Annotated in this window: 54 protein-coding genes (1 of these 54 running past the window's edge); 18 read left to right on the forward strand and 36 right to left on the reverse strand. The window is 70.3% G+C overall.

The window, feature by feature from the left end; genetic code table 11:
* A protein-coding gene (locus ACGFWI_RS10355) for an SGNH/GDSL hydrolase family protein (RefSeq protein ID WP_393905518.1) crosses the window boundary here: on the forward strand, positions 1 to 137 show its 3' portion. Its footprint begins 967 nt before the window's first position; 137 of the gene's 1,104 nt are visible here — the last part of the coding sequence; the start codon falls outside the window, past its left edge; it ends in the stop codon at positions 135 to 137.
* Between the two features lie 319 nt (positions 138 to 456).
* Entirely contained in the window at positions 457 to 1,155 is a 699-nt protein-coding gene (locus ACGFWI_RS10360; RefSeq protein ID WP_393905717.1) for a TerB family tellurite resistance protein, read from the forward strand.
* A gap of 123 nt (positions 1,156 to 1,278) precedes the next feature.
* On the opposite strand, the gene ACGFWI_RS10365 is transcribed toward ACGFWI_RS10360, so the two are convergent.
* The 8 genes from ACGFWI_RS10365 to ACGFWI_RS10400 form a co-directional block, all read right to left on the reverse strand.
* A complete protein-coding gene (locus tag ACGFWI_RS10365; protein WP_393905519.1) occupies positions 1,279 to 2,514 on the reverse strand; it encodes a cytochrome P450 in 1,236 nt (411 codons plus the stop codon).
* Positions 2,430 to 3,812, reverse strand: coding sequence for a cytochrome P450 (locus tag ACGFWI_RS10370; RefSeq protein WP_393905520.1), 1,383 nt, complete (start codon positions 3,810 to 3,812; stop codon positions 2,430 to 2,432). The genes ACGFWI_RS10365 and ACGFWI_RS10370 overlap by 85 nt, the downstream gene beginning before the upstream one ends.
* Positions 3,809 to 4,387 (reverse strand): ATP/GTP-binding protein, encoded by a 579-nt coding sequence (locus tag ACGFWI_RS10375; RefSeq protein WP_393905718.1) that lies wholly within the window; start codon positions 4,385 to 4,387, stop codon positions 3,809 to 3,811. Before ACGFWI_RS10375 ends, ACGFWI_RS10370 begins: the two co-directional genes overlap by 4 nt.
* A gap of 28 nt (positions 4,388 to 4,415) precedes the next feature.
* A complete protein-coding gene (locus ACGFWI_RS10380; protein ID WP_393905521.1) occupies positions 4,416 to 4,778 on the reverse strand; it encodes a DUF742 domain-containing protein in 363 nt (120 codons plus the stop codon).
* Positions 4,775 to 5,203 (reverse strand): roadblock/LC7 domain-containing protein, encoded by a 429-nt coding sequence (locus ACGFWI_RS10385; protein WP_393905522.1) that lies wholly within the window; start codon positions 5,201 to 5,203, stop codon positions 4,775 to 4,777. The genes ACGFWI_RS10380 and ACGFWI_RS10385 overlap by 4 nt, the downstream gene beginning before the upstream one ends.
* The gene (locus ACGFWI_RS10390) at positions 5,200 to 6,627 is read right to left on the reverse strand and encodes an ATP-binding protein (RefSeq protein ID WP_393905523.1); all 1,428 of its coding nucleotides are present in this window, start codon (positions 6,625 to 6,627) and stop codon (positions 5,200 to 5,202) included. The genes ACGFWI_RS10385 and ACGFWI_RS10390 overlap by 4 nt, the downstream gene beginning before the upstream one ends.
* A 242-nt stretch (positions 6,628 to 6,869) precedes the next feature.
* Entirely contained in the window at positions 6,870 to 7,160 is a 291-nt protein-coding gene (locus tag ACGFWI_RS10395; RefSeq protein ID WP_393905524.1) for a DUF397 domain-containing protein, read from the reverse strand.
* Entirely contained in the window at positions 7,142 to 7,975 is an 834-nt protein-coding gene (locus ACGFWI_RS10400) for a helix-turn-helix domain-containing protein (RefSeq protein ID WP_393905525.1), read from the reverse strand. Before ACGFWI_RS10400 ends, ACGFWI_RS10395 begins: the two co-directional genes overlap by 19 nt.
* A 119-nt stretch (positions 7,976 to 8,094) precedes the next feature.
* Between ACGFWI_RS10400 and ACGFWI_RS10405 the strand changes: the two genes are divergently transcribed.
* Genes ACGFWI_RS10405 through ACGFWI_RS10415 form a run of 3 tightly spaced genes read left to right on the forward strand, consistent with a single transcriptional unit; the run spans position 8,095 to position 10,054 of the window.
* Complete coding sequence (locus tag ACGFWI_RS10405) at positions 8,095 to 8,394, forward strand: hypothetical protein (protein WP_393905526.1); 300 nt, start codon at positions 8,095 to 8,097, stop codon at positions 8,392 to 8,394.
* A 37-nt stretch (positions 8,395 to 8,431) separates the two neighbouring features.
* Complete coding sequence (gene recO / locus ACGFWI_RS10410) at positions 8,432 to 9,178, forward strand: DNA repair protein RecO (RefSeq protein ID WP_393905527.1); 747 nt, start codon at positions 8,432 to 8,434, stop codon at positions 9,176 to 9,178.
* Between the two features lie 57 nt (positions 9,179 to 9,235).
* Positions 9,236 to 10,054: an isoprenyl transferase gene (locus ACGFWI_RS10415; RefSeq protein ID WP_393905528.1), complete on the forward strand. Its 819-nt coding sequence runs from the start codon at positions 9,236 to 9,238 to the stop codon at positions 10,052 to 10,054.
* A gap of 78 nt (positions 10,055 to 10,132) precedes the next feature.
* Here the strand turns inward: ACGFWI_RS10415 and ACGFWI_RS10420 are convergent, their stop codons facing one another.
* From ACGFWI_RS10420 to ACGFWI_RS10450, 7 genes are all read right to left on the reverse strand, one after another.
* Complete coding sequence (locus ACGFWI_RS10420; RefSeq protein WP_393905529.1) at positions 10,133 to 10,699, reverse strand: hypothetical protein; 567 nt, start codon at positions 10,697 to 10,699, stop codon at positions 10,133 to 10,135.
* A 95-nt stretch (positions 10,700 to 10,794) separates the two neighbouring features.
* The gene (locus ACGFWI_RS10425; RefSeq protein WP_393905530.1) at positions 10,795 to 11,817 is read right to left on the reverse strand and encodes a hypothetical protein; all 1,023 of its coding nucleotides are present in this window, start codon (positions 11,815 to 11,817) and stop codon (positions 10,795 to 10,797) included.
* A 168-nt stretch (positions 11,818 to 11,985) separates the two neighbouring features.
* On the reverse strand, positions 11,986 to 12,342 hold the full coding sequence (locus tag ACGFWI_RS10430; protein ID WP_393905531.1) for a WXG100 family type VII secretion target: 357 nt from the start codon (positions 12,340 to 12,342) through the stop codon (positions 11,986 to 11,988).
* 172 nt (positions 12,343 to 12,514) lie between these two features.
* A complete protein-coding gene (locus ACGFWI_RS10435) occupies positions 12,515 to 12,946 on the reverse strand; it encodes a Fur family transcriptional regulator (protein ID WP_393905532.1) in 432 nt (143 codons plus the stop codon).
* A 140-nt stretch (positions 12,947 to 13,086) separates the two neighbouring features.
* Positions 13,087 to 13,986 carry a metal ABC transporter permease gene (locus tag ACGFWI_RS10440; RefSeq protein WP_393905533.1) on the reverse strand — a complete coding sequence of 300 codons (900 nt, stop codon included), beginning with the start codon at positions 13,984 to 13,986 and terminating at the stop codon, positions 13,087 to 13,089.
* Positions 13,986 to 14,765 (reverse strand): metal ABC transporter ATP-binding protein, encoded by a 780-nt coding sequence (locus ACGFWI_RS10445; protein WP_393905719.1) that lies wholly within the window; start codon positions 14,763 to 14,765, stop codon positions 13,986 to 13,988. Before ACGFWI_RS10445 ends, ACGFWI_RS10440 begins: the two co-directional genes overlap by 1 nt.
* Positions 14,766 to 14,797: 32 nt before the next feature.
* Positions 14,798 to 15,760 (reverse strand): metal ABC transporter substrate-binding protein, encoded by a 963-nt coding sequence (locus tag ACGFWI_RS10450; protein ID WP_393905534.1) that lies wholly within the window; start codon positions 15,758 to 15,760, stop codon positions 14,798 to 14,800.
* 210 nt (positions 15,761 to 15,970) lie between these two features.
* Between ACGFWI_RS10450 and ACGFWI_RS10455 the strand changes: the two genes are divergently transcribed.
* Complete coding sequence (locus ACGFWI_RS10455) at positions 15,971 to 17,353, forward strand: glycine--tRNA ligase (protein ID WP_393905535.1); 1,383 nt, start codon at positions 15,971 to 15,973, stop codon at positions 17,351 to 17,353.
* A 343-nt stretch (positions 17,354 to 17,696) separates the two neighbouring features.
* On the opposite strand, the gene ACGFWI_RS10460 is transcribed toward ACGFWI_RS10455, so the two are convergent.
* Positions 17,697 to 18,137, reverse strand: coding sequence for a hypothetical protein (locus tag ACGFWI_RS10460; protein ID WP_393905536.1), 441 nt, complete (start codon positions 18,135 to 18,137; stop codon positions 17,697 to 17,699).
* 176 nt (positions 18,138 to 18,313) lie between these two features.
* Here ACGFWI_RS10460 and ACGFWI_RS10465 point away from each other — a divergent pair, with 176 nt between their 5' ends.
* Together ACGFWI_RS10465 and ACGFWI_RS10470 are read left to right on the forward strand one after the other, a co-directional pair.
* Complete coding sequence (locus tag ACGFWI_RS10465; RefSeq protein WP_393905537.1) at positions 18,314 to 19,540, forward strand: sensor histidine kinase; 1,227 nt, start codon at positions 18,314 to 18,316, stop codon at positions 19,538 to 19,540.
* A gap of 8 nt (positions 19,541 to 19,548) precedes the next feature.
* Positions 19,549 to 20,187 carry a response regulator gene (locus ACGFWI_RS10470; RefSeq protein WP_393905720.1) on the forward strand — a complete coding sequence of 213 codons (639 nt, stop codon included), beginning with the start codon at positions 19,549 to 19,551 and terminating at the stop codon, positions 20,185 to 20,187.
* A gap of 11 nt (positions 20,188 to 20,198) precedes the next feature.
* On the opposite strand, the gene ACGFWI_RS10475 is transcribed toward ACGFWI_RS10470, so the two are convergent.
* Entirely contained in the window at positions 20,199 to 20,573 is a 375-nt protein-coding gene (locus ACGFWI_RS10475) for a cupin domain-containing protein (RefSeq protein WP_393905538.1), read from the reverse strand.
* A 93-nt stretch (positions 20,574 to 20,666) separates the two neighbouring features.
* Here ACGFWI_RS10475 and ACGFWI_RS10480 point away from each other — a divergent pair, with 93 nt between their 5' ends.
* From ACGFWI_RS10480 to ACGFWI_RS10490, 3 genes are all read left to right on the forward strand, one after another.
* On the forward strand, positions 20,667 to 21,107 hold the full coding sequence (locus tag ACGFWI_RS10480; RefSeq protein ID WP_393905539.1) for a MarR family winged helix-turn-helix transcriptional regulator: 441 nt from the start codon (positions 20,667 to 20,669) through the stop codon (positions 21,105 to 21,107).
* 429 nt (positions 21,108 to 21,536) lie between these two features.
* Positions 21,537 to 21,836, forward strand: a complete 300-nt coding sequence (locus ACGFWI_RS10485; RefSeq protein WP_393905721.1) for an anthrone oxygenase family protein — start codon at positions 21,537 to 21,539, stop codon at positions 21,834 to 21,836.
* A gap of 331 nt (positions 21,837 to 22,167) precedes the next feature.
* A complete protein-coding gene (locus tag ACGFWI_RS10490) occupies positions 22,168 to 23,613 on the forward strand; it encodes a glyceraldehyde-3-phosphate dehydrogenase (protein WP_393905540.1) in 1,446 nt (481 codons plus the stop codon).
* 585 nt (positions 23,614 to 24,198) lie between these two features.
* Here ACGFWI_RS10490 and ACGFWI_RS10495 read toward each other — a convergent pair.
* The 3 genes from ACGFWI_RS10495 to ACGFWI_RS10505 form a co-directional block, all read right to left on the reverse strand.
* Positions 24,199 to 24,780: a TetR family transcriptional regulator gene (locus ACGFWI_RS10495; RefSeq protein ID WP_393905541.1), complete on the reverse strand. Its 582-nt coding sequence runs from the start codon at positions 24,778 to 24,780 to the stop codon at positions 24,199 to 24,201.
* A gap of 174 nt (positions 24,781 to 24,954) precedes the next feature.
* The gene (locus ACGFWI_RS10500) at positions 24,955 to 25,959 is read right to left on the reverse strand and encodes an aldo/keto reductase (RefSeq protein ID WP_393905542.1); all 1,005 of its coding nucleotides are present in this window, start codon (positions 25,957 to 25,959) and stop codon (positions 24,955 to 24,957) included.
* 147 nt (positions 25,960 to 26,106) lie between these two features.
* On the reverse strand, positions 26,107 to 27,603 hold the full coding sequence (locus ACGFWI_RS10505) for an MFS transporter (protein WP_393905722.1): 1,497 nt from the start codon (positions 27,601 to 27,603) through the stop codon (positions 26,107 to 26,109).
* A gap of 131 nt (positions 27,604 to 27,734) precedes the next feature.
* Between ACGFWI_RS10505 and ACGFWI_RS10510 the strand changes: the two genes are divergently transcribed.
* On the forward strand, positions 27,735 to 28,658 hold the full coding sequence (locus ACGFWI_RS10510; protein ID WP_393905543.1) for a helix-turn-helix transcriptional regulator: 924 nt from the start codon (positions 27,735 to 27,737) through the stop codon (positions 28,656 to 28,658).
* Between the two features lie 279 nt (positions 28,659 to 28,937).
* Here ACGFWI_RS10510 and ACGFWI_RS10515 read toward each other — a convergent pair whose 3' ends face one another.
* Complete coding sequence (locus ACGFWI_RS10515) at positions 28,938 to 30,392, reverse strand: MFS transporter (protein ID WP_393905544.1); 1,455 nt, start codon at positions 30,390 to 30,392, stop codon at positions 28,938 to 28,940.
* Positions 30,393 to 30,546: 154 nt separating this feature from the next.
* Between ACGFWI_RS10515 and dusB the strand changes: the two genes are divergently transcribed.
* From dusB to ACGFWI_RS10540, 5 genes are all read left to right on the forward strand, one after another.
* Positions 30,547 to 31,674, forward strand: a complete 1,128-nt coding sequence (dusB, locus tag ACGFWI_RS10520; RefSeq protein ID WP_393905545.1) for a tRNA dihydrouridine synthase DusB — start codon at positions 30,547 to 30,549, stop codon at positions 31,672 to 31,674.
* Between the two features lie 298 nt (positions 31,675 to 31,972).
* On the forward strand, positions 31,973 to 32,545 hold the full coding sequence (locus ACGFWI_RS10525) for a MarR family winged helix-turn-helix transcriptional regulator (RefSeq protein WP_393905546.1): 573 nt from the start codon (positions 31,973 to 31,975) through the stop codon (positions 32,543 to 32,545).
* Between the two features lie 333 nt (positions 32,546 to 32,878).
* On the forward strand, positions 32,879 to 33,622 hold the full coding sequence (locus ACGFWI_RS10530; RefSeq protein ID WP_393905547.1) for a type 1 glutamine amidotransferase: 744 nt from the start codon (positions 32,879 to 32,881) through the stop codon (positions 33,620 to 33,622).
* Positions 33,623 to 33,989: 367 nt separating this feature from the next.
* Positions 33,990 to 36,683, forward strand: coding sequence for a pyruvate, phosphate dikinase (gene ppdK, locus ACGFWI_RS10535; RefSeq protein WP_393905548.1), 2,694 nt, complete (start codon positions 33,990 to 33,992; stop codon positions 36,681 to 36,683).
* Positions 36,684 to 37,271: 588 nt separating this feature from the next.
* On the forward strand, positions 37,272 to 38,117 hold the full coding sequence (locus ACGFWI_RS10540) for an ArsR/SmtB family transcription factor (protein WP_393905549.1): 846 nt from the start codon (positions 37,272 to 37,274) through the stop codon (positions 38,115 to 38,117).
* A gap of 174 nt (positions 38,118 to 38,291) precedes the next feature.
* On the opposite strand, the gene ACGFWI_RS10545 is transcribed toward ACGFWI_RS10540, so the two are convergent.
* The 4 genes from ACGFWI_RS10545 to ACGFWI_RS10560 all read right to left on the reverse strand — a co-directional run bounded on the left by ACGFWI_RS10545 (position 38,292) and on the right by ACGFWI_RS10560 (position 42,674).
* On the reverse strand, positions 38,292 to 39,239 hold the full coding sequence (locus ACGFWI_RS10545; protein WP_393905550.1) for a TauD/TfdA dioxygenase family protein: 948 nt from the start codon (positions 39,237 to 39,239) through the stop codon (positions 38,292 to 38,294).
* Between the two features lie 331 nt (positions 39,240 to 39,570).
* The gene (locus ACGFWI_RS10550) at positions 39,571 to 40,407 is read right to left on the reverse strand and encodes a carbohydrate ABC transporter permease (RefSeq protein ID WP_393905551.1); all 837 of its coding nucleotides are present in this window, start codon (positions 40,405 to 40,407) and stop codon (positions 39,571 to 39,573) included.
* A gap of 6 nt (positions 40,408 to 40,413) precedes the next feature.
* Positions 40,414 to 41,358 carry a carbohydrate ABC transporter permease gene (locus tag ACGFWI_RS10555; RefSeq protein WP_393905723.1) on the reverse strand — a complete coding sequence of 315 codons (945 nt, stop codon included), beginning with the start codon at positions 41,356 to 41,358 and terminating at the stop codon, positions 40,414 to 40,416.
* Positions 41,359 to 41,414: 56 nt separating this feature from the next.
* Positions 41,415 to 42,674 (reverse strand): ABC transporter substrate-binding protein, encoded by a 1,260-nt coding sequence (locus tag ACGFWI_RS10560; protein WP_393905552.1) that lies wholly within the window; start codon positions 42,672 to 42,674, stop codon positions 41,415 to 41,417.
* 298 nt (positions 42,675 to 42,972) lie between these two features.
* Here ACGFWI_RS10560 and aac(6') point away from each other — a divergent pair, with 298 nt between their 5' ends.
* Positions 42,973 to 43,449 (forward strand): aminoglycoside 6'-N-acetyltransferase, encoded by a 477-nt coding sequence (gene aac(6') / locus ACGFWI_RS10565; RefSeq protein WP_393905553.1) that lies wholly within the window; start codon positions 42,973 to 42,975, stop codon positions 43,447 to 43,449.
* Between the two features lie 14 nt (positions 43,450 to 43,463).
* Here the strand turns inward: aac(6') and ACGFWI_RS10570 are convergent, their stop codons facing one another.
* The 11 genes from ACGFWI_RS10570 to ACGFWI_RS10620 form a co-directional block, all read right to left on the reverse strand.
* Positions 43,464 to 43,775, reverse strand: coding sequence for a hypothetical protein (locus tag ACGFWI_RS10570; RefSeq protein WP_393905554.1), 312 nt, complete (start codon positions 43,773 to 43,775; stop codon positions 43,464 to 43,466).
* 253 nt (positions 43,776 to 44,028) lie between these two features.
* Entirely contained in the window at positions 44,029 to 44,397 is a 369-nt protein-coding gene (locus ACGFWI_RS10575; protein ID WP_393905555.1) for a hypothetical protein, read from the reverse strand.
* 193 nt (positions 44,398 to 44,590) lie between these two features.
* Entirely contained in the window at positions 44,591 to 45,628 is a 1,038-nt protein-coding gene (locus ACGFWI_RS10580) for a maleylpyruvate isomerase family mycothiol-dependent enzyme (protein ID WP_393905556.1), read from the reverse strand.
* 70 nt (positions 45,629 to 45,698) lie between these two features.
* Positions 45,699 to 46,643: an oxidoreductase gene (locus ACGFWI_RS10585; protein ID WP_393905557.1), complete on the reverse strand. Its 945-nt coding sequence runs from the start codon at positions 46,641 to 46,643 to the stop codon at positions 45,699 to 45,701.
* Between the two features lie 196 nt (positions 46,644 to 46,839).
* Positions 46,840 to 47,145 carry a helix-turn-helix transcriptional regulator gene (locus tag ACGFWI_RS10590; RefSeq protein ID WP_030984596.1) on the reverse strand — a complete coding sequence of 102 codons (306 nt, stop codon included), beginning with the start codon at positions 47,143 to 47,145 and terminating at the stop codon, positions 46,840 to 46,842.
* A 119-nt stretch (positions 47,146 to 47,264) separates the two neighbouring features.
* The gene (locus ACGFWI_RS10595) at positions 47,265 to 47,762 is read right to left on the reverse strand and encodes an SRPBCC family protein (RefSeq protein ID WP_393905558.1); all 498 of its coding nucleotides are present in this window, start codon (positions 47,760 to 47,762) and stop codon (positions 47,265 to 47,267) included.
* A 111-nt stretch (positions 47,763 to 47,873) separates the two neighbouring features.
* Positions 47,874 to 48,266, reverse strand: a complete 393-nt coding sequence (gene nirD / locus ACGFWI_RS10600; RefSeq protein ID WP_393905559.1) for a nitrite reductase small subunit NirD — start codon at positions 48,264 to 48,266, stop codon at positions 47,874 to 47,876.
* A complete protein-coding gene (nirB, locus tag ACGFWI_RS10605; protein ID WP_393905560.1) occupies positions 48,266 to 50,920 on the reverse strand; it encodes a nitrite reductase large subunit NirB in 2,655 nt (884 codons plus the stop codon). Before nirB ends, nirD begins: the two co-directional genes overlap by 1 nt.
* A gap of 119 nt (positions 50,921 to 51,039) precedes the next feature.
* Positions 51,040 to 53,046 (reverse strand): glycoside hydrolase, encoded by a 2,007-nt coding sequence (locus ACGFWI_RS10610; protein WP_393905561.1) that lies wholly within the window; start codon positions 53,044 to 53,046, stop codon positions 51,040 to 51,042.
* A gap of 342 nt (positions 53,047 to 53,388) precedes the next feature.
* Positions 53,389 to 54,918: a sensor histidine kinase gene (locus ACGFWI_RS10615; RefSeq protein ID WP_393905562.1), complete on the reverse strand. Its 1,530-nt coding sequence runs from the start codon at positions 54,916 to 54,918 to the stop codon at positions 53,389 to 53,391.
* On the reverse strand, positions 54,915 to 55,676 hold the full coding sequence (locus tag ACGFWI_RS10620; RefSeq protein ID WP_393905563.1) for a response regulator transcription factor: 762 nt from the start codon (positions 55,674 to 55,676) through the stop codon (positions 54,915 to 54,917). Before ACGFWI_RS10620 ends, ACGFWI_RS10615 begins: the two co-directional genes overlap by 4 nt.
* Between the last annotated feature and the right edge of the window lie 194 nt (positions 55,677 to 55,870).

Consider the following 55,870-nt stretch of genomic DNA (forward strand, 5'->3'; position numbering starts at 1 on the left):
AGACCGACGCGCCGTCGGAACTGTGCAAGTCCATCCCCGGCTCCGGCGAGGCCTGCACCTTCGTCCACCCCAACGCCCGCGGCCTGGACAGCCAGTCACGACAGGTGACCCGGGCGCTGATGACCTCGATGGGGTGACGATGATCCCGGTGCGATCCGGCCGCACCCTCACCGTTTTGGCCAAGCCAGGCCCCCGGCACGACCGGGACCCGCAGCCGCCTCACCCACCGCCCGCCTCCTCCTAGCCACGCTGTTCACGGCGTCCACAGGCCTCTGTCCCTCCCTCCGGAGGGGCAGAGGTCTTCGTCATCCGGCCAGTTGTCCGGTACGAGGTGCTGACGTCACATCACGTATGTGGCTAACATCACGTCCAACACGGCGACGGGGCCATGGGGGTACCTCCCGCGCCTTGAGGGCTGAGGGCGAGTTGTTACGGAGGGCCGACGTGAGGCACAAGATGTGTGTGATGGGCGTGTGCACGTCCTGGCGCACCGTCGCCGATGGCGAGTTCTTCTGCCCGGACTGCGGCGGGGACCGCAACTACCTCCGCAGGACCGGCCGCCGCCGTCTCACCGTCCTCGGCGTCCCGCTCCTGCCCCGCGGCGCCACCGGCCCGGTCCTGGAGTGCTCCGCCTGTCACGGCCACTTCGGCCCGGACGCCCTCGACCACCCCACCACCGTCCGCTTCTCCGCGATGCTCAGGGACGCCGTCCACACCGTCACCCTGGCGCTGCTGGCCGCCGGGGGCACCTCCTCCCGCGCGGTCCGCGACACCGCCGTCGACACGGTCCGTGCGGCCGGCTTCGCGGACTGCTGCGAGGACGAACTGCTGACCCTGCTCGCCGCCCTCGCCGCCGACACCGGCCGGCTGACCGGCACCTACGACGCGGTGACCGGCGGTCACTGCGGCCACCAGGGCCTGGACCCGTGCGGTACCGCGCTGGCCATAGAGCTCCATGAGTCGCTGGAACCGCTCGCCCCGCACCTCGCCCCCGCAGGCCGGGAAGCGATCCTCCTCCAGGGCGCCCGTATCGCCCTCGCCGACGGCTCCTACACGCCCGCGGAGCGCGAGGTGCTGAGCACGGTCGGCAGCGCCCTCATGATCCGCCCCGCCGACACGAACCGGCTGCTGGCGGCGGCGCGCACCCCGTCCTGAGGCGGCGGGCCGGCCGGCTGGACCCACCGCCACGTACGTGACCGGCGCGGACTGTCCGGGCATTGGAAAGACCCCGCCACCACAGCAGGGTGACGGGGTCGGGTACCGCGAGCGCCGGGCGGTTCAGCCCGACGTCAGACGCACCGGCAGGCTGTGCAGACCGCCCGAGATGAAGCCGCCCGTCGGCTCCAACTCCTCTGCCGGTACGGCCAGTTGGAGACCGGGGAAGCGGGCGAAGAGGGCCGGGAGGGCGATCCGGGCCTCCATACGGGCCAGCGGGGCGCCCAGGCAGTGGTGGACGCCGTGGCCGAAGGCGAGGTGCTCCTGGCGGTCGCGCCGGATGTCGAAGCCGTCGGCAGTCTCGCCGTGGAAGGCGGGGTCACGGCCGGCCGCGGCGTACGCCGGGAGGATCGCCTCGCCCTTGCGGATGGTGGGGCCGTCCGGAATCTCGATGTCCGCCACGGCGAAGCGGAGCGGGAGAGCGGCGATGCTGGGGGCCCAGCGCAGCGTCTCCTCGATCACGTCGTTCCAGGGCACCTCGCCCGACAGCACCAGCTTGAGCTGCTCGGGGTGGGTGAGCAGGGCGTGCACGGCGTTGCCGAGGAGGTCGACGGTGGTCTCGTGGCCGGCGCCGATGACGAGGAGGAGGGTGTCGAGCAGCTCCTGCTCGGTCATCCGCTGGCCCTCGTCGTCCCGCGCGGCCACCAGGAGGCTCGTCAGGTCGTCGGCCGGGTGCTCGCGCTTGTCGGCGACCAGGCCGGACAGCAGCGCATAAACGGCCGCGGCGGTGGCGCCGGCCTGCTCCGGGGTGGCTGTGGTGTCCATGATGGCCGCGACGAGGCGGGCGAGTTCGGCGCGCTGCTCGCCCTCCGGGAAGCCGAACAGCTCGCAGATGACCTGCATGGGCAGCGGATGGTTGAAGCGGGCGCGCAGGTCCACGGGTTCGCCCGCGGGGTGTGCGGCCAGGTCGTCCAGGAGGGCCGTGGTGATGGCCTCCACGCGCGGGAGCATGGCGTCGGTGCGGCGGGCCGTGAACGCCGGGGCGATCAGCTTGCGCAGCCGCCGGTGGTCGGCGCCGTACGCGGTGAACATGTTCGTGACGCCGATCCAGGACTGCAGCCAGCTGCCGCGGATCTCGTCGCGCTGCCACAGGGGCCAGTGCTCCCGGGGGTTCTTGGACACCCGGTCGTCGGTCAGCAGCTGCTTGAGGAGGGTGTGGCTGGTGACCGACCAGGCCTCGATGCCGCCGGGGAGCTCGGTCCGGGTCGCCGGGCCTAGCGCGCGGAGGCGGGCCGCCTCTCCGTGGATGTCGCTTCCGACCGGGTCGATGACGTAGGGCTGCTGTCCCTGTTGTGCCATGGAGTTGCTCCTGCCTGGTCGGGGGTGATGGGGGTGAAGCGGGACGGGAGTGCCACCAGGGCACGGTGGAAGGCACCGTTGCGCCACTGCAACGTGGAGGCGTCCACGGCGAGTTCGATGTCGGAGAGCCACGCGGTGAGCCGCTCGATGGCGGTGGTGGCGATCAGCAGCGCATGCCGCTTGACGGGGCAGGCGTGCGGGCCGGCCGCCCACGAGAGGTGTGAGCCGCCGCCCGAGCCGGGACCCGTCTGTCCGGTGGTGTCGAACTGGCTGTTGGCGGCCGCGTACGACACCATCACCAGCTGTCCCTTGCGCACCCAGGTGCCGTGGAAGAAGACATCACGGACGGGGAAGTGGGCGGAGTAGTTGGTCAGCGGCGGGTCGTTCCACAGCACCTCGTTGATCGCGTCGTGCGCGGTCAGCGCGCCGCCGGACAGGGTGTTGTAGTAACGGTCGTCGGAGAGCATCCGCGCCAGTGCGTTGCCGATGAGGTTGGCGAGCGGTTCATTGCCCGCGCCCATCGTGAGGATGATGTTGTGGATCAGCTCCTCGTCGTTCAGCGCGTTGGGGTGGTCCATGAACCAGGAGGTCAGGTCCAGTCCGCGCTCGGTCTTCTTCGAGCCGACCAGCTCCATGATGTAGCTGGTGTACGCCTCGTTGGCCGCCGCCGCCTCCTCGGGGGAGTTGCCGTCCAGCATGCCCCCGATGGCCGCGATGAGCCGGTCGCTGTAGGAATCCGGCAGCCCGAAGAGGTTGTTGAACATCAGCAGCGGGATCAGCCGCGCGTAGTCGGCGATCAGGTCGACCTCGCCGTGGGCGCCGAAGCGCTGGATCAGGGTGTCCGCGGCGTGGTGGACACGGGCGCGCAGCTCGTGCGGCTCGACCAGTTTGAAGCTGTCGACGACGACGTCCCGGTAGCGGACGTGCGCCGGCCCGTCGGCGTAGAAGATGTTGGGGCGCCACATCAGCATCGGCATGACCGGCGAGTCCGGCGGGACGGTGGTCATCCACTCCCGCGAGTCCTTGGACCAGGTGGTGTCGTCGTGCAGCAGGTCCAGCGCCGCCCGGTAGTCGGTGACCAGCATCGCGGTCACCTCCGGCGCGATCTCGACCGGCGCGAGCGCACCGTACTGCCGCAGCTGGGCGTAGATGCGGCGGGGGTCGGCGGCGAAGTCCGGTCCGTAGAGCTTCACCGGCGTCTGTGCGTCGGGCCGGTCCGGCACCTGCTGGTACGGGGCGGCGGCGTGCGCCGGGCAGCCCGGTGGCGGTGCGGCTCCCGGCTGGTGCGGGGAAGTCACGGGTTCGGGTTCTCCTCGGGGGTGTGGGCCAGGACGTGCCCGACGAGCGCGATCAGCGCATCGACGGACTGCTCCCGGTCGCGGGCATCGCAGAGCACCAGCGGCGTCTCGGGGTGCAGATCGAGCGCCTCGCGGAGCTTGTCGACGTCGTACTGGGGCGCGTCGGGGAAGGTGTTGACCGCCACGGCATAGCGCAGCCCGGCCTCCTCGACGATGTCCATCACCTCGAAGGAGTCCGCCAGCCGGCGGGTGTCGGCGAGGACCAGGGCGCCCAGCGCGCCGCGGGCGATGTCCTGCCACAGGGGACGGAAGCGCTTCTGTCCGGGCGTGCCGAACAGATACAGCACCAGGTCCCCGGGCAGGGTCAGCCGCCCGAAGTCGATGGCGACGGTGGTGGTGGTCTTCTCCCGGACGCCGGCGAGGTCGTCGACGACCGAGCCGGTCTGGGTCATGACCTCTTCGGTGTGCAGCGGCGGGGTTTCGGACAGCGCACGGATGAGCGTGGTCTTTCCGACTCCGAACGGCCCCGCTACCAGGAGCTTGACCAGTGTCTGGTTCTCGCCGGAGAGATACATGCTGCCGGTGCTCGCGCCGGTGGCGGCGCTAGGACTTGAGAGAGCGGAGTCCATCGAGAACCCTCTCCAGGATCTGTCGGTCGAATTGCTCGGCTTCGGGAATGGGAACGCGGGCGTGCAGCCGCCCGGCATCGACAAGGTCGGCCACCAGCACCTTCACCACGCTCACCGGCAGGTGAAGGTGGGCGGCGACCTCGGCCAGAGACAGCGCCCCGGGCTGCAGCAGCTCCAGGATGCGGTGCTCCTCCGGGCGTACCTCGCTGGTGATCGGCATCCCCGCGCTGTGCAGCAGGGAAAGCCGCTCCAGGGTGTTGCGGCTGGGCTGGGCGCGTCCGCCGGTCGCCAGATAAGCCGGTACGAGGCGCCTGCCGCTGCTCTGGCGCGGGGTCATACGGGGTTACCCAGATCCCGTGCCGGGCTGTTCATGACCTTGTTGCCCAGGGTCGTCACCTGGATCTGCATGTGGTGCGCGACGACGCCCATGTTCACCTCCGGACCGGCGAAGACCGCCAGGCAGGTGTTCTGGCCGGCGGGTATCGCAAAGACGAAGCCCTCGTCGGACTCGATGACGGTCTGCCGCAGCCTGGTGTCGTCCTTCTCGGCGAACGCCGCGGTCACGGCACGGCCCGCGCCCTGGAGCGCGGACATCATCGCGGCGACCCCCTCGGCGGAGTCACGCTTCAGGCCCGGCGAGGCACCCTCGATGAATCCGTCGCCGGAGATGACGGCTGCGTGAATAACATGCGGCAACTCCAGGAGGGGCGCCAACACCCAGGACTTGTCCTCGGCGACACGGCGGCGGGTGGGGCTGTTCATGACTGAGCGTTCCCTTCGGGACTGCGAGGGGGTTCGGGCTGGGCGGCTGCCCGGCCGGATTCGGTACCGCGCTGGAGCGCGGCCCAACGGGATCCGGTCTCCTCCGGGGAGCGCGGGGGAAGCGATTCGGTGTGCTCGGCACTCTCATCGAGTTCGGACACGGGCTTACGGCGGCGCCGGCGCGGCAGCTCGCCTTCGCCCTGCTGGGGCGCCTCGTAGGAGGCCGCGGACGGCGCGGCGGGCGCGGACGGCGCGGCGGCCGCCGGGGACGGCGTCGTGGCGCCGGTCGGCAGCGCGGAGCTGGACCGGTCCGGCACCCCGGAGCGGTGCGGCAGAGGGGCCATCACGGACATCGGCTGGGCGCTCTCGTCGAGGACGGTGAGAAGGGGGTCACCCGGGATGTACACGACCGCACGCACGCCGCCGTACGGGGAGGGCTCGACATGCACCCCGAAGCCGTACTGGCGCACCAGCTGGCCGGCCGCCGCGAACCCGGACCGCGGCGGGTCACCGAGCTGGGTGAGCAGCAGGCTGTCGTCGCCCGACAGCAGCTCCATCGCGGCCTTGATCTCGTCGTCGTGCATCCCCACGCCGTAGTCGTCGACGATGACCGAGGCGCCGCGGTTGCCCTGCTGGAGGGTGATGGTGACGGGCAGTTCACGGTGCGAGTGGTGCAGCGCGTTGGCCAGCAGCTCGGTCACGGTGATCGCGATCGGCTCCACGGCCCGCGCGACCACGGCGACCGGGTCACGCAGCTGGTTGCTGACCTGCACCCGCTCGTAGCCGCGCAGCCGGGAGGTGGCGCCGACGACCAGCTCGGCGAGGTAGGAGTCCTCGCGGGTCAGTCCCGGCCAGGCGCCGCAGACGACACCGGTGGCCTGAATGCGCCGCAGGGCCTGCTCGTTGAGGAAGTCCGCGTTCAGCAGGTCCTGGGCGACGTTCGGGTCGTCGTAGCGGTGCTGCATCTCCTGCAGTGCCGACTGGAGCTGGTAGAGCAGTGCCTGGATGGTGGTGGTCGCGCCGCGGAGGGTGGACTGCGCCGCCGCGTCGACGCGCGAACGCTCCTTGGTGATCGCGTCGCTGACCTGCTCCAGTACGGCGCTCAGCGCCTGGTCGGTCTCCGTCCCGGCGAACCGGGCGTCCAGCAGCCCCGGTACGGGCACATGGGGGTGGGCCAGCGCCAGCGTCAGGTCGGGGAGCCGGGTACCGGCCAGGTGCCGGATCTCGGCCTCGGTGGCGCGCAGCCGGGCGGACAGCTCCGTATTGCTGTGGAGCGTGGCGCTGTTCTGTTCCTCAGCGGCGGACAGGCGTGACCTCAGGTCCGCGCGCTGTCCGCGCGCCCGGATCGAGAGCGCCGCCAGGACCACGGCGGCGGCCGTACCTGCGCTGAGGCACCACAACAGCGCCTCCGGTATGGATGTCATCGAGATCCTCAATTGGGGTACTGACTGGGTCGGCCGGCCATCACGGCGTCGTGCTGCCGATCATCACGGGATGCTACCGGGCAGGTGACGTGCCGTGAGGTGCACTTCCCATGGGGGGACTGAGAAGTACGGAAGGTCGTCTTCCGCCCGCGATGACCCGGACCATAACGTGATGTGGCCCCGTCATCCAGTGGGACGGCGGGGCCTTTGTGTGCCTGATGTGTACGCCTGGTGAAAGACGGTCAGGCGGCGTCGAGTTGCCCGCCTTTGACGGCTTCGATGAAGGCGGTCCAGCCGGTGGCGGGGAAGACCAGGGCGGGGCCGTGGGGCTTCTTGCTGTCGCGGACGGGGACGAGGCCGGGGTGGGCGTCGGAGACCTCGACGCAGTCGCCGTTGTTGTGGTCGCTGTACGAGCTCTTGCGCCAGGAGGCGGCGCCGGGGAAGTCGTGGGCGACCTCGATGCAGTCGCCGCCTTTGTCGTCGCTGTAGCTGCTCTTGCGCCAACGAGCGGTGCTCAGGTCGTACTCGCGCATCGTCTGTAGTCCTCCGCCGCCGATTCGATCAGGGCCAGGGACGCCTCCGGCGACAGCGCGGCGGCCCTCACCAGATCGTAGTCCGCCTGCACATGCTTCACTACGGCCGGATCATCCAGCAGATTTCCCGAATGCACGCCCTCTGTATAGGCGGTTGGCGGGGCATCGTCGAACTCCATGATCTTCAACATCTTGCCCATGGAAGGGTACGGGCCGACGGCGAACGGGAGGATCTGCAACAGGATCTTGCGCTCGCGCGTGAGCTGCACGATGTACTCCAATTGCTCGGCCATGACCGCTGCCCCGCCTACCGGGACCTTGAGTCCGGCCTCATGCAGCACCACCCAATACATGGGCCTTGCGGCTTCCTTGAGGATGACTGCCCGGTCCAGGCGGGCGCGGACACCCGCTTCGATGTACTCGTCCGTCGCAAGCGGATTACCCGCGACCATGAGCGCGTGTGCATACGCCGGTGTCTGCAGCAGACCCGGCACGATCATGGGCGCGAACTCGCAGATCTTCATCGCCAGCCGTTCCAGCTCCGCCGCTGCCGCGAAATAATCTGGGTACCGCTGGTCGTCGATCAGCTTCCGCCAGGTCCGCTCGAAAAAACCGTCGGTTTGTAGAACTTCGTCGATCCGGAGCGCCACATCCAGCTGCGGCTTACGGATCGCTTGCTCGAACTGGCCGATGTAGCCGCCTGAGACGAACACCAGTCGCCCCAATGTTTCCTGGGTTAAGCCGGCTTCTTCGCGGCGCCGCTTGAGCTCTGCGCCCCAATATTCCCAGGCCGCCTGTCGCGAGGCGTTAGCCATGACCTAACTCCTTTCTGCTTCACGGCAGTTGTATTGCCGACCTCCTTGCCCAGCCTAGTTCCGCACCGTCACGCTCTGAATGCGAACAGTGAAACCCCTCACGGAGAGTGCGGACGATCATGAACCAGCCCAAGGACGTGGAAACCGTGACGACGGATCTGCGGGAAGCCCTCGCCCGTGCAGGCGTCGTGCTGCCTTCCCTGCGCCCCGACCCCGTCTCGTACGAGCACCGGTATCTGCCGCCGCTCGTGGAGCTGGGGCGCTGCACGATGGACGTGGCCCGGCGGCTGACCCGCGCGCTCGACGGGTCCCCGCCGGAGCTCGCCGAGCCCGCGTCGCTCCCGCAGGTCGCCGTCACCGAGCGGCTGAGCATCGCGACCGCCCACGCCAACGCACGCAGCCGGGGCGAGCGGGCCTGAGGGACACCCGCCCCCGCCGATGCGCGAGAATGGCGCCATGAGTCTGTTCCGCGACGACGGCATCGTGCTGCGCACCCAGAAGCTGGGTGAGGCGGACCGGATCATCACGCTGCTCACCCGGGGGCACGGCCGGGTCCGTGCGGTGGCTCGCGGGGTGCGGCGGACGAAGTCGAAGTTCGGGGCGCGGCTGGAGCCGTTCTCGCACGTCGATGTGCAGTTCTATGCGCGCGGCAGCGAGCTGATCGGGCGCGGGCTGCCGCTGTGTACGCAGAGCGAGACGATCGCGGCGTACGGCGGCGGGATCGTCACGGACTACGCCCGCTACACGGCCGGCACGGCCATGCTGGAGACCGCCGAGCGGTTCACCGACCACGAGGGCGAGCCCGCCGTGCAGCAGTACCTGCTGCTGGTCGGCGGGCTGCGGACGCTGGCCAACGGCGAGCACCAGCCGCATCTGGTGCTGGACGCCTTTCTGCTGCGCTCGCTCGCCGTCAACGGCTATGCGCCGAGTTTCGACAGCTGTGCGCGGTGCGGGCTGCCCGGTCCCAACCGGTTCTTCTCCGTGGGGGCGGGCGGTGTGACCTGCGGTGACTGCCGAGTGCCGGGGAGCGTCGTACCCTCCTCTGAGGCCATCGGGCTCCTGAGCGCACTGCTGACCGGCGACTGGGAGACCGCGGACGCCTGTGAGGCCCGGCATGCCCGGGAGGGCAGCGGGCTCGTCGCGGCGTATCTGCACTGGCATTTGGAGCGGGGCCTGCGTTCCCTCCGGTATGTAGAGAAATAGCGACAACGCCCTCAAGACAAAAAACGCCCCTCAAGACACATAGGAGACGTGGGCCGCATGGCACGACGCGGGATTCTGGGCCGTAATCGACGTGAGTACGTGACGCCCGAGCCGCACCCTTCCGGTGCGCGGCCGCCGAAGATCCCCGGTGAGCTCGTCCCGAACCATGTGGCGGTCGTCATGGACGGCAACGGCCGGTGGGCCAAGGAGCGCGGGCTGCCGCGGACCGAGGGCCACAAGGTCGGCGAGGGCGTCGTCCTGGACGTCCTCAAGGGCTGCATCGAAATGGGCGTGAAGAATCTTTCGCTGTACGCCTTCTCGACGGAGAACTGGAAGCGGTCGCCCGACGAGGTCCGCTTCCTGATGAACTTCAACCGCGATGTGATCCGGCGGCGCCGTGACGAAATGGACGCGCTGGGTATTCGTATCCGGTGGGTCGGCCGGATGCCGAAGCTGTGGAAGTCCGTGGTGCAGGAACTCCAGGTCGCCCAGGAGCAGACCAAGAACAATGACGCCATGACGCTGTATTTCTGCGTGAATTACGGCGGGCGGGCCGAGATCGCCGATGCGGCGGCAGCCATCGCGGCGGATGTGCGGGCCGGAAAGCTGGACCCGTCGAAGGTGAACGAGAAGACCGTCGCGAAGTACATGTACTACCCGGACATGCCGGATGTGGATCTCTTTGTGCGGCCGTCCGGAGAGCAGCGGACCTCGAACTACCTGATCTGGCAGAGCGCCTATGCCGAGATGGTTTTCCAGGACATTCTGTGGCCGGACTTCGACCGCCGGAATCTGTGGCAGGCATGCCTGGAGTACGCGAAGCGGGACCGCAGGTTCGGGGCGGCGCCGGAGGCGGAAGACCCGTCCGCGACATAGGACGTCCAGGGGCGTACGAGGGGCCGGCGGCGTTCGCGCGAACGCCGACGGCCCCTTGCCCGTGAGTGCCGCGTCCCGTCAGGAGTGCCAGATCTCGCGGAGGTGCGAGACGGCGCCGGAGCCGTCCGCCGTGATCTCGTAGATGTCTCCCGAGCAGGCGAGGGGCGCCTCGACCCGGTCGTGCCGCAGACAGGCGGTGAGGTGCCGGGTCAGCTCGGCGACGGTCACCGTGCGGTGGCCGGTCGCGCCGGTGCTCAGCTCGGCCGTGGCCCCCGCGGCCAGCGGCCGGCGGGCGGCCTTCCCCGTCCCCGCATACCCCCCGCCATTGGGATCACAGGCGAACTTCGCGTCCCGGACGGACAGTGCGCCATGCGCCGGCGCGGCCATGACCTGCACCATCCGGTGCCCCTTGGCCGTCTTGCCGGGGGTGCAGTCGGAGGTCGGCTCCGGGTCGATCGGCAGGTCCTTCACCGGCGAGGCCGAGGCGGCCGGTGAGCCGGACGGTGTGGACGCCGGGGACGAGGCGGCCGGGGCGGACGATGCGGTGGCCTCCGGGGAAGCGTCCGTGTCCTCGCCCTTGCAGGAGGTGAGCGAGGCCAGCGCGGCGGCGACAGCGGCGGCGGCGAGCAGGCGGCGGGTGAACATGCAGGCGTTCTCTCTCGTGTGCGGGATGGGGCGTGCCGGAGGGACCGGCCGGGGGCCGCGGCACCGCGGCCCCCGGCCGGTCCCTCGGACGCGTCCTAGAGGCCGTTGCGGCGGTAGGGCACGTACGGCTTGCCGATCGACCTTTCGTGCGCGGCGTCGCCGGAGTAGTACGGGTACGGGATGACGTGCGAGACGGTGCCCTGGGAGCCGTCGTCCTCCAGGGCGACGTACTTGGTGTGCTCCTTGTCGGCCCAGCCGCCGAAGAGGACGGTGTGGTCGCCGGCGATCAGGGCGTCGCCCGGCTGCAGATCGTCCTTGGTGATCACATGGGCGGTGTTGTTGCCCATCAGGCCGTAGGTGTTCATGCCCGGCGGCTCCAGACCCCAGGCGGCGGAGACGAACCCGGAGCAGTCGTCGCGGTAGCCGTTGGTGGTGGCCGACTGGCTGTAGCCGATCCGGTGGTTCACCCGCTCCAGGGCGCGGTCGATGATGTCCTTGCGCTCGCCCGGAAGCCCGGAGGTGTCGGGGGTGGTCTCGACGCCCGCACCGGTGGTGGTGTGGTGCTTGCCCGGCGACCAGGCGTCCCAGTCGCCCTTGGTGTCCCACTTGCCGTCGCCGTGCCCCTGCGTGGGGGCCGGGCCGGAGCCGCCGCCTCCGTTGCCGCCACCGCCGCCACCGGAGGAGCCGCCGTTGCCGCCGCCGTTGCCGCCGCCGGTGTGTCCGGGGGAGTGGGGGGCGTCGTGCTGCTTCTTCCGGTGCTTGATCTTCTTCAGCTCATCTTCGATCTTCTTCTCGTTGGCCTCGTACTCGGCCTTGACCTTCTTGATCTTCTCGGCGTCGCCCGCCAGCTCTTCGAGGAGCTTCTTCTTGTTCTCCTCCAGGCGCCCGCTCACCTCGGCGATGTCCTTCACGTCCGCGAGCACCTGGTAGGCGATGCCGAAACCGGGGAGCTGCGCGAGCGGTGCCGCGGCGAGGTCGATGCCCGCCGCCGTGACCAGCGTCTTCTTGATCTCGCCCAGCCGCTGGTTCAGCTCCTGCATTCGCCGGCTGACCGAGCGCCAGTCCTTCTCGATCTTGGCGAGTTCCGCCATCTCGACGCCGAACGTGTCGCCTGCCATCCCTACAACCCCCGTGATGTGGTGGAGAACCGCGAAATGCCCGGCGTACCGGGGGGAAGGTCGCGATCCGAAGGCCTCGGGCTCCGTGGAAGGGGAGCCCGGTGAACGTGGAGTCCAGCGGACGGTGGACTCCGTGGGCGAAGCGCCCAAGAAGGGAATGACGTGTCGTCAGTAGACCTGCGACAGGCGGGTGACCGACGTGCCGAGCGTGGAGAGGTCGTCGGAGATCGTGTTCATCTCCTTGACGCGGGCGTGTGCGACACGGACGAAGGCGTCGGATGCCGGGCCGTGCCAAGTCAGGTCGTCGAGGGTGGAGTTGATCTCCTTGGTCAGGCCGTCCAGCTCGGTGCTCAGCGTCTTCAGCTCGGCCGCGATCTTCTGCAGATCGGCCTCGCCGCCGCCGAACATCTGGGTCAGCGCCCAGTGCGCGATCTCGGCCGGCGCCATCATGACGTCCTTGCCGATCTCGACCACGTCGCCGACCAGCTTCGTGCCGTCGTCCCAGAGTTCCCCGAGAACGCCCATTTTCTACCCCCGTGGTATGCGCGTAGATCCACGCTGATGCCGCGTCAAGGCTAGCACCGGCGTGTACCTGACAGTTATCCCCGAGCGCAATTCCGGGGGAGCTGTTGACCAAAGATGGGGACAGACGGAAGGGCCGCCTCCATCCGGAGGCGGCCCGCTCGCGTGCGTGCTGTTACTTCTGCTCCGCGGCCGGCCGTGCCGCGCACTCTCCGCAGGTCCCGAAGATCTCGATGGTGTGCGCGACGTCCTGGAAGCCGTGCTCCGCGGCGATCTGGTCGGCCCACTTCTCCACCGCGGGGCCCTCGACCTCGACGGCCTTGCCGCAGGCCCGGCACACCAGATGGTGGTGGTGATCGTCGGTGCTGCACCGGCGGTAGACCGACTCGCCCTCGCTGGTGCGCAGCACATCGACCTCACCGGCGTCGGCGAGGGACTGCAGCGTCCGGTAGACGGTGGTCAGCCCGACCGAGTCGCCCTTGTGCTTGAGCATGTCGTGCAGCTCCTGCGCACTGCGGAACTCCTCGACCTCGTCGAGTGCGGCCGACACCGCGGTCCGTTGCCGCGTCGACCGGCCGCGTACCGGAGATCCCGCGCTCGTCGCCACCGTTGCCTCCCTAGGACGTCAGGACTTCCCCCTGGACGTGCGTCCCGCCATTGTGCCAGGTGATGACCGGACCGTCGGTGGGACGCTTACGCGTACAGCTGTCTGCCGAAAGCTACCCGCCGGCACCTCTCCACCCATGCTCATCCGGCCACGCTCACGTCGTCCGTGGCGGTGCGGCCGCCGGGTACCTCCAGAGTGCACCCCTTCGTGTCCTCCGCGGCAGCCCTGGCGCGCTTTTTCGCCAGCGGCGCGGCGAGCGCCGTGAAGAGCACGAACAGGGCGATGGCGAACAGCACGATCGTGGCGCCGGACGGCACGTCGACGTAGTACGAGGTGGCGGTGCCCGTAAGAGTGACCGCGACACCGATCGCGACGGCCACCACGAAGGTGACCGCAAAGCTGCGGCTGATCTGCTGGGCGGCCGCGACCGGGATCACCATCAGGGCGCTGACCAGCAGCAGTCCCACGACGCGCATGGCGACGGTGACGGTGACCGCGGCGGTGACGGCGACCAGCAGATTGAGCAGCCGCACCGGCAGGCCCGTCACCCGGGCGAACTCCTCGTCCTGGCAGACGGCGAACAGCTGACGGCGCAGCCCGATCGTGATCGCCAGCACCATGGCGGCCAGGACATAGATCGTCGTCATGTCCTGCGGCGAGACGGTGGTGATCGAGCCGAAGAGATACGTACCGAGGTTGGCGTTGGAGCCGGCGTCGGAGAGGTTCATCAGCATCACACCGCCCGCCATACCGCCGTAGAAGAGCATGGCCAGTGCGAGATCGCCGCGGGTCTTGCCGTACCAGCGGATCAGCTCCATGACGACGGAGCCGGCGATGGCGACGGCGGTGGCGACCCACACCGGGCTGGTGTTGAGCAGAAAGCCGAGGCCGACGCCGGTGAGCGCGACATGGCCGATGCCGTCGCCCATCAGGGCCTGGCGGCGCTGGACGAGGTAGATGCCGATGGCGGGGGCGGTGACGCCGACGATCAGGGCGGCGATCAAGGCCCGCTGCATAAAGGCGTAGTCGAGGATTTCCATCAGCTCAGCAGCCCCGTCCGGATCGGTTCCGCGGCCGCGTCGGCGTGCGGGTGGACATGGTCATGGCCGGGCAGCGCATGCTGGCCCACGGCCTCGGGCGGCGGGCCGTCGTGGACGACACAGCCGTCCCGCAGCACCACCGCGCGGTCGATCAGCGGCTCCAGCGGGCCCAGCTCGTGCAGCACGAGGAGGACCGTGGTGCCGCGGCCGACCTGTTCGCGCAGTGCGGAGGCGAGCACCTCCTGGCTGGCCAGGTCGACGCCGGCCATCGGCTCGTCCATGATCAGCAGTTCCGGTTCGCCGGCCAGCGCGCGGGCGATCAGCACGCGCTGGTGCTGCCCGCCGGAGAGCGCGTTGACGGAGTCCTTGGCGCGGTCCGCCATGCCGACCAGCTCCAGGGCGCGGTGCACCGCGGCCCGGTCGGCCTTGCGCAGGATCCCCAGCTTCGTACGGGCGAGCCGGCCGGCCGTGACGACCTCGCGGACGGTGGCGGGGACACCGCCGGCGGCGGTGGTGCGCTGCGGTACGTATCCGATCCGGGCCCAGTTCCTGAACCGCCGGAACTCCGTACCGAAGAGGGCCAGCTCGCCGCCGCTGAGCGGGACCTGGCCGATCACGGAGCGTACGGCGGTGGACTTGCCGGAGCCGTTGGCGCCGAGCAGCGCGACGACCTCGCCGGTGTGCACCGTCAGGTCGACGCCGCGCAGCACGGGGCGGGCGCCCAGGGAGGCGGTGGCCCCGCGCAGGTCGACGACCGGCTGGGCGGGCGACTGGTTCATGGTGACCTCCGTCACGTGCTGTGCGGTGTCCGTCACTTGCTGCCGAGCGCCTTCTGGAGCGCGGCGAGGTTGGCGCGCTGCACCCCGAAGTAGTCCCTGCCGCGGGACTTGCCGTTGATCCCTTCGAGCGGGTCCAGGACATCGGTCTTCAGGTGCAGGTCACCGGCCAGGGCCTTGGCGGTGGCCGGGTTGGCGATCGTCTCGAAGAAGACGGTCGAGACATGGTGCTCGGTGGCGAGGGTGTGCAGGTCCCTGATGCGGTGGGCGCTGGGCTCGGACTCGGGGTCGAGGCCGCTGATGGCCTCCTCGGTCAGCCCGTAGCGCTCGGCGAGGTAGCCGAAGGCCGCATGCGTGGTGAGGAAGGTGTCCGAAGAGCGCTTCTTCAGCCCGTCCCGGAAGTCCTTGTTCAGCCCGTCCAGCTTCTTCACCAGCGCATCGGTGTTCTTCCGGTAGTCGGCCCTGTGGGCCGGGTCCGCCTTGGCGAGCGTCTTGTCGACGCCCTTGGCGACCTCGGCGTACTTCACGGGGTCGAGCCAGATGTGCGGGTCGTCGCCGCCCTCGGCCTCGGAGTGCGAGTGGTTGTCGCCGGTGGTGTGGTGGTGGCCGTCGACCTCGGTGCCGTGCTTTTCGAGGGAGGTGAACGAGGCGGCGTCGGCGACGTTCTTGTTGCCGGACTGTGCGACGGCGTCGTCCACGGCGGGCTGCAGACCCTTGAGGTAGACGACCGCGCCGGACTCCCCGAGCTGGGCGGTCTGCTTCGGGCTGAGCTCCAGGTCGTGCGGCTCGACGCCCGGCTTGGTGAGGTCGGTCACCTCGACGTGCTGCCCGCCGATCTGCCGGGCCAGGAATTCCATGGGGTAGAAGGACGCTGTCACTCGCAGCTTGCCGTCTTCGGTGCGGGCCCCGCCGGCGGGGGTGCAGGCGGAGAGAGCCAGCAGACCGAGCACCGAGACTCCGGCGAGGGCCGCGGTGGATATGCGACGGCGTATGTTCATGACACTCATTTTCAACAAAGTTGGAAACGATTGTCAACAACGGATGGGCCGGTGTGAGCGGGACGACAGTGGGCCGGAACCGATTTGATCCAGGGGGTACGGCCGCCGGTACCCTGAACTATTCGCCCACCCGTCTCCCGACCACCACCCCCCAGCGAGGCGCTAGGGCGCTGCCCATCCATCGTTCGTCGTCGTAATGAAGAGAGCACCGTGGCCGCCGACAAGATCGATACCATCGTCAGCCTGAGCAAGCGCCGTGGCTTCGTATACCCCTGCAGTGAGATCTACGGCGGCTCCCGCGCTGCCTGGGACTACGGTCCGTTGGGCGTCGAGCTCAAGGAGAACATCAAGCGTCAGTGGTGGCGCGCCATGGTCACCTCCCGCGAAGACGTCGTCGGTCTCGACTCGTCGGTGATCCTGGCCCCCGAGGTCTGGCAGGCGTCCGGCCACGTCGCCACCTTCACCGACCCGCTCACCGAGTGCACCTCCTGCCACAAGCGCTTCCGCGCCGACCACCTGGAAGAGGCGTACGAGGCCAAGCACGGCAGGCTTCCGGCGAACGGCCTCGCCGACGTGAACTGCCCGCACTGCGGCAACAAGGGCGGCTTCACCGAGCCCAAGCAGTTCTCCGGCCTGCTCTCCACCCACCTCGGCCCGTCCCAGGACACCGCCTCGGTCGCCTACCTGCGCCCCGAGACCGCGCAGGGCATCTTCACCAACTTCGCCCAGGTGCAGCAGACTTCCCGCAAGAAGCCGCCGTTCGGCATCGCGCAGATGGGCAAGTCCTTCCGCAACGAGATCACTCCCGGCAACTTCATCTTCCGGACCCGTGAGTTCGAGCAGATGGAGATGGAGTTCTTCGTCAAGCCGGGCGAGGACGAGAAGTGGCAGGAGTACTGGATGGCCGAGCGGTGGAACTGGTACCGCGACCTCGGCATCCGCGAGGAGAACATCCGCTGGTACGAGCACCCGGCCGAGAAGCTCTCGCACTACTCCAAGCGCACCGCTGACATCGAGTACCGCTTCAACTTCGGCGGCACCGAGTTCTCCGAGCTGGAGGGTGTGGCCAACCGCACCGACTACGACCTGACCGCGCACGCCAAGGCGTCCGGCCAGGACCTCTCCTACTTCGACCAGGAGGCCGGCGAGCGCTGGACTCCGTACGTCATCGAGCCGGCGGCCGGTGTGAACCGCGCGATGCTCGCCTTCATGCTCGACTCGTACATCGAGGACGAGGCGCCCAACGCCAAGGGCAAGATGGAGAAGCGCACCGTCATGCAGCTCGACCCGCGGCTGTCGCCGGTCAAGGTCGCGGTGCTGCCGCTGTCCCGTAACCCGCAGCTGTCGCCGAAGGCCAAGGGGCTGGCCACGGACCTGCGCAAGAACTGGAACATCGAGTTCGACGACGCGGGCGCGATCGGCCGCCGCTACCGCCGCCAGGACGAGATCGGCACGCCGTTCTGCGTCACGGTCGACTTCGACACCCTCGATGACGACGCGGTGACCGTGCGCGAGCGCGACACCATGAAGCAGGAGCGGGTCAGCCTGGACCAGATCCAGAGCTACCTGGGGGCGCGGCTGCTCGGCTGCTAGTCCTTCGCGGGGCGGCGCCGGTCCTTCGCGGGGCGGCGCCGGTCCTTCGCGGGGCGGCGCCTGTCCCTTTGGGGGCGGTGCCCACGTGTGACCTCAAGCGCCGGTCGGCTCGAATTCCCGGGCCCGGCCGGCGCTTTTGCGTGCGGCGCCGCGGGCCGGCAGCCGTGGGCTCGGCACCGCCGTCGGGTGATGTGGGGCTGATCGCCGTGGCGGCGGGACGGGCCAGCGGGACGGGGCAGCGGTATGGGGCAGCGATACGAGGCAGCGGGAATGCCTCCCGGCGCCCCCACGTTGTGGCTCGCAAGGGGCCCTCGCACCCCTACGGGATGTGTTCGTCCAACCCCTAAGCGCCTCGCGTCGGCCGCGATGCGAGGCAGGCGCACAGGGCCGCCAGGGGCAGCTCCGCGCCGACGGCCATGGCTATGGCGGTGGCCAGTTCGGCGCCGGGGGCGGCGGTGGCGAGGTCGAGGCAGGCGTCGGCGAGGAGGAGGACGGCCGCGGCGGCCGCGGGGGCGCGGTGGCGGGAGTCGGCGCGCAGCAGGCGGGTGCCGGCAGTGAGGAGGGCGGCGGCCTCCAGGGCGTCGAGGGTGACCCAGGCGGCGGCCTCGGCGGGCGGCAGGGTGCCGGCGAGGTAGCCGAGCCAGGGGAGGAGGGCGAGTCCGGCGCCGGTCAGGATCCGGCCCTGCAGACGGCGCGCAGCGGTGAGCCGTACGGCGCCGCTGGCCACCCGGGCAAGGGAGTAACTGCCGCTGGGGCACGGGGAGTTCAAGGCGATGAGAGTCATGGGGCGGGTCTCTTTCCGGAGTCGCGAACCCGGCCGTCGGGCTCATGATCAAGACTCCGCTTTCCGCCCGTCACCGTCAGTAATGCGGAATTCCGACTTGGGGTGGCACTGGCTACACCCCCGCTACGGACACTGCTGTCATGGCCCTCGCGCAACCTGTCTCATACGGTCGGATCATGACCGTCCCGCCCCGGCTGCGCCGGACTCTCGTACGCCTGCGACGTGACATCGCGTTCCTGGCCGCAGGGGTGACGCTGCACCTCGTCCCGCTGGCGCTGCACTTCTGGCTGGTGATGCTGCTGCTCGGCACCGTGCTCGACCCGGACCCCGAGACGCCGGTGGTGCTGGCGTTCACGCTTCCCCTGCTGATCGTCGCGGGCTGGGGGTTGACCGAGCCGCAGCGCTGGCGGTTCCGGGCACTGTGCGGCGTGGAGTTGCCGCGGCTGCGGTTCAAGGAGGTCAAGCGGCAGTTCGGCTACAACTTGCTGATCGGTCCGCTGCTCGGGGTGCTGGAATTCCTGCTGCTGGCACTGCTGTTGGCGGCGCTGGCGGCCTCGCTGGTCCTGGTGTGGGTGTGGCTGGTGCCGTGGCAGTGGCGGGTCGACCACCGTGGCTACACCACTACGGCCGCCTACCTCACCGTGGCGGGACTGCTGGCGCTCGCCGCCGTGCCCCCGCTGGCCACGGGGCTCGTCCGGCTGGAGATTCTGGTCGGGCGGGCGGTGCTGGGGGTGAGCCGGTCCGACGAACTGGCGCGACGGGTCGAGGACCTCACCGAGAGCCGGGCCGGCGCGGTGGACGCAGCCGACGCCGAGCGCCGGCGTATCGAGCGCGATCTGCACGACGGTGCGCAGCAGCGGCTGGTGTCGCTGGCGCTGAACCTCGGGCTGGCCAAGGCGACGCTGACGGATCTGCCGCCGGAGGCGCAGCAGGTCATCGACGCCGCACACCGCGAGGCGAAGGACGCGATCGAGGAACTCAACAACCTGGTGCGCGGGCTCCACCCGGCCGTACTGGACGAACTGGGGCTGGACGCGGCGCTGTCGGGTCTCGCGGCCCGCGCCCCGCTGCCCGTACGGCTGCGGGTGGACCTGCCGCCCGGCCTGCCGCAACGGGCGGCGCCGGCGATCGAGGCGGTCGCCTACTTCGTCGCCTCCGAGGCGCTGACGAACATCGCCAAGCATGCGCGGGAGGCGACCCGGGCGGAGGTGACGGTCACCCGGCTCGGCGAGATACTCCGGGTGGTGATCGCCGATGACGGTGTGGGCGGCGCCGATCCGTCCAAGGGGAGCGGTCTGAAGGGGCTTGCCCAGCGGGTGCGGTCCGTGGACGGGACCTTCCGGATGAGCAGCCCCGTGGGGGGCCCGACCATGATGAGCGTGGAGCTGCCGTGCCCGATGTGAGGCGTGCCGTGATCGCCGAGGACTCCGTTCTGCTGCGGATCGGGCTGGTCAAGGTGGTGGAGATGGCCGGGTTCGAGGTGGTGGCCGAGGCGGGGGACGCGCAGGAGCTGCTGGCGGCGGTCGGGGAACACCGGCCCGACCTCGCGGTGGTGGACGTCCGGATGCCCCCCGGCTTCACCGACGAGGGCGTACGCGCCGCACTGTCGATACGCCAGAGATGGCCCGCCACCGCCGTATTGATGCTCTCCCAGTACGTCGAGGAGCGCTACGCGGCCGATCTGCTCGCGACGAACACCAGCGGCGTCGGCTATCTGCTCAAACAACGGGTCGCGGATGTCGAGGAGTTCATCGAGGCGCTGCGGAGGGTGGCGGCCGGCGGCACCGCGCTGGACCCGCAGGTCGTCGCCCAGCTGCTGGTGCGGCGGGCGAGCGATCCGCTGGAGCGGCTGACGGCCCGCGAACGGGATGTTCTCGCCCTGATGGCCGAGGGCCGCTCCAACGCGGGCATCGCCGCCCAGCTCGTGGTGAGCGAGAGCGCGGTCGCCAAACACATCAACAACATCCTCGCCAAACTGGACCTGCCGAAGGCGGACGCCGATCACCGCCGGGTGCTGGCGGTGCTGCACTTCCTCGGGGTGGGCGGCTAAGGGCTGTCCCGCTAGTGGGCCCAGGGCGGCGCCATGCTGCTGCCGTCGGCCAGCTCGGCGGTCAGGCCGGTACGGGTGGTGACCCACATCCGCGCCGGCCCGTCGGTCTCATTGGCCACCGCGAGTGCGGAACCGGCGGGGGCCACCGCCGCATCGCCGGGGCCGAGTTCGGCGCTCTCACCGTCGATGGAGAACCGCAGCCGGCCGGACAGGACGTAGAAGGCTTCCTCCTGGCTGATCACATGAACCGGGGGCACCGTTCCGGCCGGGACCTCGCAAACCCAGGCCGCGAGATCCCGGCTGCCGGTGGCCGGTCGGACGTAGGAGACGAAACGCGCACCGTGAACCTCGTGAACGACGGCCTCGTTACTGCGGATAAAGGACATGTCGGCCTCCCCGGGCAGGCTTCTTGCTCGCCTGCCGCATAGACAAGTTACTTGTCTACATAGACAAGCGCCTTGTCCAGTTATAGTCAAGACATGGATGACGCCCTGTCCTTTTCCACGCTCGTGCTCGCGCTGTCAGGACAGCTGGTGCAGGAGATTCACACACGGGTGGCCGCGCAGGGGTTCGCGGACCTGCGCCCCGTGCACGGTTTCGCCTTCGCCCGGATCTCCCGGGGCGATGTCACCACCGCCGACCTGGCCGAACACCTGGGAGTCAGCAAGCAGGCCGCCGCCCAACTGGTCGACGAGCTGGTCCGCAAGGGATATGTGGTGCGCCGGCCACACCCCCAGGACGCCCGCGCCCGGCTCCTGTCGCTGACCGAGCGCGGCGGGGCCGCGACGCGCGCTGCCGACGAGGCGGCCCGGGCGGCCGTTGCGCCGTGGCGAGAGGTGCTGGGCGCGGAGCGCTTCGGTGCCCTCGCCGCCGACCTGGCCCGGCTCGCACCGAACGGCCCGATCCGGCCTGCCTGGTGAGCCGGTGCCCGCGTCCGCTGCCTCGCGTGGCCTTCGGGAGGTGCCGACGCGGGCCGGGTCGGCGGCGGGTTCGGCCGGGCGTTGGCCGGCTGGGGTGAGTGGCGGAGCTGTGGGGGGCGGGGAGGTGGCCGGGTCTTGGGGGAGACGGCGTGAACCGAGGGGTGCGGCGGCGACCAGCTGGCCGTCGTCGCCCCGGCCCGCTAGCCCTGCAGACCGCGACGCTCCTGGTCGCGACCCTCGGTGCGGACCTGATGGCCGGCCTGTTCGCCGCCTTCGCCTACGCGGTGATGCCCGGCCTCGGCCGGTCCGCCGACCGCACTTTCGTACAGGCCATGCAGAAACGGCTGGTTCCTGCTCCCCTTTCTGCTGCCGGTCCCCCTGCTCGTCCTCGCCACGGTCCTGGCCTGGAACGGGCGCGACCGGGTCGCCCTGCCCTGGATCCTCGCCGCGCTGGTGCTGTACTTGGCGGGCTTCTTCGTCACCAGTGGCGTCAACGTCCCCCTCAACAACGCGCTCGACAAGGCCCCGACGGATGAGGGTCCTGCCGCATCCGGCGGACCAGGCGCCCCCGGCGGCCCGGCCGACCGGCCCGGTGCGCTCAAGGCCGCGCGGGACGGCTTCGAGAGCCGGTGGGTCACCTGGAACATCGTGCGCGCGCTCGCCCACGCCGCCGCCTTCGGCATGCTCGCCTGGGCCCTCTTCCTGCACGGCGCGGCGGGCACGGTGTGAGGAGCCTTCCGGGAGCCGCGTTCGATGGCGCCCGGTCCGCTTCCGTCGCCCGGTCCGCTTCCGTCGATCGGGCCGGTTTCGTCGATACGGAGCACGGCCGCCGTCGAGGCCGACGAGGCCGTTGAGGCCGACTAGGAGCGCCGGGGGGTGGGCGGACAGGTATGGGCAAATCCCTGCAAGTCAGGGCACCTTCCTCCCGCGCAGTGACTCCTTCCCTGTCCGGTGTGGCCGTGAGGCTTGATCGCGGAATCCCGCTGAGGGGGCACCGTTTGAATGACTAATACGGCGGCGGGTTAGCATATGAGCACCGCCTAGCTCGAAAGATAAACCTGTGACTGTCAATGACGACTCGTTCACCAACTGGCAAAACCGCGAGGAGATCGCGGAGTCGATGATCCCGATCATCGGGAAGCTGCATCGGGAACGGGACATCACGGTCCTGCTCCACAGCCGCTCCTTGGTGAACAAGTCGGTGGTCAGCATCCTCAAGACCCACCGGTTTGCCCGGCAGATCGCCGGTGCGGAACTCTCGGTCACCGAGACGCTGCCGTTCCTGCAGGCTCTCACCACGCTCGATCTCGGCCCTTCCCAGATCGACATCGGCATGCTCGCCGCGACGTACAAGACCGACGACCGCGGTCTCTCGGTGCAGGAGTTCACCGCCGAGGCCGTCGCCGGCGCCACGGGTGCCAACAAGATCGAGCGCCGTGAACCGCGCGACGTCGTCCTCTACGGGTTCGGCCGCATCGGCCGCCTCCTCGCCCGCCTGCTCATCGAGAAGGCCGGCTCCGGCAACGGTCTGCGGCTGCGCGCCATCGTCGTGCGCAAGGGCGCCGGCCAGGACATCGTCAAGCGCGCCTCGCTGCTGCGCCGTGACTCCATCCACGGCCAGTTCCAGGGCACGATCAGTGTCGACGAGGCGAACAGCACGATCATCGCCAACGGCAACGAGATCAAGGTGATCTACTCCGACGACCCGACGTCGGTGGACTACACGGCGTACGGCATCAAGGACGCCATCCTCATCGACAACACCGGCAAGTGGCGCGACCGCGAGGGCCTGTCGAAGCACCTCCGTCCCGGCATCGCCAAGGTCGTCCTGACCGCGCCGGGCAAGGGCGACGTCCCCAACGTCGTCCATGGCGTCAACCACGACACGATCAAGCCGGACGAGCAGATCCTGTCCTGCGCGTCCTGCACCACCAACGCGCTCGTCCCGCCGCTGAAGGCGATGGCGGACGAGTACGGCGTCCTGCACGGTCATGTGGAGACCGTCCACTCGTTCACCAACGACCAGAACCTGCTGGACAATTACCACAACTCCGACCGCCGCGGCCGCTCGGCGGCGCTCAACATGGTCATCACCGAGACCGGCGCCGCCTCCGCCGTCACCAAGGCGCTGCCCGACCTCAAGGCGAGGATCACCGGCAGCTCGATCCGCGTCCCGGTGCCGGACGTCTCGATCGCGATCCTCAACCTGCGGCTCGCGCGCGAGACCACCCGCGAGGAGGTCCTCGACTACCTCCGCGACGTGTCGCTGACCTCGCCGCTCAAGCGCCAGATCGACTTCATCAACGCCCCCGACGCGGTCTCCAGCGACTTCATCGGTTCGCGCCACGCCTCGATCGTCGACGCCGGTGCCACCAAGGTCGAGGGCGACAACGCGATCCTCTACCTGTGGTACGACAACGAGTTCGGCTACTCCTGCCAGGTCGTCCGCGTCGTCCAGCACGTCTCCGGGGTGGAGTACCCGACCTACCCGGCCCCGGCGGTCTGATCTCGTCGGACTGTCCGATCCGGCGTCCGGGCAAGCCGGTGTCCGGGCAAGCCCGGCGGGCCGGGTGGCAGCGGGGCGGCAACCGATCCCGATCGGGATCCGGCTGACCGCCTGCCGTCACCCGTCACCCGCCGGTCGGCGCCGGCACGGGATGGCCCAGCGGCACCGGGATACCGGGACACCGCCGATGTGTCCGTCCTGAGCCGTCACCGCCGCGCATCCGCCCTGGTCGTCACGGTTCGAGGACACGGACATCGTGGCGGCGCGGATGCGGCTGATGGCCGACACCCGCTCAGGAGCCTGGATCCCGGACCAGGCCGAGCCAGGCGCCGCGGACCGGCCCGCGCTGATCCGAAAGACTTATGGATCCAGGGCCTGTCTTCAACGTCCCGTCGTTCGCCCGTAGGGCGGGCCTCGCGGTGTCCGGTGCGTGCGATCGCAAGGCGGAGGTCATCCCGGTACCGGGTTGCACCGGGTTGTATCGGGATGATCCCGATATTGCGGATGTGGGTCCCTCCCGCGCCGTTCAGGTGTGAGGGAGTGCGTGCCAGTCACCGCGAGGCAGACGGACTTTGAAGGCCGGACCTAGCCGCGCAGGCCCCGGAGGACCAGGTCGCGGACGGCCTCGAAGTCGGTGGTGATCTCGGGGCGGGACCACTCGGGGGCGTAGCACGGGTCGTGGAAGCGGCCGGTGGCGTCGAAGACGGCGCGGGCGGTGGTGGTGGGGGAGGGGGTGTGGAACGCGCCCTGGCTGACGCCGGCCTCGATGATGGTGGTGAGCTGGGCTTCCAGACCGGTGATGTGACGGTCGACCACGCCGCCGCTCTCTCCGATCAACGTCATATAGGTGGCGAAGAGTTCGGGATCGTCGCCGGCCTTGTGCCGCTTGGCCTCGAAAAGGGCGGTCAGCCAGCGGTCCAGACGCTCCGGTGCCGGTCCTTCCGCCGTGACGATGACCGAGAGTTCCTGGCTCGTACGGTCCAGCCAGCGCTCCGTGACCGCCTCCCGCAGTGCCGCCTTCGTACGGAAGTGGCGGTAGACGCTGCCATGGCTGACGCCCAGGGCGCGCGCCACATCCACGACCGTGGCTTTGGCCGGGCCGTAGCGGCGCAGCACCTCCTCGGTGGCTTCGAGGATGCGCTCAGGGGTCAACGTCTCGGGCGGCATGGGGCGGTCGGCCTTTCGGGAGGGCGGGGCGGGGGCCGGCGAGCGGTTCCGGGTGGCACACCCGGTAGCTGCCGGTCGCCGGTGTGTGCGTACACGGGATCCGTGCGCCGGGTACGTACGGACGGTACCTGGCCGTGCCCCGTACCCGCTCCGGTGGTCACGCGGCCCTCGGGGTCAGCGCTCGCTGTCCAGGTGGTCCATCTGCTCGGTGGGGTAGCGGTCGCCGGCGGCGGCGTCGGCCGGGACGGCGCGCTCGATGGCGGCCAGATCGTCGGCGTCGAGGGCGACGTCCAGGGCGCCGAGCGCCTCGGTCAGTCGGTCGCGGCGGCGGGCGCCGACCAGCGGGACGATGTCCTCGCCGCGGGAGAGCACCCAGGCGATGGCGGTCTGTGCGACCGAGACCCCCTTCTGCTCGGCGATCTTGCGCAGTGCGTCCACCAGGTCGAGGTTGCGGTCGAGATTCTCGCCCTGGAAGCGCGGGCTCATGCCGCGGAAGTCGTTCGCGGCGAGCTTGCGGTCGCGGTTGAAGTGGCCGCTGATCAGGCCGCGGGACAGGACACCGTAGGCGGTGATGCCGATGCCCAGTTCGCGGGCGGTCGGCAGGATCGCCTCCTCGATGCCGCGGGAGATGAGGGAGTACTCGATCTGGAGGTCGGAGATCGGGGCGACGGCGGCGGCCCGGCGCAGGGTCTCCGCGCCGACCTCGGAGAGGCCGATGTGCCGGACGTGCCCGGCCTCGACCAGCTCGGCGATGGCGCCGACCGTCTCCTCGATCGGGACGTCCGGGTCGAGCCGGGCGATGCGGTAGATGTCGATGTGGTCTGTGCCCAGGCGCTGCAGGGAGTACGCGGCGAAGTTCTTCACCGCATTCGGCCGGCCGTCATAGCCGGTGAAGCTGCCTTCGACCGTGCGCAGGGCGCCGAACTTGACGCTGATCTGCGCCTTTTCGCGAGCCGCCGCGGGGGCGGTGCGCAGGGCCTCGTTGATCAGCAGTTCGTTGTGGCCCATGCCGTAGAAGTCGCCGGTGTCGAGCAGGGTGATGCCCGCGTCGAGGGCGGCGTGAACGGTGGCGATGGACTCGCTGCGGTCGGTGTCGCCGTAGAGGGCGGACATGCCCATGCAGCCGAGGCCGAGGGCGGAGGTCTGCGGGCCGGTGGTGCCCAGGGTGCGGGTCTGCACTGCGTGCTCCTGGAGGACGGGAGGGGATTGGTCAGGGCGGCTGCCGTGCCTTCACTATGACATGACGGCTGACAGATTTCAATATCTGTCAGCCGTCATGTGTGGGCCGGGCCTCGCCCCCGTCGTTCCAGCGCAGGTCAGCGCAGGTCAGCGCAGAGTGCGCGGCAGGCGCAGCGCGAGCGTCGTCGTGCCCGCGACGATCACCAGTTGGGTCAGCAGGGCGGCGAGCATCGCGTCGCGGATGCCGACGGACGGCAGCAGCGAGAGGAAGAGGGTGCCGAGGGTGGCCACGCCCAGGGCGAGGCCGGACTGCTGGGTGGTGACCATGACGCCGCCGCCCACGCCCGCCTGCGCCACCGGCAGTTCGCTCAGCACGATGCGCATCAGCACCGGCAGCACCATGCCCTGCCCGACGCCCAGGACGGCCATGCTCGACGCCAGTCCGGCCACCGATATCCCGGGCCAGCCCGTGTGCACGGTCAGTGCCAGGCCGATCAGGCCGATGCCCTGGATCAGCGAACCGGCGAGCACCACCCGCCGCCCGAACCGCATCACCAGCCGCGGACCGGCGAGCGAGGCGAAGAAGAACGTGATGCAGAGCGGCGCCAGGGACAGCCCGGCCGCCAACGGGCCGTAGTGCAGGCCGTTCTGGAGGGCGACGGCGACCACGAACATAAAGCCGCCGAAGCCCAGCGTGAACGGGATGATCATGGTGAGTCCGCTGTTCACGGAGGGGATGCGCAGCAGCGAGGGCGGGACGAGCGGGGTGCGGCCGGCGCGTTCGGCGCGGTGCTCGAAGAGCACGAACGCGGCGGCGGCAAAGGGGAAGACGGCCAGTAGCACCCAGGACCACAGGGGCCAGCCGGCTGCCCGGCCCTCGGTCAGCGGCAGCAGCAGCGTGATCAGAGTGGCGGCGAGCAGTGCTGTCCCGGGGCCGTCCACCCGGCTCGGGTGCGGGGAGCGGGTCTCGGGAACCGTACGGGCGGCCAGCAGCCAGGCGGCGGCGGAGATCGGGACGTTCACCAGGAAGACCGCGCGCCAGCCGGTGCCCGCCAGGTCGACGGAGACCAGCAGTCCGCCGAGTACCTGGCCGACGGCGCTGGCGACACCGGCCGTGCCGCCGTACAGGCTGACGGCCTTGGCGCGCCGCTTGCCGGTGGTCGTGGCCTGGATGGTGGCCAGCACCTGCGGCAGCAGCAGCGCGGCCGCGGCCCCCTGGGCGACCCGGGCGGCCACCAGCGTCCCGGCGTCCGGAGCGAGACCGCAGGCCAGCGAGGTGAGGCCGAAGGCGGCCAGGCCCCACAGGAACAGCCGACGGCGACCGATCATGTCGCCGAGCCGGCCGCCGAGCACCAGCAGCATGGCGTAGGCGACGCCGTAACCGGCCACCACCATCTCCAGCATCGCGGGCCCCGCGTGCAGGTCGTGGTCGATGGTCGGCAGTGCGACATTGACGATAAAGAAGTCGATCATGGGGAGGGCGGCGCCCAGCAGCACGGTCAGCAGGCCGAGCGGGGTCAGCACGGTCGCGGCCGGGTGCCGCTGCGGGGCGGGGCCGGGTGCGGCCGGTGCCTCCGGGGTCGCCGGGGCTTTCGGGATCGGGAGGGTGTCCGGGGTGTCAAGGGTCGCAGCCGTGGCTTCCATGGTGGTCATCTGTGCTCGGGTATCGCTCACGGACTCGATGATCGTCGACCGCTCAGGCTGGTACCAGAGTGTTCTTATCCTGGTACCGGTGCTACCTGGCAACCGGCTCCGGCCTGCGGCAGGCTGGAGGTATGACCGTGGACATGCCCCTGACGCAGACTGCCACAAGCCCTGGTGGCGCCGCCGCCCCACGGCACGGCACCGCCCCGCGGGATGACGCCGCCCGCCGGGCCGAGCTGGCCGCCTTTCTGCGCAGCCGACGGGAGCGGATCACGCCCGAGCAGGTCGGGCTGCCGCGAGGCGCCCGCCGGCGTACCCCCGGTCTGCGCCGTGAGGAGGTCGCGCATCTGGGCGCCGTCGGGGTCACCTGGTACACCTGGCTCGAACAGGCCCGGGACATCCATGTATCGCCGCAGGTCCTGGACGCGGTCGCCCGTGCGCTGCTGCTCGACCGCGCCGAGCGCAGCCACCTTTTCGCGCTGGCCGGGGCGGTCGACCCGATGCCGGGCACGGAGTGCACGGGCGTTTCGCACGAACTGCGGCAGATGCTGCGCCAGTTGGAGCCGTTCCCCGCGGTCGTCCAGAACAGCCGGTTCGACATCCTCGCCTACAACGGCACGTACGGCCGTCTGATGTGCGACCTTGATGCGCTGCCCGAAGAGGACCGCAACTGTATGTGGCTGGCGTTCACCAACCCCGAGTGGCGGTCGAGCGTGGTTGATCTGGAGGCCACGATGCGGGTGATGGCCGCCAAGTTCCGGGCATCGATGGCCGAGCATGTCGCGGAGCCGGCCTGGAAGGCGCTGGTCGCGCGGCTGACGGAGGCGTCGTCCGAGTTCCGGGAGATCTGGGCACAGCACGAGGTCATCCGCCCGATGAGCTCCGTCAAGCTCTTTCGGCACCCGCGGGTGGGTGTGCTGCAGCTGTCCGCCACAAGCCTGTGGACGGGCCCCAACCCCGGCCCCAAGCTGCTGTCCTACACGCCCGTGGACGAGACGACCCGGGTGCGGCTGGAGCAGCTGGCGGCGGAGCCGGCGACGCTCGTCGCGGTGTGACGGTACGGGCGGGGGCGGCGCGGAGGAGCGGTCGCGAGGAGCGGAAGCGGACGGCCGACGAGCGCTCCGCAGAGATTCCCCGCCCGCAGTGATTCCCCGCCCGCAGAGATTCCCCAGCCCGCAGCGCTTCCCCCGCCCGCACCGCTTCTCCAGCGCTTCCCCCGCCCGCAGTGCTTCTCCAGCGCTCCCCCGCCCCCTCCCCCTCCTCCCCCTTCGGGGGGAGGGGGCGGGGGTGGGTTCGGGGGTGGGGGGAGCCGAGGCTCCCCCCTGCCGAGCCCCCTACGGCCGCGCGTCCGCCGCCAGGTACCCCGGCTTCTCGTCCTCGAACAGTGTCGCCGTGCGGTCGGCCGTCGCCTTCGCCCAGCGGCCCGTTGTCAGGGCGCCGAGCAGCAGAACGGCCGCGCCGCAGCCGGCGATGATCCACCATGCCGGGCGGGCGGCCGCGACAAAGGCGTCCGCGCCGGCGGCGGCGTGTGCCCCGCTCGCCAGTACGGCACCGATCACCGCGACACCGAGCGACTGCCCGACCTGTCGGCTGGTGGAGGCGACGGCGGCGGCCACCCCTGCCTGGGTGCGCGGCATACCGGACACCGCGGTGTTGGTGATCGGCGCATTGACCAGGCCGAATCCGATGCCGAACAGGACGTAGCCGGTGAACAGCAGCGGGTTCGTCGACTGTGCGTCGAACGCCGCGAAGAGCAGCCCGCTCGCCCCCATCGCCATACCGGCGAGGAGCAGCGACAGCCGGGGCCCCCGGTTGCCGACCAGCCGCCCCGAAACCGGCGCGAAGACCAGCGTCATCCCGGCCATGGGGAGCATGTAGAGCCCGGCGCCCAAAGCGGACAGACCACGGATGTTCTGCAGATACAGCGTGTTCATGAAGAGGAAGCCGGCGAGCGCGGCAAAGGCGCACACCGCCACGATCGTGGCCCCGCTGAACGGCGCGCTGTGGAAGAACCGCAGGTCGATGAGGGGTTCGCGACGGCGCCGCTCGTAGGCGATCAGACTGGCCAGGGATATCAGCGCCACCAGCGCGAACGTCAGGATTTCGGGGGACACCCAGCCGGCATCCGGGGCCTCGATGATCGCGTACGTCAGCGAGCCGAGCAGCGCGATCACCAGCAGCTGGCCGACCGGGTCGACCCGGCGCGGCTTGGGAGCGCGGGATTCCGGGACGTAGCGCAGGGTCAGGAAGAACGCGAGCGCGCCGATCGGGACGTTGATCCAGAAGATCGAGCGCCAGCCGACGCTCTGCACCAGCAGCCCGCCGATCACCGGCCCGGCCGCCATGCTGATGCCGACGACCCCGCCCCACACCCCGATCGCGCGGGCCCGCTCCCGCGGTTCGGTGAAGGTGTTGGTGATGATCGACATGGCGACGGGGTTGAGCATCGAGCCGCCGACCGCCTGCACCATCCGGAAGACCACCAGCCACTCCAGGCCGGGAGCCAGGCTGCACAGCAGCGAGCCGACGGCAAAGACCACCAGCCCGACCAGGAAGATCCGGCGCCGGCCGAGCCGGTCGGCGGTGGATCCGGCCAGCATCAGCAGCGCCGCCAGGACCAGGGTGTAGGCGTCGATCGTCCACTGCATGCCGGAGACCGAGGCATGCAGTTCGTGCTGGATGGACGGCAGGGCGACATTGAGGATGGTGTTGTCGAGGCTGACGATCAGCAGGCTCATACAGCAGATCGCCAGCACCAGGAGACGCCGTCGACGGCTGAGCTCAGGCATGGTTGAACGCTACAACGATCCTCGGCGTACGGCTCTGGCGGGCCCACTCGCTCGGTGCGGGACAATGGGAGATCGCAGCGGCCGGACTGCCCGTACGGTCGCGGCCCGTCCGCCCCGCCGAAGGAAGCCGAAGAAAGCCGAAGGTATCGCCGTCATGACTCTGCTGCAGATCGGTCCGCATGCGGTGCAGCCGCCCGTGGTGCTCGCGCCCATGGCTGGGATCACCAATGCCCCGTTCCGGACGCTGTGCCGGGAGTTCAGCGGCGGCAAGGGCCTGTTCGTCAGCGAGATGATCACGACGCGGGCGCTGGTCGAACGCAACGAGAAGACCATGCAGCTGATCCACTTCGACGAGACCGAGAAGCCGCGCTCGATCCAGCTGTACGGCGTCGACCCGGACACCGTCGGCAAGGCCGCCCGCATGATCGCGGAAGAGGACCTCGCAGACCACATCGATCTGAACTTCGGCTGCCCCGTCCCGAAGGTGACCCGCAAGGGCGGCGGCTCGGCGCTTCCGTACAAGCGGAATCTGCTGCGCGCCATTCTGCGCGAGGCGGTGGCGAACGCGGGTGCGCTGCCGGTGACGATGAAGATGCGCAAGGGCATCGACGACGACCACATCACCTACCTGGACGCGGGGCGGATCGCCGCCGAGGAAGGCATCACGGCGATCGCGCTGCACGGGCGGACCGCGGCCCAGCACTACGGCGGCACCGCCGACTGGGACGCCATCGCGCGCCTCAAGGAGCATGTCCCGGAGATCCCGGTGCTCGGCAACGGCGACATCTGGTCGGCGGACGACGCGAAGCGGATGATGCGCGAGACCGGCTGCGACGGCGTGGTCGTGGGGCGCGGCTGCCTGGGCCGGCCGTGGCTGTTCGGCGATCTGGTCGCCGCGTTCGAGGGCACGGGCACCTACGCGCAGCCCACGCTCAAGGAGGTCGCGGCCGTGATGCTGCGGCACGCCACCCTGCTCGGCGAGTGGATCGGCGACGAGACCCGCGGCGTGATCGACTTCCGTAAGCACGTCGCCTGGTACACCAAGGGGTTCTCGATCGGCTCCGAGATGCGCCGCAGCCTCGCGGTCACCTCCTCGCTCGACGAGCTGGACGGGCTGCTGTCGGAGCTGGACCTCGACCAGCCGTGGCCGGTGGGCGCGGACGGCCCGCGCGGCCGTACCTCGGGCCGCAACCGGGTCGTCCTGCCGGACGGCTGGCTCAACGACCCCTATGACCGCGCGGGCGTGGACGCGGACGCGGAGCTGGACACGTCGGGCGGCTGAGCCGGCTACGGAGGGCGGGCCGAGCCACGCCGCTCTCCGCCCGCGGCAGGGGAGCCTGCCGCGAAGGCCCGGCGCCGGGGCGGTGACGAACGAGGTGACGGTGCGCCGCGGACCCGTAGGTGCGTAAAGCGGCGTGTCGGGCGCACGAGCGAGGCGGACCGGCGTGCCCCCGCGATACCGTTTGAGTCCGTACGGGCTGCGGCGCACGGGGTGGGGATTCGGCAGCCCGCACCGCCATGAACGCGATCCCGCACGGGGGGCGGGCGGGATCGCGGACGACGCTGAGGGAGCTGCCGTGGTGAGCGGGCACCGTTCCATCGAGGACACCGAAAAGGCCGTCCAGGCCAAACTCGGCGACACCCCTGTCCGTCATGAGCAGATGGCCGCGGTCGCGAACATCTACCGCGCCGCGGCCGCCGTACGGCAGCACTTCGAGAACTCCGTACTGCGTGGCGCCGAGCTGACCTGGACCTCCTTCGTCGTGCTGTGGGTGGTGTGGATCGGGGGCGAGAGGGAGACCCGCCGGGTCGCCGAGGAGGCCGGCATCTCCAAGGGCACGCTCACCGGCGTCGCCCGCACCCTCCAGGCCCGCGGCCTGATGGAGCGCAAGAGCCACCCGAGCGACGGGCGGCTCGCCCTGCTCACGCTCACCCCTGAGGGCGAGCAGCTGATGGGCCGGGTCTTCCCGGAGTTCAACGCCGAAGAAGTCTTCGTCACCGGGGGGCTGAGCGACGACGAGGCGCTGGACCTGGCGGGTCTGCTGCGCCGGATCGTGGTGCAGGTCGAGACCCGCGGCGAGGACCGGCGGCTGGAGTTGCTGGACGGCCAGGACCCCCGGCCGCGGCGGAGCGGACGACGGGCCAAGGGGTAAGCGGCGAGGGCCGGTTCGCCGGGCTGCCGCGTCCCGGGACACCCCTGGCCGGGCGCTTTTGCCGTGGCGGCTGTCGGGCTCTTGAATGACCGGGGTGCGATCGTCCACCCCGGAGGCTGCCACTGCCTCACCCAGGACCCGCAGGTCCTCCTCGGAGCGGACCGTTCCAACGACGGTGTGCCCGGCGGCCAGGGCGGCCTGGGCGAAGGCACGGCCGAGGCCCGTGCTGACGCCAGTGACGCGGGACCGGCCGTACGCACGACAACCAGGTTCGATCCCGAACACCTCGGTCGAGGGCCCGGCAGGCCCCACCACAGCAGGGGAGTACCCACCATGCGCGCCTTGGTCATCATCCACGACCATCTGTCCACCGCGGGCCACGTAGGTGAGCGGCTGGCAGAGCGGGGCTATGAGCTCGACGAACTGCTCGTCGTGCCGGCCGGGCGGTATACGACCCCGGACGTCGACGTGGCCTTCCCTGCGGCCGAGAACTATGACCTGATCCTTACGCTCGGTGCTCCGTGGTCGGTGGCGCGAAGGAATGCCTGGATCGAGGCGGAACTGGCCCTGCTGCGCTCGGCGCACGAGGCCGGGATACCGGTGCTCGGCATCTGTTTCGGCGGTCAGGCGCTGGCCACGGCGCTCGGTGGGGACATCGAGGTCGCCCCGCGCTTCGAGCTGGGCTGGAGCCGCATCACGACCGATGCGCCGGGCCTGGTCGGCCCGGGGCCTTGGTTCCAGTTCCACGGGGACCGCTGGCTGCTGCCGCCGGGTGCCCGGGAGTTGGCGCGTAACGAGGTCGCCTCGCAGGCCTTCGTCTGCGGCCGTTCATGGGGGGTGCAGTTCCATCCGGAGCTGACGCCGGAGGTCCTGCAGGCCTGGTTCGACGAGGAAGGGAAGGCGATCGCGGCCGAGGTCGGGGTCGACCCGGAGCGGCTGGTGGCCGAATTGCGGGCAGATCTGCCGGCCGTACGGGAGCGGGCGCGCATCCTGGTGGACGCATTCCTTGATCAGGTTGCGGAGCGAAGGGCCGACGAGGGTCCAAATGATGGAACCCCGTCACACATGAGCGCGTGATTCTCGCCACCCCTGATAGGGGTAGCGCTCAGATGAGCAGTCCGCGAGGGGCTCCACCTCTCCAATGGTGGCACCGGGTGCCACGCGTCATGTGTTCGACTGATTACTCCATTCGTTGCAGCGAGTAGCACATCACTGCCGTTTCGGGTGCTTAGCGGAGTGATGCATTCAGGTAATGAACGGACCGCCGAATGCGTGATCACTTTCGATCTACTGGCGGACGACTGGTTACACACGTATGTCGACCAAGTGGACGTACCCATACGCCTTCGATCTGGGTATGTTCCTGGCCGTCAGGGCAGCCCGTCGGCGAGGAGTCAGTGCCGTGCCGGAAACGCAAGATCCCCACGTAACCCAGCCTTCGTCCGTGAAGTTCGTCTACGACTTCACCGAGGGCAACAAGGACCTCAAGGACCTTCTAGGCGGCAAGGGCGCGAACCTCGCCGAGATGACCAACCTGGGGCTTCCTGTCCCTCCCGGCTTCACGATCACCACCGAAGCCTGCAAGGTCTACCTCGACAGCGGCACCGAGCCCGCGGCACTGCGTGCCGAGGTCTCCGAGCACCTCGACGCCCTTGAGCAGAAGATGGGCAAGAAGCTCGGCCAGGCCGACGACCCGCTGCTCGTATCGGTGCGTTCCGGGGCGAAGTTCTCGATGCCCGGCATGATGGACACCGTCCTCAACATCGGCCTCTCCGATGCATCGGTTTCCGGCCTCGCCGCGCAGGCCGGCGACGAGCGCTTCGCGTGGGACTCCTACCGCCGCCTGATCCAGATGTTCGGCAAGACCGTGCTGGGCGTGGACGGCGAGCTCTTCGAGGAGGCGCTGGAGGAGGCCAAGCAGGCCAAGGGCGTCCGCGTCGACATCGACCTGGACGCGGCCGACCTCAAGAGCCTGGTCGCGCACTTCAAGGACATCGTGTCCAAGGAGACCGGCCGCGACTTCCCGCAGGAGCCCCGCGAGCAGATGGACCTCGCCGTGCGCGCGGTCTTCGACTCGTGGAACACCGACCGCGCCAAGCTCTACCGCCGCCAGGAGCGCATCCCCGGCGACCTCGGCACCGCGGTCAACGTCTGCTCCATGGTCTTCGGCAACCTCGGCCCCGACTCCGGCACCGGCGTCGCCTTCACCCGCGACCCCGCCAGCGGCCACCAGGGCGTCTACGGCGACTACCTGCAGAACGCGCAGGGCGAGGACGTCGTCGCCGGTATCCGCAACACCGTGCCGCTCGCCGACCTCGAACGCATCGACAAGGCGTCGTACGACCAGCTGATGCAGATCATGGAGACGCTCGAAACGCACTACAAGGACCTGTGCGACATCGAGTTCACCATCGAGCGCGGCAAGCTGTGGATGCTGCAGACCCGGGTCGGCAAGCGCACCGCCGGTGCCGCCTTCCGGATCGCCACCCAGCTCGTCGACCAGGGCCTGATCGACGAGGCCGAGGCCCTCCAGCGGGTCAACGGCGCGCAGCTGGCACAGCTGATGTTCCCCCGCTTCGACCTGGGCGCGAAGTCCGAGATGATCGGCCGTGGGATCGCCGCCTCCCCGGGCGCGGCGGTCGGCAAGGCCGTCTTCGACTCGTACACCGCCGTCAAGTGGTCGCGCTCCGGCGAGAAGGTCATCCTGATCCGCCGCGAGACCAACCCCGACGACCTCAACGGCATGATCGCCGCCGAGGGCATCCTCACCTCCCGCGGCGGCAAGACCTCGCACGCCGCCGTCGTCGCCCGCGGCATGGGCAAGACCTGTGTCTGCGGCGCCGAGGAGCTGGAGGTCGACACCAAGTCCCGCCGGATGACGACCCAGGACGGGACCGTCATCGAGGAGGGCGACGTCGTCTCCATCGACGGCTCCAGCGGCAAGGTCTACGTCGGCGAGGTGCCGGTCGTGCCGTCCCCGGTCGTGGAGTACTTCGAGGGCCGGATGCACGCCGGCGCCGACGACGCCGACGAGCTGGTCAAGGCCGTCCACCGGATCATGGCGTACGCGGACCGGGTACGCCGGCTGCGCGTACGGGCCAACGCCGACAACGCCGAGGACGCCGCCCGCGCCCGCCGGTTCGGCGCCCAGGGCATCGGCCTGTGCCGCACCGAGCACATGTTCCTCGGTGAGCGCCGGGAGATGGTCGAGCGGCTCATCCTGGCCGACACCGAGACCGACCGGAAGGCCGCGCTCCACGAGCTGCTGCCGCTCCAGAAGGCCGACTTCACCGAGCTCTTCGAGTCGATGGACGGGCTGCCGGTGACCGTCCGGCTGCTGGACCCGCCGCTGCACGAGTTCCTGCCCGACATCACCGAGCTGTCGGTGCGGGTCGCGCTCGCCGAGGCCCGCAAGGACGCCAACGAGAACGACCTGCGGCTGCTGCAGGCCGTGCACAAGCTGCACGAGCAGAACCCGATGCTGGGTCTGCGGGGCGTGCGCCTCGGCCTGGTCATCCCCGGTCTGTTCGCGATGCAGGTACGCGCCATCGCGGAGGCCGCGGCCGAGCGCAAGAACGCCAAGGGCGACCCGCGCCCGGAGATCATGATCCCGCTGGTGGGCACCGTCCAGGAGCTGGAGATCGTCCGCGAGGAGGCCGAGCAGGTCATCGCCGAGGTCGAGAAGACCCACGGCATCGACCTCAAGCTCAGCCTCGGCACGATGATCGAGCTGCCCCGCGCCGCCCTCACGGCCGGTCAGATCGCCGAGTCCGCCGACTTCTTCTCCTTCGGTACGAACGACCTCACGCAGACGGTCTGGGGCTTCAGCCGCGACGACGTCGAGGCCAGCTTCTTCACCGCGTACCTGGAGAAGGGCATCTTCGGCGTCAGCCCGTTCGAGACCATCGACAAGGACGGCGTGGGCTCCCTGGTCCGCAACGCCGCCGCGGCGGGCCGGGCCACCCGCCCGGACCTCAAACTCGGTGTCTGCGGCGAGCACGGCGGCGACCCGGAGTCCGTCCACTTCTTCCACGAGGTGGGCCTGGACTACGTCTCCTGCTCCCCGTTCCGCATTCCGGTCGCACGGCTGGAGGCGGGCCGCGCGGCCGCGGAGTCCAAGGGCAGCGACAGCCGCTGACCCCATCGGTCACCGTGGACGCCGAGTGCGCCCGCGGTGGCCGGAAAGACCACCGGAGTACGGCGGTTCGGGCCCAACCCTCAACCGCCCGACTGTCGGCTCCGGCACCCGAACGAGGGCGGCACCTGTGCGGAGGTGCCGCCCTCGCTTTCTCCGGACTCCCCCCTCGGGAGCTGCCGCCACCCCGGTCGGCGCGGGAAGGCGGCCTTCAGCGGGGCTGGCGACTGGCCGGGTGGTTGCTCATCACCCCCCACGGGATCGAGCAATCCGGTCCGTTCGCACCGCCGCTGAATTGAGTACAAGCTTTCCTCCCACCCGCCCGGTGGCGCGACCACTTTCAAGTGTGGCCAAAAGGGCATGGTGACCGCACGTGTTGGCGTGCATACTCAGGCGTGCCGGGGGCCGACTGAGGAAACCAGGGGTGGGGGTTCGGTGTTACGCGTCCATTTCAGTGGACTCGATCTGGCCCGTGTACGCATTGCGGCACGCCCGGACGCACTGTGGGAGACCGTCTTAAGCTTTCATCGGCTGCGCGACCGACGGGACGATTCGGCGTTCGGCAAATGGCGATCGGAAACACGCGGAAGGTTGAATGGCGAAGCGCGACTGCTGGCGCCGCTCGTGCCCACCCGCGGATATTTCCCCGATTTCCTGACGCCCGCCGAAGGGCTCCTCGGCATGACCGACGCGCTCGCCGCACTGCGCGAGACGCCGGCCGGCCGGCTGCGCGAGGAACTCGCCCGGCTCTCCACGGCCGCCCGCCCGCTCCCGTCGTGGATACGGGCGATGGCCGAGGGCGACACCCGTGCCCTCGGCAGGCTCGCCGGGATCCTCCAGCGCTATTACGAGGCGGCCGTCGCCCCGTATTGGCCGCGCGTCCAGAGCCGTATCGAGGCCGACCGGGCCGCCCGCGGCAGGGCGCTGCTCGACGGCGGCGCGGACCGGCTGCTCGCCTCGCTCCCGCCGATGATGCGCTGGCGCCCGCCGGTCCTGGAGGCCGACTATCCGGTGGACCGCGACCTCCACCTCCGCGGCCGGGGGCTGTTGCTGCTGCCGTCGTACTTCTGCCGCCGCACGCCCGTCACGTTCCACAACACGGAGCTGACGCCCGTGCTGGTCTACCCCGTGGAACACCAGACCCCGCGGTTCACCCCGCCGGCCCCGCCGGAACGTTCCCTCGGCCGGCTCGTCGGCCAGACCCGCTCCGCGATACTCCAGGGCATCGGCGTCGGCTGCACCACCAGCGAACTCGCCCGCCGCGCCGATGTCTCGCTGGCCTCCGCCAGCCAGCATGCGACGGTGCTCCGCGATGCCGGCCTGCTGGTCACCCTGCGGCAGGGCAACGCGGTACTGCACACCCTCACCCCGCTGGGCGCGGCCCTGCTGCGCGGTGCGCGCCCGGCGGAGGCGGCGGCGTACGAACGGCTGGGGTGAGCCGCGCCGGGTGCGTCTCCGGGCGCGTGGGGTACCTCGTGCCGCGCGCCCGGTACGTCCTGCCGCCTGACGGGCTCCGCCCGCCGTTCGTCGGACAGGTCCTGCCGCCCGGTGGATACGTCCTGGCGCCGGTCCGGTGCGTCCTGACCGGCGGCAGCCGCGTCAGGCCTCCGGTCAGTAGGGGCGATCGCCCGCGATGGCGACCCGTTCGGCGACCCGGCGGTGCGGCCCGTAGTCGTTCACCGCATAGTGCTGGGTGGCGCGGTTGTCCCAGAACGCGAGGTCCCCCGCCTGCCAGCGCCACCGCACCTGGAACTCCGGCACCTGCGCCTGCTGGAACAACAGCCGCAACAGCCGGTCGCTCGCCGCCTCTCCGAGACCCACGATCCGGGTGGTGAAGGAGGCGTTGACGAACAGCATCCGCCGCCCGGTCTCCGGGTGCCGGCGCACCACGGGATGCTCGACCGGCGGGAACTCCTCCTGGAATGGCGCTAGTTGAGCCGCGGAGTAGAAGCGCGCGAAACCAGGGAGATAGTCGTGCACCGCCCGCGCCTCATTGATCCGTGCCCGGATTTTCGGAGGCAAATTGTCGTATGCCGCGGCCATATCGGCCCACATCGTGTCTCCGCCCGCGGGCGGGACCTCCCGCAGTTGCAGCACCGCACCGAGCGCCGGCCGTTCCCGGAACGTGACATCCGTGTGCCATACGTTCTCGAACGTCGGGACGCCGCCGGCCGCCTTGTCGAACCGCACCACATCCTTCGAATCGCCCCGCGCCAGCAACGGGTTGCTCTCCAGCTCACCCCAATTGCCGGCGAATTCGCGCTGCGCCGCGGAGCTCAGATGCTGCCCGCGGAAGAACAGCACCTTCCACTCCAGCAGCGCCCGGTTCAGCTCCGCGCGCAGGCCGTCGGACAGCGGGCGGGACAGGTCCAGTCCACGAATTTCGGCCCCGATGGTGGCGGCCTGCGGCACGACCTCGAAGCGCTCGTAGGGCCGGTCGTCCCAGTCCTCGGGAGTCCGGTGCAGGATGCGGTGCCCTTCGTACAGGCCGTCGGCGGGGATGCGGTGGGGGCGCAGGGCAGGGGCGAGGGGAGCCGCGGAATCGGCGAGCGTCGTCAACTGGTCCTCCTGAAGGCGGGAAGGGGAGGCGGGGGAGCGGGGAAGCCATGACCATGGCGGGTGGGAATCGTCGTGCGGCCACGGCGGAGGTGGTCGTTGGACCACCGGTCGCCGGACGTCAGTGCGCGAAGCCGTCAGTGCGCGAAGGCGTCAGGACGTACAGGAACAACCGGCCGGGGGAGACCCCACCCGGCCGCGGCGGCGCAGAAAGCTCAGGCCGCGGGGCGCGCACTCGCCGTGGGGGCCGCGATCGCGCGGCGCCACCTCACGGAGATTCGGATGCGTGCTCATGCCACGCACCGTACCTCCTCATGCAGGCGTCCTCAATCCGTCAGTCATCGATCCCACTGCGCTCCACCCCCGCGACGATGTACCGCTGAAGCAGCAGGAAGACCACCACCAGCGGGGCGATGGAGAACGCGGCGGCCACGAACAGCTCATGCAGATTGAGGTTCTGCGCGGTGGTGAACGTCGACAGCGCCACCTGCACCGTCCAGGACTCCTGGTCCTGCCCGATCACCAGCGGCCACAGGAACGCGTTCCAGGCACCGATGAAGACGATGGTGCCGACGGCGGCGAAGACCGGCCGGGCGTTGGGGACCACGATGCGCCAGTACGTCCGCCAGTAGCCGAGCCCGTCGACCCGCGCCGCGTCCTCCAGCTCCTGGGGGAAGCCCAGGAAGTACTGCCGGAAGATGAAGCAGGCGAACGCGCTGAACAGCGTCGGAATGACCAGCCCCCGCAGCGTGGAGATCCAGCCGAGCGACGACACCAGGACGAAGCTCGGCACGAACGTCACGGCCGCCGGGACCATCAGCGTCCCCAGGATCGCGTAGAAGACGGCATTGGCGTGCCGGTACGGGATCCGGGCCAGGCCGTATCCCGCGAGCGACGCCAACAGCACCGTGCCGACGGTCGTCGACACCGCGATCAGCGTCGAGTTGAGCAGCGCCCGCGCCATGGGGAGGTTCGGGTCCCGGAAGACCTCGGTCAGGTTCGACCATTGCAGCGCGTGCGGGAAGAACGTCCAGCCGGGCGCGGTGATGTCGTGCTCGGTCGCCAGCCCGTTCCGCACCAGCAGATAGAAGGGGATGAGGAACAGCAGCGCGAGGGTGATCAGGACGACGACCCGCAGTGCGCGCCCGGCTCTGGTCAGCGCGTCATGCATCGGTGCTCACTCCTCCTTGCGGCCGAGGCCGAACCAGCGGGCCTGCACGACCGTCGCCAGCGCGATGATCAGCGCCAGAATCACCGCACCCGCGCTGCCCAGCCCGAGGTTCTGGTCCCGTCCGAGCGCCGTGTAGTACAGGTAGACCAACGGCGGCCGGGCATACGGCGGATAGCCGCGCGCATCGCTCAGCAGGTTGTAGAACTCGTCGAACGCCTGGAACGCATTGATCACCAACAGCAGCACCACCGCGACGGAGGTGGCACGCAACTGCGGAAAGGTGATGTGCCGGAAGACCTGCCAGCCGGGCCGCGCTCCGTCCACCGCCGCCGCCTCGTACAGCTGCGGCGAGATCCGCTGCAGCCCGGCCAGAAACAGGATCATGTAGAACCCGGCCTGCAGCCACAGCCGTACGGTCACGATGACCAGCCAGTACCAGGGCGGCTCGGTCGTCGACAGCCAGGCGGTCTGATCCGCGCCGAACCACCCCAGCACGGTGTTGGCCAGGCCGAACCGCACCCCGTTGAAGATCGACAGCTTCCAGATCACCGCCGCGACGACATACGAGCAGGCCGTCGGCAGGAAGAACACCGACCGGAAGAACGCACGGGCGAAGCGCAGCCGGTTCACCATCAGCGCGAGTGCGAGCGAGAGTACATAGGTCGCGGGCACGATGAACGCCGTGAACAGCAGGAACGTCCCCAGGCTGCCGAGGAACGCCCGATCGCCCAGCATCGCGCCGTAGTTGTCCAGTCCGACGAAATCCGCGCCGGCCGGACTCACGGTGTTGTGCGCGTCGAAGAAGCTCAGGTAGACGCTCCACGCCAGCGGCACGTACGTGAACAGCCCCAGCCCGATCGCGAACGGCCCGACGAAGAGCCAGAACCAGAGATTCCGCCGCTGCGGGCCGAGCAGCCGGGCGCCGAACGAGCGTGGCTCGGCGACCGGCACCGCTGCGGCCCGGGGGGCGGGTACGTCTGTGACCGCCTCTTCGGTCCCGCCCGCCGTCACTTCTTCTTGACCCGCTGGAGTTCGGCGTTGACCTTGCGCACCACGGTCTTCAGCTCACTCTCCGGGTTGGCGCCGTCCTTGATGATCCGGCTCAGCGCGTCCTGATAGGCGGTACGGTCCGCGGTCGTCCACAACAGCGGCTCGGCATAGCCGTGATCGGTAGCGAACCGGACCGCGTCCGCCGCCGGGCCGGTCTGCAGCTGCCGGGCCTTCTTCGCCAGGGAGATCCGGGCCGGGATGTGGAAGCCGTACGAGAGCGCGAAGTCCTGCTGGTACTCGGTGCGGTCCACCCACAGCCACTTGGCGAACGCCTTCGCCTCCGCCTTGCGCTTGCTGTGCGCGCTGACCGCGGAGCCATAGGCGCCCACCGGAACGGAAGGCTTCCCTCCGCTCCCGTCCTTCGGGAACGGCAACACCCCGAAGTCGTCCCCCAGCGCCTTCTTGATCTGCGGCAGCACCCACAGCCCCGACCATTGCATCGCGGTCAGCCCCTGGATGAACGCGGCCGGATCGGACCAGTCCGTGGGCGCCCCCAGCAGCAGTGACTTGTCCGCGTACAGCTGCCGGATCTTCCCGAGTGCACGAGACGCAGCAGGATCGTCGAACCCGGCCTTGCCGTCCGCACCGATCAGACTCAGCCCGGCGGCGAACAACGGCGTCCCGCCGAGCACTCCGGCCCCGCCGTCATTCCCCAGGAACAGCCCCTTGGCCTTCTTGTCGCTGAGCTTCTTCGCCCCGTCCACCAACTCATCGAGCGTCTGCGGCGGCCGCACCCCGGCCTTCTTCAGCAGACTCTTGCGGTAATACAGCACCTGCATGTCAATGACCTGCGGGATGCCCCAGATCTTGTCCTGCCAGATCTTCGGCGCCAGCACGGCCTGGTTGAAGTCGTCCTTGACCGGCTCGACCTCGGCGGTCAGGTCGACCACCTGCCCGCCCTGGATCTGCTCCAGCAGCGGCCCGTTGACCTCGAAGACATCCGGCCCCGAGTCGGTGAGCAGCGCGGCCGCGGTCTGCCGGTCGTAGTCGCCCGGCCGCCACTGCACCGAGACGCTCGCCTTCTTGTACGCGGCGGCGTACCGCTTCACGGCCCGCTCGGCCCCCGGCTCCCCGTACTGGTGGTACCACTGACGGATCCCGGGCCCCGAACCACCGCCGCCGCGCCCGGTGTTGGACCCGCACGCCGTCGCCGTCCCCGCGGCAAGGGCCAGCCCGCCGCCGGCCGCCAACAGCCGCCGCCTGTTGATCTCCGTCATGGCACGTCGCCCCCTGCGCTCGTAACCTACCGGTGATCATCGATCACCGACGGTGCGACCGTCCACTCTGCCGTACGACTGTGAAGCGCGCATGGCATCTGTACGAAACGGGGGGCCGGGTGGGGGTGTCGTCCGTGGGTGGCCGGTGGCCGGTGGCCGACCGGCAGCCGTCGGCCTGGGCCGGCACTCACGCGCGGACAGGCTTGGCAGGCCGCCGCAGTGATTCCGTGGCGCCGCAGTGATTCCGTGGTGGCTCATCCTCGTCCCCTGCGCACATCGGCGGCAGGACAATGCGTGCATGAACTCGCTTCGCGGAGCCTCGGTCGTCCTGCGGCCGGTAGCGCACGCCGATATCGAGACGCTCGACCGCATCGTCCGGGAGCCGGAGGTCGCGGCCTGGTGGTCGGTGCCGGACGACTACCGGCACATGCTCGCCCTCGTCGTCGACGGTGAGGTCATCGGGGCGATCCAGTTCGACGAGGAGACCGACCCCGAATTCCGTCACGCAAGCATCGACATCTTCCTCACGACCCGGCGACACGGCCAGGGCCTCGGCACGGACGCCGTACGCACACTGGCCCGGTGGCTGATCCACGAGCGCGGCCACCACCGCCTGACCATCGACCCGGCCACCGCCAACACCGCCGCGATCCGCAGCTACCGCAAGGTCGGCTTCAAACCCGTGGGCATCATGCGCGCATACGGGCGCGACTACCGGACGGGTGGCTGGGCGGACGGACTGCTGATGGATCTGCTGGCGGACGAGCTGACTTGAGCGGGCCGGCCTTGCTACGTATCCGCTTGACGCTGCTTGCGGTACAGCTCGATGGCCGCCTCGGTGGGGAAGTTGGGCACGGTGACGGTTTCGCCGGTGTCCTTGGCCACGATGACCTTTGACCCGCCGGGTGGGGCCGGCTTCGGCGGGCCGGACGCGTCCGGTGTACGGGGGAAGCCGGCGTACACGAGGTAGCCGAGGTCGAATTCGTGGACGTGCATCGGGGCGGGGGAGCCGTCCGGCAGCTTGGGCTGGGCGTAGCGGCTGCGGACGATGGCGAGCGCTTCCTCGGGGGTGGTCGGCGGGGTGGGAGTGTCCTGGGGCATACCGGATTCTCTCCTGTTCAGCAGGGTGTTCTTACGCGGGACGCCCGTTAGCCCGTGGCATGGGGCGCTCATGGGGCGTTCTGCCGCCGCGCATCGCCGCTCGACGACCCGCAGGGTGTTCCTCATCCCGGCGCTGACGGGATGCGCAGTACGTGTCCCGTAGAGCCGTCGATGAGGAGTTTCCGCCCCTCCAGAAGCCGATCTGGGCAAACGGGCCGGATTCCGCAGCGGGGGAGCTTCGCTCGGGGAGGGCTCAGGAAGTCCGCCGGCCGTGGACTTGGTAGTAGAGCTCAACCGCCGACTCCGGAGGGAAGTTGGGCAGGAATGTCACCTCGCCGTCGGCCTTGGCGATGACGACATTGCTTCCCCCGGGCTCCGCAGGAGGAGCGGTGGGGTCCTCGGCGGGCGGCCAGCTCGCGTGGATCAGGTAGCCGTCGTCGAATTCATGGACGAACAGGCCCGTCGGCCCGTCCGGTGAGCCGACCTCGGGGTAGTGCCGGCGGCCGATCTCCAGTGCCTCGGCCTCATTCGTCGGCACGGGCTGCGGGCCGGTCTCCGGAGGGAGCGGGGGAGGCGTAGGGGGCAGGCCGGGAGCGCTGTCCGGCCGGTCGGAGTCGGTCATGATGCTGTCTCCTCGGCGCTGGTTCGGTGGTGGTCAACCTAACTCACGCCGTGGCGGCCCGGTTGGTTCACCTCCGGGGCGGGCGGGCGGCCGCCTCAGCCCCTCCACAAGGCCGTCCCGCCTCAGGCCGCCCCGCCTCAGGTCGTCAGCCGCTGTGCCCGTACGCACCGCCGATGCTCCCGTACGCCGGCGCTCACCCGAAGAGCACCCGCGCCAGCCAGAACTCCAGCAGTTCCGCATCGCCGACGATCTCGAAGGTGTCGCTGTCGCCGGGGAGGCGGCCGTAGATGAGGAGCAAGAGGTCCGTCAGGGGTGCGCGGACCGAGACGGCTGCCGGTTCCTGGGCGCGGCGCCAGGCGAGGGTGTCGCCGGTGAGGTCGACGAGCCAGTCGGCGGCCGCTTCCGGTGGGGTGTCCGTGGCGTGGAAGTGGAGGGTGCGGCCGGGGCCGAGGAGTTCGCGTCGGTCCGGGTGGAAGTCGAACATCTCGGGCAGGGAGCCTAGTTCCATCCACTCGTCGAGGCTGTCGAGGGCGACCCGCTGGTCGACGGTGAAGTCCCTGCCGAGGGCCAGGGTCGCGTCGGCCCGGTGCATGACCGTCTCGTGGGTCATGCGGCGGGCGAAGAAGCGCGGCGAGCCGGAGGGGAGCGGGGTCCAGATCCGGGCGTCGGGGCCGGTGCCGCGGAGCGTGTCCGCGAGGAGCCGGGCGCCGTCGGCGAGCCAGGCGGCGAGCTCGGCCGGGGACTGGGCGGTGTCGCGGGGCAGGATGCGGAGGGCGGTGTCGGGCGGGGGTTCGGTCGCCCGGGTCCGTACGAGCTCCGCCACCCAGCGATGGGCCTCGCCCAGATGCCGGAGCAGCTGGGCGAGGTTCCATTCGGGGCAGGAGGGAACGGTGGTCGTCAGGTCGGCGTCCCGCTCGGTGAGGCAGGACGCCAGCAGGTCGGCCTGGTGGACGATTTCGGCGCAGTGACCGTCGTAATCCATGGCGGAGTTCATGACGTCACGGTAGGTCGAGGCACTGACAATGGCGGCGTCACCACGTGCGGTTCCGCCTGTCTCCAGGCGGAATCGCAACCGGCAGATGACCGCGTCCGTGTCCCGGCGCACGGCGCGGGCGACGACCGCGCCACGCCGGTTCTGCAGCAGCCGCTGCCAGATGTGGGCGGGTTCGGCCTCCGGGATCAGGACGGTGATGCGGGTGGCGGCGCCGCCCCGGCGAAGCGGAACGATCACGAGTGCGCACGGGTGGCGGGCGAGGCCGCCGCGCTCGTCCCCGGGTGCGGATCTTTCCCGGCCGTACCGGTCAGAGGGCCGCTGCCGGCCGTGAGAAGTCGTAGCGGACGCCGGTGAGCTCCTCCGAGGCGGCCCACAGGCGTGCGCCGTTGGTGTCCTTCTTGGTCCAGGGGGCGCGGAAGGACTGGACGGGGGCGCCGCGCAGTCCGCTGCGCGGGCCGATGAAGGAGTCCGGCCGCATGTGCGGGGCGGTGGCGGCGCAGAGGGTGCCCAGGGCGCCGCCGTCCGGGGACTGGGCGAGCGCGCGGTTGGCCAGGTCGACCATGCGCTCGGTGGAGGTGCGGCCCTCCATCCGGACGCCCGCCGTCGCGAGGTTGGTGGCGGCGTATCCGGGGTGCGCGGCGGCCGCGACGACCTGCGAGCCGGCCGCGGCCAGCCGCCGGGTCAGCTCGTGGGTGAAGAGCAGATTGGCGCTCTTGGAGCGGCCGTAGGCGATCCAGCGGCGGTAGGAGCGCGCGCTGTTGAGGTCGGTGTAGTCGAGGTCGGCGAGGACGTGCAGCATGCTGGAGACGGTGATGACCCGGGCGCCGGGCGTGGCGAGGAGCTTGGGCAGCAGCAGCCCGGTCAGCGCGAAGTGGCCGAGGTGGTTGATGCCGAACTGCATCTCGAAGCCGTCGGCGGTGGTCCGGTACGGCAGCGCCATCACGCCCGCGTTGTTGACGAGCAGGTCGAGGCGGTCGCCGTCGAAGTCGTCGAGGGCGGCGGCGAAATCCCGTACGGAGGACAGATCGGCCAGGTCGAGCGGCCGGAACTCGGCCTCGGCGGTGGGGACCTCGGCCCGCAGCCGGTCCAGCGCGGCCATGCCCCGCGCCTCGTTGCGGCAGGCCAGCAGCACACGGGCGCCGTGGCGGGCCAGTTCGCGGGCGGTGACATAGCCGAGGCCGCTGTTGGCGCCCGTGACGACCGCCGAGCGGCCGGTCTGGTCGGGGATGTGGCTGGTGTTCCACCGGGTCACGCCTGTGCTCCTCCGTAGGGGGCGACCAGAGTACGTGGGCGGGGCGGCCGGGACCGGAGAGGGACGGAGGGTGACGGGCGCGGCCCGCCGGACCCCGCCCGGACAGCGGCGCGGCCCCGCCCTTGCCTTCCCGTACGTTCCCTCACCTTCCGGTACGTCCCTCTCCGCCCTCCCCGTTGCCCGGTGGCCGCCCGGGTCACTCGCCTTCGGCGAGGCGCTTGATCGCCGAGAGACGGGTGTCCCACGCGGCGGCCACCCGGTCCATCCACCGGGCGGTGACCCCCAGCCGCTCCGGTATGACCCGGTAGCGCGCCTCCCGGCCTTCCCGGTGGCCGGCGACCAGACCGGCCCGGTCCAGGACGCCCAGGTGTTTGACGATGGCCTGGCGGCTGACCGGGAGTTCGGCCGCCAGGACCGTGGCGGTCGCCTCGCCGTGTGCGGCGAGGGCGTCGAGTATCCGGCGGCGGGTCGGATCCGCCAGTGCGGAGAAAACCTCCGCCACGGCGTCCGCGCCCGAGCCCTGGCCCGAGCCCGTGCCCGCATCCCCGCCCGAGCTCTGGCCCGCGCCCGCCCCCGGGCCCCGGCCGGCGCCTGAGCCCCCGCCCGCTCCTGCAGCCCTCGTCATCCCGCGAGCTGCTCCGCGTACCGCCGGATGTTCTCCACCTGGCCGGACCAGCCCTCGGAGTGGCTCTCGTACCCGGCGGTCTTCTTCCGCTCCTCGGGGATGACGAGGTCGGCGAAGCCGGTCTCCACCACGCGCAGACGGGTGCCGTCGCCCTCCGGGGTAAGGGAGAATTCGACGAGGGTGGAATTGCCCTCGACCGCCACCTCACCGGGGTGCGCGCTGGCCCAGCGGTACGAGAAGTGGTGCGGCGGGTCCACCTTCACGATTTTGGTGAGGAACTGGCCGTACTCGCCGTGGTCGAGCTCCATGATGCCGCCCGGCCGCAGGTCGACCGGCGTGGGCTCGCCCTGGCCGAACCACGAGCCGACATGCTCCGGCTCGGTGAGCACGGCCCAGACCCGCTCCACGGGTGCGGCGATGCTGATCTCCCGCTCGATGCGGTCCGCGGCCTCGCCGGTGCCGCCGTCCTTGTGCTGGTTGCTGTCGGTGCTCATGAGGTGCTCCTCCTGGCGTGCCCTTCTCGGTGCCTTACGTGCTACCCAATGGTTGCACGTGGCGCCAGGAGGTGCAACCGATGGGTTGCGCTTGTGGTTCCGGGGCGGGTCTCAGTCGTCGCGCTCCCCGCCCCGCGTTCGTACGGGGTAGGTCGCCACCGAGGCCGAAGGGTCGTCCAGGCAGTCCCCCGACGCCAGATCGAAACGCTGCTTGAGCAGCGGCGATGCCACGAACGCCCGGCCGTCGGCCGAGCCGGTCAGGCCACGGGAGAGCACCTGGGCGCCGGTGAACGGATCGCGGTTGGCGATCGCGTACGGCCGGCCGGCGCGGTCGACGAAGAGCGCGGCCTGGGCGCCGTCCGGGAGGAGGGCGGCGACCCCGCGCCCCGGGGTGAGGTCGTCCAGCGTGCACACCGCGACCCAGCCCTGGGCGCAGCGGATCTCGACCGCGGCGGCCGGGGCGTCGGCCTCGGGGCGGGTGAGCGGTGCGGTTGCGGTAGTCATCAGACGGAGGTCCCTTCCAGGGTGCGAACGGGCAGAGTCGGTCCGGCCAGCAGCGTCAGATCCGGCTTGACCTGGTCGCGCTCCGGTACGAAGCGGACGGACGGATCGGGTGCGTCGGGCGCATTGACGAAGGAGACGAAGCGGGCCAGCCGCTCGGGGTCGGCGAGGGTCTCGGCCCACTCGTCGCGGTAGTGGGTGACATGGGCGGCCATCAGGGCCTCCAGCTCGTCGCACAGCCCCAGGGAGTCATGGACGACGACGTCCCGTACGTGGTCGAGGCCGCCCTCGATCCGCTCCAGCCAGGCGGAGGTGCGCTCCAGGCGGTCGGCGGTGCGGATGTAGAACATCAGGAAGCGGTCGATCAGGCGGATCAGCTCGGCGTCGCTCAAGTCCTGGGCGAGCAGGTCGGCGTGGCGCGGGTCCGCGCCACCGTTTCCGCCCACGTACAGATTCCAGCCGAGGGAGGTGGCGATGATCCCGAAGTCCTTGCCGCGGGCCTCCGCGCACTCCCTCGCACACCCGGAGACCGCGGACTTCAGCTTGTGCGGCGAGCGCAGGCCCCGGTAGCGCAGCTCCAGCTCGATGGCCATACGGACCGAGTCCTGGACGCCGTAGCGGCACCAGGTCTGGCCGACGCACGACTTCACGGTGCGCAGCGCCTTGCCGTACGCATGCCCCGACTCGAAGCCGGCCGCCACCAACCGCTCCCACACCTGCGGGAGTTGATCGACGCGGGCGCCGAACAGATCGATCCGCTGACCGCCGGTGATCTTGGTGTAGAGGCCGAAGTCGCGGGCCACCTCGCCGATCACGATCAGCTTCTCCGGGGTGATCTCCCCGCCGGGGATGCGCGGCACGATCGAGTACGAGCCGTTGCGCTGGAGGTTGGCGAGGAAGTGGTCATTGGTGTCCTGGAGGGCGGCCTGCTCCCCGTCGAGGACATAACCGCCGGCGCCGACGGTGGGCGCGAGGGAGGCGATGATCGAGCCGACGGTGGGCTTGCAGATCTCGCAGCCGTCGCCGTTCCTGGCCGCCGGCCGGCCGTGCGAGTCCAGCAGCGCGGCGAAGGAAGTCAGCCGCAGGGTGCGGACGATCTCGTAGAGCTCGGCGCGGGTGTGCGGGAAGCAGCCGCACAGACCGGTGTCGAGGGTGGCGCCGGACGCGATCAGTTCGTCGTTCATCACGGCGGTCAGCGACTTGACGCAGCTGCCGCAGCCGGTACCGGCCTTGGTGCACTTCTTGATCTCGGGGAGGGTGCCGCAGGAGTGCTCGGTGACCGCGGCCCGCACCGTCCCCTTGGTCACGTTGTGGCAGTTGCACAGCACCGCGCTGTCCGGCAGCGTGGACGGTCCGAGCGCGCCGCCGCCCTCGGCCGCGACCCCGGCGGGCAGCACCAGCTGCTCGGGCGCCAGCGGGGGCACGGTGCCGGTCAGCGGGCGCAGCATGCCGTACGACTCGGCGTCGCCGACCAGCACCCCGCCCAGCAGCTCGCCCGAAGCGCCGATCACCAGCTTCTTGTAGACGCCGCTGCGGGAGTCGGCGTAGACCACGTCCAGAGCGCCCTCGGTGGTGCCGTGCGCATCGCCGAAGGACGCGACGTCCACGCCGAGCAGCTTCAGCTTGGTCGACAGGTCCGCGCCGGTGAAGCCGGTGTCCGGGGCGCTGCCGTCGGCGAGGCCGGCGGCGATGCCGGCGGCCGCCACCCGGGCCATGTCATAGCCCGGCGCGACCAGGCCGTAGACCCGGCCGTCCGCGGCCAGCGCGCACTCGCCGATGGCGTACACGTCCGGGTCGCCGGTGCGGCACCCCTCGTCGATGACGATGCCGCCGCGCTCGCCGACCGGCAGCCCGCAGTCCCGGGCGAGCTGGTCGCGGGGGCGGACACCGGCCGAGAAGACGACCAGGTCGGTGTCGATACGGGAGTCGTCGGACAGCCCCATGGCGGCGACCGCGCCCGCCCCGTCCGCGACGATCTCCTTGCCGCCGACGCCGGTGTGCACCTCCAGACCCATCCCCTCGACGGTACGGCGCAGCGCCCGGCCGCCGCCCTCGTCGACCTGGAGGGCCATCAGCCGCGGGCTGAACTCCACGATGTGGGTGCGCAGTCCGAGCCCCTTGAGCGCCCCGGCCGCCTCCAGGCCGAGCAGTCCGCCGCCGACCACCACACCGGTGCGGGCGTTCTCGGCATACTCCTCGATGGCGAGCAGGTCCTCGATGGTGCGGTAGACGAAACAGCCCGCGCTGTCCTTGCCCGGCACCGGCGGCACGAACGGGTAGGAGCCGGTGGCCAGCACCAGGGCGTCGTAGCGGACGGTCAGACCGGAGCGGGCGGTGACCGTGCGGGTGGTGCGGTCGACGGCCGTGGCGGGGTCGCCGAGGTGCAGCTCGATGCCGTGCCGGGCCATGAAATCCGGCTCGGCGAGACTCAGGTCGTCCGGTGTACGGCCGGCGAAGTACGAGGTCAGCTGGACGCGGTCGTAGGCCGGGCGGGGCTCCTCGCACAGCACGACCACCCGCGCCCGCTCGGTGACACCGCGGTCGGCCAGCTCTTCCAGAAAGCGCTGGCCGACCATGCCGTGGCCGATGAGGACGAGGGTGGGGGTGCCAGGTGCGGCGTCTGGCGTGGCATCCGGGTGCGGCGGCATCGAGGTCATGCCCGTCAGCCTGCGGTCCGGCTGTTACCCGCCCGCATCTGCACTGTTTCCCGGGCGGAACGCTGCCCTCAGTGGCGGGGCGGGCGCCGTGTGAGGGCGGCCCGCCCCGCGCCGGCCGGTCAGCCGTTCAGCTGCGCCGGGCACAGCCGCCGCAGCTGCTTGTCGCCGGCGAGCTCGGCGTCCACACAGCCGCCGGGCAGTCCGCCCACGGCCTTGGTGCCGAAGTTGGCGGTCACGGTCAGCCTGCCGTCGCCGAAGACCGTGCGCTGGACCGTACGGTCTCCGGTCAGCCACCGGAACGAGGTCATCCGCTCGGTGCCCGCGGCGCGGTGCAGCGGCGAGAAGTACTTCTGCAGCGCGGCCAGCGCGGGACCGTTCTTGGCGATCGTCGGGCCGTCGAGGACATAGTTGAGCGGCGTGTTGTAGAGCATCGCCAGCAGCGCCCGGGTGGTCTTCTGGGCCGGCAGCTTCTCGTACGACAGCTCCCAGCGCTCGGCGTTGACCAGCGAGCCGTGCAGCGCGGTCTCGTAGAGCGGGACGCGGTACTTCGGGTCGTACATGGCGGTGGCCATCCGGCGGGGCAGCTGCACCGGCTTGAAGAAGGCGCCGGGGGCCTTCTCCGGGTAGTAGCCGCCCCACTTCTCCTTGTCGCGCTCCAGCTTCCACAGGCCGTCGTCGACCGGGGTGCCCGAGCCGTGGTTGTAGGCCACCACCTTGTTGGCCCAGGCCTGGGAGGCCTCCGAGCCGAGGACGAGGGTCTTCGACAGCCGCTTCATCCGGGCCAGGCGGCTCGCGCGGTCGCCGGCCTTGGTCATCTCATGACCCTTGCCGTGGTCGCGGAACACCTCTCCCGTCGCATCCACATCGAGGAAGTAGCTGTCCGCGCCGTTGGCGACCATCTTGCGGGTGCGGTCGGCGAGGTAGTGCTTGGCCGGCTCGGCCTTCTCGAAGGCGCGCGAGCTGAGGTAGCAGCCGCGGTTGCCGAAGCCCGTCTCCGGTGTGCCGTCGGCCTTGCGGACACAGAAGTCGGGGTAGACCCGGTCGGGCCAGACGGAGGTGGGGCTGTCGGCGCCCTTGGGGTCCTGGCCGTTGGCGAAGGTGTCGTACGGGCCGACGAGATACCCCGCGTTCTTGGCGGCCCGCACCGCCTGCGCGTTCATCGGGTCGGGGCCGGAGTCGTAGCCGAGCCACATCCGGTCCACGCCCAGCTTCTTCAGCCTGTCCACCCCGGCGGCGGTCCGCGCATCGCCCCACACATACGCGTGGAACGCACCCAGCAGCTTGCCGTTGGCCGGGTTCTGCTTGATCTTCTTGCGCAGGCTGCCGAGTTGGCCGTGCTGGGAGAGGTAGGAGCGGTAGTCGGCGGCGGGGGCCACCGGGTTGCCGTCGGTGAGGGCGAAGGAGACGTCGTAGTCGCGGGTGCCCTCACCGGCGTCGAAGGCATGCGCGGCCGTGGTGCGCAGCCGGCCCCCGGTGGAGGTGAAGCGCAGCGAGGTGCCGATGTCGGTGGGGGTGAGATAGCTGACGCCACTCCCGCCCTTACCGCCCGCCCCGCCCATGGAATAGCCCCACAGGGGCATCGAGAGGCCCTCGCCCACGTCGACGGTGCTGCCGGCCAGCCCGCCCTTCTCGGAGCCGGCGTTCCAGAAGGCGTCCCGTATGGGGATGTCCAGGCCCTCACCGCGCGGCAGCTGGACGGCGGAGGCGGCACGGTCGGTACCGGTCACCGGCCAGCTGACCGACCCGTCGCGGTCCGCCCGCAGCCTGATCCGCAGCCGCCCGCGCTCCGAACTCGCCGTCACCTTCAGCCCCTTGGCGGGGTAGCTCCAGTGCGCCCCGTCGGCCGTACGGGTCACCGGCCCCGGCTTCCCGAGCCCGCCGCCGGCCGGAGCGGACAGCACCAGCTGCTGCCCGTCGTCGGTGTGTGCGCTCACCGCCAGCGAGGCGGTGTCGACGACGGCCGTGCCGCCGGCGACGGGGAGCGCGAGGCGGCTGCCCTCCAGAGTGCCCGCGGCGGCGCTGTCACATCCGGCGACTCCGAGGGTGGTCGCGGTGAGCGCGAGGGAGGCGGCGAGGACGCGGGTCGTACGACGCCGTCCGGTGGTCTTGGGGAGGTGGGGTTTCATACATGAGTGAATAGTCAGCGGGATTAAGAGAGTTCTAAGACCGTTAGTGAGGGCGACGCTCCGTATCTGCGCTCCTGAGCCCAGCGGCTGGAGGAGGGGCTCCTCACGCGCGAGGTCCCAGCTCTTCCAGCTTCTGCGCTGCTGCCTTGGCCTCGATCCGGGGCGGCGAGGCGGCGGCCGAGGATCTCGGTGATCCGGGCGGTGATCCGGGCGTCGGGGAGCAGGAACCGGCGCATGTCGGCACGGTTCATCACGCAGATGGTGGCCTCGTCGAGGGCCTCGGCGAAGTTGTCGTACATGCGCCGGCCGAGCGGGGCCGTCTCGCTGAGGATCGTTCCGGGGCTACTGCCTGACGCTCGTTTTCCGCTTCCCGAAATGCCATCGGCCATCAGTCGGGTGCTGGTTGCGGTGTGGCTGCGCTGCGACGAGATCTTCTGACAGGACGCCGAGTCTTTCCGGGCGGGTGCGGAGTGTGGGCCGGAGGTGGACGACGGCGTCGAGGCCACCGCCGGGTGCGGGGCGCAGGGTTACCTCGCCGCCGCCGGCGCGGGTGAGTTGCCGGACCATGGGCAGGCCCAGGCCGGTGCCGTCGTGCTGGGCGTCGGCCGCCCGCCAGAACCGGTCGAAGGCGCGCTGCCGCTCGGTCTCGCTCATGCCGGGTCCCTCGTCGATCACGTGCAGCTCGGTCACCGACGGCGTGCGGCCGCCGTCGGTGGGGGAGGTGAGGGTTGCCAGGGTGATGGCGGTTTCGGGCGGGGATACGCGCAGGGCGTTGGAGAGCAGGTTGTCGATGATCTGTTCAAGTGCGCCAGGGACCGCCCACACCCGACCGGCCTTTGTTCCGGTCACGGTGATGTCGACGTGTTGTTCGCCGGCGAAGGCCGTCCAGATGGCCGCGCGGTCGGCGATGACGGCGTCGAGATCGATGGCCTCCGGCGTGATGGCGGAGTTCTCCAGGCGGGCGAGGGCGAGCAGCCCTTGGACCATGCGACTGAGCCGCTCCACTTCGCCGAGCGCTGCATCGAGGCTGTTTTGCGCGCTGGGGTCGAGGTGGGGCTCGAAATTCTCCAGACGCAGACGCAGTGAGGTCAGAGGGGTTTTGAGCTGGTGCGATGCCTCGGAGGCGAACGCCTGCTGGGCGTGGAGCAGGTGCTGGAGCCGGGTTGCGGCGCGGGTGAAGGAGGCAGTCAGCCGGCGCAGTTCCGGCGGTCCACGGTCGGTGGCCGGGGGATCGGTGAGGCGGCCGTCTGCGAGTTGTGCGGTGGCGCGTTCCAGGGCCCGGACAGGACGGGTGATCGAGCGGGCGAGCGCGAAGCCGATCACTGCGACGGTGGCCAGTACCCCCAGTCCGACGACGGCGAGTACCGCCCAGGTGGTGTGGACCTTCTCGGTGAGTGAGTCGAGGGGGTGGAGGGTCCGTACGACGCAGGCGACGGAGTTGTCGGCGCCAGAGCTGCCGGGGACGGTGACGAACAGGGCCTCGCCGTCCGAGGCCGGGGCGTCGCGGGTCCCGATGGCGGGCTGATTGTGCAGTGCGGTGGCGATGTCAGGCTCGGCGGACAGGTCTTTGCCGACGGTGGTGGTGGCGGGGGCGTGGTCGGTGTCCGTGCGGACGATGCCGTTCTGGTCGGCGACTATGACACGGCTGCCGGTACGCCGGTTGTAGTTGCGGGCGAGCTCCGGCAGCTCGGCTGCCTGTCCCCGTTCGAGCTTCTCCTCGCAGACGTCGGCGAGCGTCATCGCGCCCTGTTCCGCCGCGTTGGAGAAGCGGGACAGCTCACTGCGGCCGTAGACGACGCCGAACGGCACTTCGAGGGCGAGCAGGACGAGCAGCATGAGGCTGAGGTAGCTGCATACGAGGCGACGGGTCACCGGGTGCCTCCGTCGCGTCCAGGCGGTGGGGGAGAGGCGCCGTCGCGATCGGCCGGCGGGACCAGGCGGAAACCGATGCCGCGGATGTTCTCGATCCAGGACGAGTCGCCGAGTTTGCGGCGCAGCGCGGCGATGTGTACGTCCAGGGTCTTGGTGGGGCCGAAGTAGTTGGGTTCCCAGGCCGTATCGAGGATTTGCTGGCGGGAGCAGACGGCTCCGGGGTCTTCGGCCAGGCACACGAGCAGGTCGAACTCCTTGGGGGCCAGTGCGATCGACGATTGGTGCAGATGGACTTGCCGGGTGCGGTGGTCGATGGTCAGCGGTCCGATCCGCTGGGCGCCGGGTGACCCTGCCTCGGCCGCGCCGCGGGACGACCCCGGCGCCGTACCGCCCGACGCCGGGTCCCCGGCCAGGGTGCGGCGGGTGACGGCGCGGATCCGGGCCACCAGTTCCCGTACGCCGAACGGTTTGGAGAGGTAGTCGTCCGCGCCCAGCTCCAAGCCGAGCACCCGGTCCACCTCGTCATCCCTGGCAGTGATCATGATGATCGGTACCTGGGACCGGGCGCGCAGGGCCCGGCAGACGTCGATGCCGTCCATGTCGGGCAGCCCCAGGTCCAGCAACACCATCGCCGGTTCCGGTGCGGACAGGCCGTCTGTGCCGTTGCGGGCGTGTTCCACGGTGAACCCGAAGCGGTCCAGTCCCTCCATCAACGGTCCGGCCACCCGGTCGTCGTCTTCGATCAGCAGCACACGCATGCCTTCAGGTTCGCAAACGTCAGGCCGCAACCGCCGGAACCTCGCCCGAGTCACTGATCGTTCCCAAGTTCGCACAGTGCTGTGCTACCGGCACACGCTTCGGTGGTGGCTCGGACGTCGCCGAATGGCGCAGCCGCCGGACGGGGATTACCGGAACATCCAGCACTCCGACAGCATTCGGCAAAGGAGAGTTA

It is taken from the genome of Streptomyces sp. NPDC048434 (assembly GCF_043200375.1).
Lineage (GTDB): Bacteria > Actinomycetota > Actinomycetes > Streptomycetales > Streptomycetaceae > Streptomyces.

Excerpts from the sequence above, each read along its gene's own strand:
- ACGFWI_RS10360 (WP_393905717.1), top strand. The coding sequence starts at position 457 with ATGTGTGTGATGGGCGTGTGCACGTCCTGGCGCACCGTCGCCGATGGC.
- ACGFWI_RS10365 (WP_393905519.1), bottom strand. The coding sequence starts at position 2,514 with ATGGCACAACAGGGACAGCAGCCCTACGTCATCGACCCGGTCGGAAGC.
- ACGFWI_RS10375 (WP_393905718.1), bottom strand. The coding sequence starts at position 4,387 with ATGTATCTCTCCGGCGAGAACCAGACACTGGTCAAGCTCCTGGTAGCG.
- ACGFWI_RS10380 (WP_393905521.1), bottom strand. The coding sequence starts at position 4,778 with ATGACCCCGCGCCAGAGCAGCGGCAGGCGCCTCGTACCGGCTTATCTG.
- ACGFWI_RS10385 (WP_393905522.1), bottom strand. The coding sequence starts at position 5,203 with ATGAACAGCCCCACCCGCCGCCGTGTCGCCGAGGACAAGTCCTGGGTG.
- ACGFWI_RS10390 (WP_393905523.1), bottom strand. The coding sequence starts at position 6,627 with ATGACATCCATACCGGAGGCGCTGTTGTGGTGCCTCAGCGCAGGTACG.
- ACGFWI_RS10395 (WP_393905524.1), bottom strand. The coding sequence starts at position 7,160 with ATGCGCGAGTACGACCTGAGCACCGCTCGTTGGCGCAAGAGCAGCTAC.
- ACGFWI_RS10400 (WP_393905525.1), bottom strand. The coding sequence starts at position 7,975 with ATGGCTAACGCCTCGCGACAGGCGGCCTGGGAATATTGGGGCGCAGAG.
- ACGFWI_RS10405 (WP_393905526.1), top strand. The coding sequence starts at position 8,095 with ATGAACCAGCCCAAGGACGTGGAAACCGTGACGACGGATCTGCGGGAA.
- recO (WP_393905527.1), top strand. The coding sequence starts at position 8,432 with ATGAGTCTGTTCCGCGACGACGGCATCGTGCTGCGCACCCAGAAGCTG.
- ACGFWI_RS10415 (WP_393905528.1), top strand. The coding sequence starts at position 9,236 with ATGGCACGACGCGGGATTCTGGGCCGTAATCGACGTGAGTACGTGACG.
- ACGFWI_RS10420 (WP_393905529.1), bottom strand. The coding sequence starts at position 10,699 with ATGTTCACCCGCCGCCTGCTCGCCGCCGCCGCTGTCGCCGCCGCGCTG.
- ACGFWI_RS10425 (WP_393905530.1), bottom strand. The coding sequence starts at position 11,817 with ATGGCAGGCGACACGTTCGGCGTCGAGATGGCGGAACTCGCCAAGATC.
- ACGFWI_RS10430 (WP_393905531.1), bottom strand. The coding sequence starts at position 12,342 with ATGGGCGTTCTCGGGGAACTCTGGGACGACGGCACGAAGCTGGTCGGC.
- ACGFWI_RS10440 (WP_393905533.1), bottom strand. The coding sequence starts at position 13,986 with ATGGAAATCCTCGACTACGCCTTTATGCAGCGGGCCTTGATCGCCGCC.
- ACGFWI_RS10445 (WP_393905719.1), bottom strand. The coding sequence starts at position 14,765 with ATGAACCAGTCGCCCGCCCAGCCGGTCGTCGACCTGCGCGGGGCCACC.
- ACGFWI_RS10450 (WP_393905534.1), bottom strand. The coding sequence starts at position 15,760 with ATGAACATACGCCGTCGCATATCCACCGCGGCCCTCGCCGGAGTCTCG.
- ACGFWI_RS10460 (WP_393905536.1), bottom strand. The coding sequence starts at position 18,137 with ATGACTCTCATCGCCTTGAACTCCCCGTGCCCCAGCGGCAGTTACTCC.
- ACGFWI_RS10465 (WP_393905537.1), top strand. The coding sequence starts at position 18,314 with ATGACCGTCCCGCCCCGGCTGCGCCGGACTCTCGTACGCCTGCGACGT.
- ACGFWI_RS10475 (WP_393905538.1), bottom strand. The coding sequence starts at position 20,573 with ATGTCCTTTATCCGCAGTAACGAGGCCGTCGTTCACGAGGTTCACGGT.
- ACGFWI_RS10480 (WP_393905539.1), top strand. The coding sequence starts at position 20,667 with ATGGATGACGCCCTGTCCTTTTCCACGCTCGTGCTCGCGCTGTCAGGA.
- ACGFWI_RS10495 (WP_393905541.1), bottom strand. The coding sequence starts at position 24,780 with ATGCCGCCCGAGACGTTGACCCCTGAGCGCATCCTCGAAGCCACCGAG.
- ACGFWI_RS10505 (WP_393905722.1), bottom strand. The coding sequence starts at position 27,603 with ATGGAAGCCACGGCTGCGACCCTTGACACCCCGGACACCCTCCCGATC.
- ACGFWI_RS10510 (WP_393905543.1), top strand. The coding sequence starts at position 27,735 with ATGACCGTGGACATGCCCCTGACGCAGACTGCCACAAGCCCTGGTGGC.
- ACGFWI_RS10515 (WP_393905544.1), bottom strand. The coding sequence starts at position 30,392 with ATGCCTGAGCTCAGCCGTCGACGGCGTCTCCTGGTGCTGGCGATCTGC.
- dusB (WP_393905545.1), top strand. The coding sequence starts at position 30,547 with ATGACTCTGCTGCAGATCGGTCCGCATGCGGTGCAGCCGCCCGTGGTG.
- ACGFWI_RS10530 (WP_393905547.1), top strand. The coding sequence starts at position 32,879 with ATGCGCGCCTTGGTCATCATCCACGACCATCTGTCCACCGCGGGCCAC.
- ACGFWI_RS10550 (WP_393905551.1), bottom strand. The coding sequence starts at position 40,407 with ATGCATGACGCGCTGACCAGAGCCGGGCGCGCACTGCGGGTCGTCGTC.
- ACGFWI_RS10560 (WP_393905552.1), bottom strand. The coding sequence starts at position 42,674 with ATGACGGAGATCAACAGGCGGCGGCTGTTGGCGGCCGGCGGCGGGCTG.
- ACGFWI_RS10570 (WP_393905554.1), bottom strand. The coding sequence starts at position 43,775 with ATGCCCCAGGACACTCCCACCCCGCCGACCACCCCCGAGGAAGCGCTC.
- ACGFWI_RS10575 (WP_393905555.1), bottom strand. The coding sequence starts at position 44,397 with ATGACCGACTCCGACCGGCCGGACAGCGCTCCCGGCCTGCCCCCTACG.
- ACGFWI_RS10595 (WP_393905558.1), bottom strand. The coding sequence starts at position 47,762 with ATGAGCACCGACAGCAACCAGCACAAGGACGGCGGCACCGGCGAGGCC.
- nirD (WP_393905559.1), bottom strand. The coding sequence starts at position 48,266 with ATGACTACCGCAACCGCACCGCTCACCCGCCCCGAGGCCGACGCCCCG.
- nirB (WP_393905560.1), bottom strand. The coding sequence starts at position 50,920 with ATGACCTCGATGCCGCCGCACCCGGATGCCACGCCAGACGCCGCACCT.
- ACGFWI_RS10610 (WP_393905561.1), bottom strand. The coding sequence starts at position 53,046 with ATGAAACCCCACCTCCCCAAGACCACCGGACGGCGTCGTACGACCCGC.
- ACGFWI_RS10620 (WP_393905563.1), bottom strand. The coding sequence starts at position 55,676 with ATGCGTGTGCTGCTGATCGAAGACGACGACCGGGTGGCCGGACCGTTG.